45 protein-coding genes and 1 other RNA gene (1 of these 46 only partly in view) are annotated in these 45,333 nt (G+C 53.7%); 15 read left to right on the forward strand and 31 right to left on the reverse strand.

Translation table 11 applies throughout. From position 1 onward, the window contains the following. Positions 1-142: the 5' end (the start) of a tRNA (cytosine(32)/uridine(32)-2'-O)-methyltransferase TrmJ gene (gene trmJ, locus RAC90_RS11690; RefSeq protein WP_033740902.1), read on the reverse strand. The gene continues 608 nt to the left of window position 1, outside the view; only the first 142 of its 750 coding nucleotides appear in the window; the start codon lies at positions 140-142; its stop codon lies off the left edge, out of view. Between the two features lie 119 nt (positions 143-261). Between trmJ and suhB the strand changes: the two genes are divergently transcribed. Then, positions 262-1,065, forward strand: a complete 804-nt coding sequence (gene suhB / locus RAC90_RS11695) for an inositol-1-monophosphatase (protein WP_006120639.1) — start codon at positions 262-264, stop codon at positions 1,063-1,065. 46 nt (positions 1,066-1,111) lie between these two features. Here suhB and RAC90_RS11700 read toward each other — a convergent pair whose 3' ends face one another. The 3 genes from RAC90_RS11700 to RAC90_RS11710 form a co-directional block, all read right to left on the reverse strand. Next, positions 1,112-2,125, reverse strand: a complete 1,014-nt coding sequence (locus tag RAC90_RS11700; RefSeq protein ID WP_367143767.1) for a hypothetical protein — start codon at positions 2,123-2,125, stop codon at positions 1,112-1,114. 190 nt (positions 2,126-2,315) lie between these two features. Continuing rightward, entirely contained in the window at positions 2,316-3,305 is a 990-nt protein-coding gene (locus RAC90_RS11705) for a nickel/cobalt transporter (protein WP_375124357.1), read from the reverse strand. Then, positions 3,296-3,922, reverse strand: coding sequence for a DUF1007 family protein (locus RAC90_RS11710; protein ID WP_054633326.1), 627 nt, complete (start codon positions 3,920-3,922; stop codon positions 3,296-3,298). The genes RAC90_RS11705 and RAC90_RS11710 overlap by 10 nt, the downstream gene beginning before the upstream one ends. 155 nt (positions 3,923-4,077) lie before the next feature. Between RAC90_RS11710 and csiE the strand changes: the two genes are divergently transcribed. Continuing rightward, positions 4,078-5,346 carry a stationary phase inducible protein CsiE gene (gene csiE / locus RAC90_RS11715; RefSeq protein WP_058707699.1) on the forward strand — a complete coding sequence of 423 codons (1,269 nt, stop codon included), beginning with the start codon at positions 4,078-4,080 and terminating at the stop codon, positions 5,344-5,346. Here the strand turns inward: csiE and RAC90_RS11720 are convergent. Both RAC90_RS11720 and glyA read right to left on the reverse strand, forming a co-directional pair. After that, the gene (locus tag RAC90_RS11720) at positions 5,328-6,476 is read right to left on the reverse strand and encodes a 3-phenylpropionate MFS transporter (protein WP_110268117.1); all 1,149 of its coding nucleotides are present in this window, start codon (positions 6,474-6,476) and stop codon (positions 5,328-5,330) included. The genes csiE and RAC90_RS11720 overlap by 19 nt on opposite strands. Positions 6,477-6,603: 127 nt before the next feature. Further along, the gene (gene glyA / locus RAC90_RS11725; protein WP_033740908.1) at positions 6,604-7,857 is read right to left on the reverse strand and encodes a serine hydroxymethyltransferase; all 1,254 of its coding nucleotides are present in this window, start codon (positions 7,855-7,857) and stop codon (positions 6,604-6,606) included. Positions 7,858-8,181: 324 nt separating this feature from the next. Between glyA and hmpA the strand changes: the two genes are divergently transcribed. Continuing rightward, entirely contained in the window at positions 8,182-9,366 is a 1,185-nt protein-coding gene (gene hmpA, locus RAC90_RS11730; protein ID WP_375124358.1) for an NO-inducible flavohemoprotein, read from the forward strand. A gap of 44 nt (positions 9,367-9,410) precedes the next feature. Here the strand turns inward: hmpA and glnB are convergent, their stop codons facing one another. The 6 genes from glnB to purL form a co-directional block, all read right to left on the reverse strand. Beyond that, entirely contained in the window at positions 9,411-9,749 is a 339-nt protein-coding gene (glnB, locus tag RAC90_RS11735) for a nitrogen regulatory protein P-II (RefSeq protein WP_003848647.1), read from the reverse strand. A gap of 90 nt (positions 9,750-9,839) precedes the next feature. Further along, entirely contained in the window at positions 9,840-11,174 is a 1,335-nt protein-coding gene (gene glrR / locus RAC90_RS11740) for a two-component system response regulator GlrR (RefSeq protein WP_006120648.1), read from the reverse strand. Continuing rightward, a complete protein-coding gene (gene qseG / locus RAC90_RS11745; RefSeq protein WP_033740913.1) occupies positions 11,174-11,845 on the reverse strand; it encodes a two-component system QseEF-associated lipoprotein QseG in 672 nt (223 codons plus the stop codon). The genes glrR and qseG overlap by 1 nt, the downstream gene beginning before the upstream one ends. A 3-nt stretch (positions 11,846-11,848) precedes the next feature. After that, positions 11,849-13,276 (reverse strand): HAMP domain-containing sensor histidine kinase, encoded by a 1,428-nt coding sequence (locus tag RAC90_RS11750; RefSeq protein WP_006120650.1) that lies wholly within the window; start codon positions 13,274-13,276, stop codon positions 11,849-11,851. A gap of 223 nt (positions 13,277-13,499) precedes the next feature. Next, positions 13,500-13,790, reverse strand: a complete 291-nt coding sequence (locus RAC90_RS11755) for a hypothetical protein (RefSeq protein ID WP_133745437.1) — start codon at positions 13,788-13,790, stop codon at positions 13,500-13,502. A 53-nt stretch (positions 13,791-13,843) separates the two neighbouring features. Beyond that, positions 13,844-17,734, reverse strand: a complete 3,891-nt coding sequence (gene purL / locus RAC90_RS11760) for a phosphoribosylformylglycinamidine synthase (protein ID WP_375124359.1) — start codon at positions 17,732-17,734, stop codon at positions 13,844-13,846. 270 nt (positions 17,735-18,004) lie between these two features. Between purL and mltF the strand changes: the two genes are divergently transcribed. Beyond that, positions 18,005-19,462, forward strand: coding sequence for a membrane-bound lytic murein transglycosylase MltF (gene mltF, locus RAC90_RS11765; RefSeq protein WP_054633320.1), 1,458 nt, complete (start codon positions 18,005-18,007; stop codon positions 19,460-19,462). On the opposite strand, the gene tadA is transcribed toward mltF, so the two are convergent. Continuing rightward, positions 19,459-19,953: a tRNA adenosine(34) deaminase TadA gene (gene tadA / locus RAC90_RS11770; RefSeq protein WP_006120653.1), complete on the reverse strand. Its 495-nt coding sequence runs from the start codon at positions 19,951-19,953 to the stop codon at positions 19,459-19,461. The genes mltF and tadA overlap by 4 nt on opposite strands. Positions 19,954-20,025: 72 nt before the next feature. Continuing rightward, positions 20,026-20,664 carry a phosphatidylglycerophosphatase C gene (yfhb, locus tag RAC90_RS11775; RefSeq protein ID WP_006120654.1) on the reverse strand — a complete coding sequence of 213 codons (639 nt, stop codon included), beginning with the start codon at positions 20,662-20,664 and terminating at the stop codon, positions 20,026-20,028. A gap of 155 nt (positions 20,665-20,819) precedes the next feature. On the opposite strand from yfhb, the gene RAC90_RS11780 reads away from it, so the two are divergent. After that, positions 20,820-21,659, forward strand: a complete 840-nt coding sequence (locus tag RAC90_RS11780) for a MurR/RpiR family transcriptional regulator (protein WP_006120655.1) — start codon at positions 20,820-20,822, stop codon at positions 21,657-21,659. A gap of 113 nt (positions 21,660-21,772) precedes the next feature. Here the strand turns inward: RAC90_RS11780 and RAC90_RS11785 are convergent, their stop codons facing one another. Beyond that, positions 21,773-22,150 (reverse strand): hypothetical protein, encoded by a 378-nt coding sequence (locus tag RAC90_RS11785; protein ID WP_375096664.1) that lies wholly within the window; start codon positions 22,148-22,150, stop codon positions 21,773-21,775. Between the two features lie 513 nt (positions 22,151-22,663). On the opposite strand from RAC90_RS11785, the gene RAC90_RS11790 reads away from it, so the two are divergent. Continuing rightward, positions 22,664-22,912, forward strand: a complete 249-nt coding sequence (locus tag RAC90_RS11790) for a YfhL family 4Fe-4S dicluster ferredoxin (protein ID WP_033741000.1) — start codon at positions 22,664-22,666, stop codon at positions 22,910-22,912. Here RAC90_RS11790 and acpS read toward each other — a convergent pair. From acpS to rpoE, 11 genes are all read right to left on the reverse strand, one after another. Further along, positions 22,909-23,289 carry a holo-ACP synthase gene (acpS, locus tag RAC90_RS11795; RefSeq protein ID WP_006120525.1) on the reverse strand — a complete coding sequence of 127 codons (381 nt, stop codon included), beginning with the start codon at positions 23,287-23,289 and terminating at the stop codon, positions 22,909-22,911. The genes RAC90_RS11790 and acpS overlap by 4 nt on opposite strands. Then, a complete protein-coding gene (gene pdxJ, locus RAC90_RS11800; RefSeq protein WP_033740925.1) occupies positions 23,289-24,020 on the reverse strand; it encodes a pyridoxine 5'-phosphate synthase in 732 nt (243 codons plus the stop codon). The genes acpS and pdxJ overlap by 1 nt, the downstream gene beginning before the upstream one ends. Positions 24,021-24,092: 72 nt before the next feature. Continuing rightward, positions 24,093-24,824 carry a DNA repair protein RecO gene (gene recO, locus RAC90_RS11805; protein ID WP_039340024.1) on the reverse strand — a complete coding sequence of 244 codons (732 nt, stop codon included), beginning with the start codon at positions 24,822-24,824 and terminating at the stop codon, positions 24,093-24,095. Positions 24,825-24,828: 4 nt separating this feature from the next. Next, a complete protein-coding gene (gene era, locus RAC90_RS11810) occupies positions 24,829-25,734 on the reverse strand; it encodes a GTPase Era (RefSeq protein ID WP_375124360.1) in 906 nt (301 codons plus the stop codon). Positions 25,735-25,782: 48 nt separating this feature from the next. Continuing rightward, positions 25,783-26,463: a ribonuclease III gene (rnc, locus tag RAC90_RS11815; RefSeq protein WP_006120517.1), complete on the reverse strand. Its 681-nt coding sequence runs from the start codon at positions 26,461-26,463 to the stop codon at positions 25,783-25,785. A 130-nt stretch (positions 26,464-26,593) separates the two neighbouring features. Continuing rightward, entirely contained in the window at positions 26,594-27,568 is a 975-nt protein-coding gene (gene lepB / locus RAC90_RS11820) for a signal peptidase I (RefSeq protein WP_006120515.1), read from the reverse strand. Between the two features lie 9 nt (positions 27,569-27,577). Then, a complete protein-coding gene (lepA, locus tag RAC90_RS11825) occupies positions 27,578-29,377 on the reverse strand; it encodes a translation elongation factor 4 (RefSeq protein ID WP_039340027.1) in 1,800 nt (599 codons plus the stop codon). A gap of 219 nt (positions 29,378-29,596) precedes the next feature. Next, the gene (gene rseC, locus RAC90_RS11830; RefSeq protein WP_375124361.1) at positions 29,597-30,061 is read right to left on the reverse strand and encodes a SoxR-reducing system protein RseC; all 465 of its coding nucleotides are present in this window, start codon (positions 30,059-30,061) and stop codon (positions 29,597-29,599) included. Further along, on the reverse strand, positions 30,058-31,014 hold the full coding sequence (rseB, locus tag RAC90_RS11835; protein ID WP_006120511.1) for a sigma-E factor regulatory protein RseB: 957 nt from the start codon (positions 31,012-31,014) through the stop codon (positions 30,058-30,060). The genes rseC and rseB overlap by 4 nt, the downstream gene beginning before the upstream one ends. After that, positions 31,014-31,667 carry an anti-sigma-E factor RseA gene (rseA, locus tag RAC90_RS11840; RefSeq protein WP_375124362.1) on the reverse strand — a complete coding sequence of 218 codons (654 nt, stop codon included), beginning with the start codon at positions 31,665-31,667 and terminating at the stop codon, positions 31,014-31,016. Before rseA ends, rseB begins: the two co-directional genes overlap by 1 nt. A 26-nt stretch (positions 31,668-31,693) precedes the next feature. Beyond that, on the reverse strand, positions 31,694-32,272 hold the full coding sequence (rpoE, locus tag RAC90_RS11845; protein ID WP_006120509.1) for an RNA polymerase sigma factor RpoE: 579 nt from the start codon (positions 32,270-32,272) through the stop codon (positions 31,694-31,696). A 360-nt stretch (positions 32,273-32,632) separates the two neighbouring features. On the opposite strand from rpoE, the gene nadB reads away from it, so the two are divergent. Continuing rightward, the gene (nadB, locus tag RAC90_RS11850) at positions 32,633-34,294 is read left to right on the forward strand and encodes an L-aspartate oxidase (RefSeq protein WP_058707690.1); all 1,662 of its coding nucleotides are present in this window, start codon (positions 32,633-32,635) and stop codon (positions 34,292-34,294) included. Here nadB and RAC90_RS11855 read toward each other — a convergent pair. Further along, complete coding sequence (locus RAC90_RS11855; protein ID WP_375124363.1) at positions 34,279-35,028, reverse strand: tRNA1(Val) (adenine(37)-N6)-methyltransferase; 750 nt, start codon at positions 35,026-35,028, stop codon at positions 34,279-34,281. The two genes, nadB and RAC90_RS11855, sit on opposite strands and share 16 nt — an antisense overlap. Positions 35,029-35,195: 167 nt before the next feature. Between RAC90_RS11855 and srmB the strand changes: the two genes are divergently transcribed. Next, positions 35,196-36,524 (forward strand): ATP-dependent RNA helicase SrmB, encoded by a 1,329-nt coding sequence (gene srmB, locus RAC90_RS11860; RefSeq protein ID WP_033740936.1) that lies wholly within the window; start codon positions 35,196-35,198, stop codon positions 36,522-36,524. Positions 36,525-36,732: 208 nt separating this feature from the next. Here srmB and grcA read toward each other — a convergent pair whose 3' ends face one another. Beyond that, positions 36,733-37,116 carry an autonomous glycyl radical cofactor GrcA gene (gene grcA / locus RAC90_RS11865; protein ID WP_039340033.1) on the reverse strand — a complete coding sequence of 128 codons (384 nt, stop codon included), beginning with the start codon at positions 37,114-37,116 and terminating at the stop codon, positions 36,733-36,735. Between the two features lie 257 nt (positions 37,117-37,373). Between grcA and ung the strand changes: the two genes are divergently transcribed. Continuing rightward, positions 37,374-38,063, forward strand: coding sequence for a uracil-DNA glycosylase (gene ung, locus RAC90_RS11870; RefSeq protein WP_006120500.1), 690 nt, complete (start codon positions 37,374-37,376; stop codon positions 38,061-38,063). 47 nt (positions 38,064-38,110) lie between these two features. Here ung and grpE read toward each other — a convergent pair whose 3' ends face one another. Beyond that, positions 38,111-38,692 (reverse strand): nucleotide exchange factor GrpE, encoded by a 582-nt coding sequence (gene grpE / locus RAC90_RS11875; protein WP_375124364.1) that lies wholly within the window; start codon positions 38,690-38,692, stop codon positions 38,111-38,113. Between the two features lie 122 nt (positions 38,693-38,814). On the opposite strand from grpE, the gene nadK reads away from it, so the two are divergent. From nadK to bamE, 3 genes are all read left to right on the forward strand, one after another. Then, on the forward strand, positions 38,815-39,693 hold the full coding sequence (nadK, locus tag RAC90_RS11880; RefSeq protein WP_375124365.1) for an NAD(+) kinase: 879 nt from the start codon (positions 38,815-38,817) through the stop codon (positions 39,691-39,693). 84 nt (positions 39,694-39,777) lie between these two features. Next, on the forward strand, positions 39,778-41,439 hold the full coding sequence (recN, locus tag RAC90_RS11885; RefSeq protein WP_054633311.1) for a DNA repair protein RecN: 1,662 nt from the start codon (positions 39,778-39,780) through the stop codon (positions 41,437-41,439). A 186-nt stretch (positions 41,440-41,625) separates the two neighbouring features. Further along, positions 41,626-41,973, forward strand: coding sequence for an outer membrane protein assembly factor BamE (gene bamE / locus RAC90_RS11890; protein WP_033740942.1), 348 nt, complete (start codon positions 41,626-41,628; stop codon positions 41,971-41,973). Between the two features lie 97 nt (positions 41,974-42,070). Here bamE and RAC90_RS11895 read toward each other — a convergent pair whose 3' ends face one another. Further along, positions 42,071-42,364, reverse strand: a complete 294-nt coding sequence (locus RAC90_RS11895) for an RnfH family protein (protein WP_006120493.1) — start codon at positions 42,362-42,364, stop codon at positions 42,071-42,073. Then, positions 42,357-42,791 carry a type II toxin-antitoxin system RatA family toxin gene (locus RAC90_RS11900; RefSeq protein ID WP_006120491.1) on the reverse strand — a complete coding sequence of 145 codons (435 nt, stop codon included), beginning with the start codon at positions 42,789-42,791 and terminating at the stop codon, positions 42,357-42,359. The genes RAC90_RS11895 and RAC90_RS11900 overlap by 8 nt, the downstream gene beginning before the upstream one ends. 158 nt (positions 42,792-42,949) lie before the next feature. Between RAC90_RS11900 and smpB the strand changes: the two genes are divergently transcribed. The 3 genes from smpB to RAC90_RS11915 all read left to right on the forward strand — a co-directional run bounded on the left by smpB (position 42,950) and on the right by RAC90_RS11915 (position 45,211). Further along, a complete protein-coding gene (smpB, locus tag RAC90_RS11905) occupies positions 42,950-43,432 on the forward strand; it encodes an SsrA-binding protein SmpB (RefSeq protein ID WP_033740943.1) in 483 nt (160 codons plus the stop codon). Between the two features lie 43 nt (positions 43,433-43,475). Continuing rightward, positions 43,476-43,838: a transfer-messenger RNA gene (gene ssrA / locus RAC90_RS11910) on the forward strand. 185 nt (positions 43,839-44,023) lie between these two features. Continuing rightward, entirely contained in the window at positions 44,024-45,211 is a 1,188-nt protein-coding gene (locus RAC90_RS11915) for an integrase domain-containing protein (protein ID WP_375124366.1), read from the forward strand. Positions 45,212-45,333 lie beyond the last annotated feature (122 nt).

Below are 45,333 nucleotides of genomic sequence, written 5' to 3' on the forward strand. Positions count from 1 at the left end.
AGATAGCCTGTGAATCCGGCTTCACTAGCGGATTGACCAAATAGAGGTTAGTTAAGCCCATAGTTTTCATCGCGCGCGCGACGGAGCCCATGTTGCCGGTGTGAGAAGTTTCTACCAGTACGATACGAATATTTTGCAGCATAATTGGGATCGGTCAGAAAATGATGACGCGTACTCTAACATAAAGCAGGACATTTACCGAACACCCTGCTATACTCCGCGCCGTTTTCCCCGTTCTTTAACATCCAGCGAGAGATACCGATGCATCCAATGCTCAACATTGCCGTGCGCGCAGCGCGCAAGGCCGGAAATTTAATTGCCAAGAATTATGAAACCCCGGACGCCGTCGAAGCCAGCCAGAAAGGCAGTAACGACTTCGTAACCAATGTTGACCGCGACGCAGAACGCCTGATTATCGAAGTGATTCGTAAATCCTACCCGAAGCACACCATTATTACTGAAGAGAGTGGTGAACTTGAAGGTGAAGATCAGGACATTCAATGGGTAATCGATCCGCTGGATGGCACGACCAACTTTATCAAACGCCTGCCCCACTTCTCTGTTTCTATCGCCGTACGCATTAAAGGCCGTACTGAAGTGGCGGTGGTATATGATCCTATGCGTAATGAACTGTTCAGTGCCGTACGTGGCCAGGGCGCGCAGCTTAACGGCTACCGTCTGCGCGGCAGCATCGCTCGCGATCTGGATGGCACCATTCTGGCGACCGGTTTCCCGTTCAAGCTAAAACAGCACGCGCCGGCTTACATGAACATCATGACCAAACTGTTCACACAGTGTGCGGACTTCCGTCGTACCGGCTCTGCCGCACTGGACCTGGCCTATGTTGCCGCAGGTCGTGTGGATGGCTATTTTGAAATCGGTCTGAAACCGTGGGATTTTGCCGCGGGTGAACTGCTGGTGCGTGAAGCGGGCGGACTGGTTACTGACTTCACCGGCAATCATGGTTACCTGCATTCAGGTAACATTGTGGCCGGTAATCCTCGTGTGGTTAAAGCGCTGCTGTCGTCCATGCGCGATGAACTGAGCGAAGCGCTGAAGCGCTAAAGAAAAAGGCGGCACATTCTGTGCCGCCTTTTTTAACGTCTTTCGGTTAGCGACGTTCGTTCGCCAACACCTGACGTGGCTGAGTACGACGTCCCACCATGCCCATCACGCCTGCCAGGACTGCTTCAATAATCAGGATAAAGAAGGCGTACCAGCTGGCTTTCGCTGTCGCTTTAGCCGCCTGCTCACCGGCTTCACGGGCTTTCTGCTCAGCCTGCTGTTTCAGCTCCTGATATTTCTGCATAGCCTGCTGATAGCTCTGCTCTGCCTGATTAACGATCTGCTCTGCTTCCTGATCGCTTTTGCCGGTGCGCGCTTTAATAATATTTTTCAACGCCTCACGATCGGCTGCCTGTAATGTATCAGCATGACGATCAATAACGCCTTTAAACCAGTTAGCTAAATCCGTGTCTGCGGTTTGCGGATGATTAGCGGTGTTATTTGCCTGGTTCTCTGCATTCTGCGCTTCATTATTCGCATCCTGCTTCAGTTTTTCAGGTTGTAATTCAGGCTTGCCTGTTTGACGCAGCGTCGTTTCCAGCTCACGCTGCATGTCATTTAAATTAATATTGTTTTCCTGCAGCTTGTCTTTTGCCATTTGGGTAACAGATGGCGCAGCGGCTGAAATACCCTGACCGACAGCCTGGAAGCCCGTGCCCAGAATGTTCATCGCACCGCCTAATACGCTACTGGCAAGACTGACGGCTAAATAAATCGTTATCACCGTGCTGATGCCAAACATCAGTAACCCATGCAGCGCGCCTTCGCGCTGTGCCAGACGTCCGGCAACATAGGCGCCCGCGACGATGGCGAGAAGCATTTCAATCGCCGTCCACACCAGCGCACCGGTGCCCAGATGTTTAAACGGATTGCCTTCCTGCAGGGGATCAATAGTCGTCGCGCCGATAGCTGTTCCCAGCAGAGTTAATAATATGTGAATTATCAGTGCGCAAATAACACCGGCAAAAACGGCACTCCATGAAATACGTTTTAGGGGCAAACCCGCTGTTCCAGTTACCAGCGGATCGGTGTTGCCATTATTAATACGGGTATCAGCCATGAGATATTTTCCTCGCAAAGCACGGAATCGTTCCGTTTTTATTCATCCCATTATTGGGAGGTGATTTAACTATTAACAGCGTAGACAGTGAAAACAAATTTCACCACTAAACAGTCAGCAGAAAAATAAAAAATAGTGAGGAATATATTGCAGAATGAGCAGCGAAAAACGCTTTTCGCTGCTATAGAAATCAGAAAGGCCGGATGCCGCCCGCCAACCCCGGCTGAGCAGATTGCCATAACGCACAGCCCGCAACGATTAACATGACGCTTCCCAGCAAAGCCAACAGAGGCAACAGAGGCAACAGACTGCGTGCGCGATCGCTTATGTGGCTGTTTGCACTCAGCCGTTGCGCCAGCGAACGCGATCGCTGCACCAGCAGACCAATCGCCGAAATGGTCAGGGCCGTTCCCATCGCCATCACCGCCGCCGAGAGGACGCCCCAGAGGTAAACGCCAATCACCTTAGCAAACAGCAGCATCATGATGGCTCCTGAACAGGGCCGCAGCCCCATCGACAGCACCACCAGTAACTGGGTTTTCACGTTAACGGCACCGGCTACCTGCTGTGCACTGGGCAGATGAGCATGACCGCAGCCGCACTGATCATCATGATGATGGTGTGGATGCAGAGCACGAATGTTCATCGCCGGTTTCGGTCGGAACAGTCGCCACAGAGAGTTGACCGCCCGATAACCTGTCCAGATTCCCAGGGCAATCACCAGAAGATAACTGCCCTTCTCCAGCCAGAAACTGCTCAGATGCAACTGGCGTGATGAGGTGTGCAATACCACCAGCATCAGGGTTACCAGAACAATCGCGACCGAACCCTGTAACAGCGATGCCAGCAGCGTCAGCTTCATGCTGGTTTTCAGTTTTGCCGGATGAGTGGCCAGGAAAGTGGTGATAACAACCTTACCGTGCCCAGGTCCTAACGCATGCAGGATGCCGTACACCAGACTAAACGCCAGTAATGACAGGCCAGCCCGGTGCGGATGTTCGGCAACCTGTTGCAGGAGCTGCGTCATCTCGCGGTTGAGGATTTTTTGCCAGAGCACACTTTGCAGCAGAATTTGCGGCCAGTACAGCCAGATCGCGCTGACCGCCGTCACCAGCCCGACCATGAATACTGCCAGTGGCCACAGCCGTTTTTTGGGCCGCGCTATGGTCGTCAGTGACATGTCAGAATCACCGTTTGCGCGAACTGCCTGCCCAGATCCATCTCTTCGGGTGGCGCATCGGCCTTGTCGAGCGATAAGGCATACTGCTTCAACGAGTCATTCGGCTTTGGCGTATGCAAGGTGAAGGCGCAGCGTGACTGCAACGCTGGCGGCACGGTTAAGGCGTCAGGCTTGTCATAGAACATGTCGACGAAATATGTGGGATCGAAGGTGAGAATCTCAAAGCGCTGACCGGTTAATGTAGGTGGCTCGGCCAGCGGCAACACAAACTCCAGCACCGCTTTGTTGCCACTGCGTGACAGATTGTATTCTTTTGGTAGATTCAAGAACTTCACCCGCTGCTTGTTATGCCAGATTTCAGAAAAATAATGTTGTCCCAGCACATTCGCCATTACGCCGGCTGCCAGTTTTTTCCAGACCACGGTGCCCGGTTTCGCATCGCTCGCGTCGTAAAGAAGATCGGCGGAGGTAATCTCATCCATGGTCCAGATCATTTTCAAGCCCGTAAACCGATCGCCGTCAGCAACCAGTTCCGTTTTCATATCAATAAAGCTGTGAGGATGTGCCAGTACTGACGAACTTATCAGGGTTAGCAGTGCGAAAAACATGCGTTTCATAATGTTATAAAGTAACGTTCCTGATAAAAAGGTTTCATAAGTAACAAAATTTTGTGACCCGCCTTAAACCTCTGAACAAAAAACCGGGTAAACCATTCACCGGTCAGGGCAGTTGGCTATTCTTAGCTAAAAATAGCCAGCGGGAATATTGATTGATGAGTTCTGCTACATCTTCAGCACCACTCTTCACCGTTTCTCAGCGTCGCTGCCACCTGTTGTTATTGCTGTTTCTGCCCACTCCCGTGCTGACGCTCACCCGGTTAAGCCTGCTTAACGGCGTGGATGCTGCCACCGCCAGGCAAGATATTGCCGCCGTGGGTGATGAGATACAGCGCTATCATCAACTGGAACTTCACCAAATGGTGGATGGCAGCTTGCGCATTCATGGTACAGAGCTGGACAGACGAATTTGTCTTATACATAACCTGCGGCGCAGTTTGCGTCTGTCGCAGACGTTTGTCTGTGAGCATTTTGCGACACCGCTTCGCCAGCGCCTTAAGCAAATGAAAATTGAGAAGGCGCTCTACGATGAAACCAATCTACAGGCACTCATCCAGCACTGCAGCCTGTGCCTTGATCGCCCTTTCAGTACACGCGATCAACTCTTTTTACAAATATTTATGAAATACGGCCTGTGCCAGCGCCAGCCTGCCCTCTTTACTGCACAACAGCAGGCCTGGCTGGCGATGAAGGCGGAGCGCCGCGCGGCCACTGATGTCATTCGTCACTGGAAAAAACGGTGCCATCTCGCACCGGATGCGAGTGAAACCGACTTCTGGACATTACTGTTCAGCCTCATCCACGCGCCGCATCCGGACGCCATCCGTCACGCCAGTGAACAGCGGCTCATGCGCGCCACGCATCAACTGATTGATGACTTCGAGGCTTCGTCAGGCACCCCTTTTCCTGAACGTGCCGAACTCCAGCAGCAACTGTATACGCACCTGGCGCAGGCGCTGGATCGCACTTACTTTACTATTGGCATTGATGACAGTGTGGCACAAGACGTAACCAGGCTTTATCCGCGCCTGCTGCGAACCACTCAGCAGGCGCTGGTGGCGTTTGAGCAGGAATACGCGATTTGTTTTAAACCGGAAGAAGTCAGTCTGATAACCATTATTTTTGGTGCCTGGCTGATGCAGAGCAGCGCCCTTCAGGAAAAACAGGTGCTGCTCCTGACCGGTGACGATCCGGCGCTGGAACAGGACGTTGAGCAGCAGATCCGGGAAATCACCTTATTACCCGTTAATATCACCTATCAGCATGTGGATGATTTTCAGCGCGACGGCGCGCCGCGCGAAGTTGATTTGATTATCTCGCCTTATGTCACCTCCCTGCCGCTGTTTTCGCCCCCGCTGATCCATGCAGAATTGCCGTTGACCGAATATCATCAGCAACGCATTCGTTATTTGCTGGAGTCCTGACGCGGGCGCAGAAACAGCGCAGGCAGCGCCACCAGCGCCATCACCCAAAACAGCTGTCCATGAAGATGGGTAAACAGCACGCCACAAATCATCGTCATCACGGCGATACCGCCGCCCATCGCCAGCGCCGAATAGAGCGACTGCAACCGAATCACCTCCGCACCCTGCCGCGAAGCAATGAAACGCATGGCTGCCAGATGGCAGACCGTAAACGTACCGCAGTGGAGAATTTGCGCCACAATCAACACCGGCAGTGCCGTGCTGGCCCCCAGCAGGCTCCAGCGAATTAACGCGCAAACGCCGGACAGCAGCAGTAAATCGCGCGCCTGCCAGCGGTGAAACAGACGGTGACTCAGCGCAAAGATCACAATTTCTGCCACCACGCCAAGCGACCACAGATAACCAATGCACGAGGCGGAATAGCCACTTTCCTGCCACCAGATCGCGCTGAAGCCGTAATAGGCCGCATGCGCTCCCTGCAGCAGGGTGACGCACACCATGAAACGCCAGACCGCGTTTTCCCGTATCAGATCGCGCCAGGCCTGCCAGCCACCGCTGACGTTGCTCTTGCGTTCGCTGCCCTGAGGGTGTGTTTGCGGCGTCAGTAACATGCCCGCCAGCATACTTATGACGCCCGCTGACAGCAGCATTAAAATCGCCTGGGATGAAAAAGCCGTCACCAGCATACCGGTCAACGACGAACTGATGACGAAGGCCAGAGAACCCCAGAGGCGCACCGGCCCGTAGGCCAGACCAATTTGTTGCGTCCAGGTCGCCGCCAGCGCGTCACTTAAAGGCACCAGCGGGGAGAAAAACAGATTAAAGCCGGTCATCACTAACAGCAGCCACAACCACTGTTGTCCAGTCCAGTATCCCACGGCAAAAAGACAGGTCAGCAGCGCCAGCAGCCGCAACGCCGTAATCAGTTGAGAAGGATGTTTAACCTGCGAGGCGATGAACAAACTACCTACAAAACGCGCCACCATGCCGCAGCCAAGCAGCAGGCCAATTTGTTCGGGGTTCAGTCCCACGCCTTTTAGCCAGACGCCCCAGAAAGGCAGGTAAATACCGTAACAAAAAAAGTAGGTGAAATAGCTTAATCCAAGCCATCTGGCGGAGCCGATTGCCATGTTCCCTCCAGCAATAGTGTGACCGGTCGTGTTAAGAGGTCGATACTTTGTCAGAGCCACGTGAGACGGGCAATAAAAAAGGATGGCCGGGGCCATCCTTTTTCCACTGTTGACTCACCTGACGGGATCAGGCGTAAACCGGCAGGCGCGCACAGATATCCAGCACTTTTTGCTTCGTGCGTTCAATCGTGGCTTCGTCGTTCACATCGTCCAGCACGTCAGCAATCCAGCCGGCCAGTTCACGCACGTCCGCTTCTTTAAAGCCACGACGTGTGACCGCTGGGGTACCGATACGTACACCGGAGGTGACAAACGGGCTTTTCGGATCGTTCGGCACGCTGTTTTTGTTCACGGTGATATTGGCACGGCCCAGTGCCGCATCCGCTTCTTTACCGGTCAGGTTTTTGCTCACCAGATCAATCAGGAACAGGTGGTTGTAAGTGCCGCCTGACACGATGTTATAACCGCGTTCCAGTAAGACCTCGACCATCGCTTTCGCGTTTTTTGCCACCTGCTGCTGGTAGGTTTTGAACTCGGGTTCCATCGCTTCTTTGAACGCCACGGCTTTACCCGCAATGACGTGCATCAGCGGGCCGCCCTGGCCGCCAGGGAAAACCGCAGAGTTAAGCTTTTTGTACAGTTCTTCGTCGCCACCTTTCGCCAGAATGATGCCGCCACGCGGACCGGCCAGCGTTTTGTGGGTTGTAGAAGTCACAACGTGCGCGTGCGGTAAAGGGTTCGGGTAAACGTCAGCCGCAATCAGACCCGCAACGTGCGCCATATCCACAAACAACCAGGCACCAACGCTGTCTGCGATTTCGCGCATTTTGGCCCAGTCGCAAATACCCGAGTACGCAGAGAAACCGCCAATGATCATCTTAGGCTGGTGCGTTTTTGCCAGCTCAGCCAGTTCGTTGTAGTCAATTTTACCGGTTTCATCGATACCGTAAGGCACGACATTGTAGAGTTTGCCCGACAGGTTAACAGGCGAACCGTGCGTCAGATGACCACCGTGCGCGAGGTTCATACCCAGAATGGTATCGCCTGGCTGCAGCAGGGCGGTAAACACAGCAAAGTTAGCCTGTGAACCTGAGTGCGGCTGTACGTTGGCATAATCTGCACCAAACAGCGCTTTCGCACGATCGATAGCCAGCTGCTCAACAATATCTACATACTCGCAGCCGCCGTAATAACGTTTGCCAGGATAGCCTTCAGCATATTTATTGGTGAGCTGTGAACCTTGCGCCTGCATTACACGCGGGCTGGTGTAGTTTTCAGAAGCAATCAGTTCAATGTGCTCTTCCTGACGCACTTTCTCTTGCTCCATCGCCTGCCACAACTCGGCATCATAATCGGCAATGTTCATTTCACGCTTTAACATCCGCATCTCCTGACTGGCTATCTTTAAATCGGCAAATTACGCCCCCAAAGGGCGAAGGCAGACAGTGTAAACCCTTTTACCAGGGGACGGTAGGGCCAATCCCCTCTTTTTACGCAAACGTTTGGCTTCGCATTGGCGATGTGTTTTTGGCTCGCTTTGCAAGCGGTTTCCCGCTGTTTTTCCCCGCACCCTGTAACGGAAATTTTCCATTTCTCCGTCTGAAAATTTGCCGCTCAGTCTTCCTGTAAACCACAACGCTATTTACAGAACAAAACACCCGGCTATAAGATGCATTTAAAGTGCAACTTTAAGTAAGGTATTCCCATGCTTGATGCCAAGACGATTCACATTGTGAAATCCACCCTTCCCGCGATTGCCGCATGCGGCCCCGATCTGACGGCCCATTTTTACAGTCAGATGCTCTCTCATCATCCAGAGTTAAAGCATGTCTTTAACAGGGCCAACCAGCGCAATGGCGCACAGCGTGAAGCGCTGTTTAATGCGATTTGCGCCTACGGGGCCAATCTGGACAATCTGACGGCGCTACGGCCAGCCGTCGAAAAAATTGCCCAAAAGCACGCCAGCCTGACTATCCAGCCTGAGCAATATAAAATTGTGGGTGAGTATTTACTCGTCTCTATCGACGCCATGCTGAATCCTGGCGAAGCGGTGCTCGCCGCCTGGAGACGCGCCTACACAGTGCTGGCCGATATCTTTATCCAGCGTGAAGAAGCCCTTTATCAGGCATCGGCACACCAGCAAGGCGGCTGGCGCGGCACGAGAGCCTTCTTCATCAGCGCGATTGAGCAACAAAGTGACGTGATCAAAAGCGTTACCCTCGCTCCTGTTGATGGTAAACCCATTGCGTCCTTCAGGCCGGGGCAGTATGTGTCACTGCATCTGCAGCCAGCGGGCTTCCGTTATCAGCAAATTCGTCAGTACTCACTCACCACCGTCAGCAATGCGCAGACTTACCGAATTGCGGTAAAACAGGAAGCCGGGGGAAGAGTCTCAGGCTGGCTGCATCAACAGGCCAAAGCAGGCGATGAGATTCAGCTGACGCCTCCACACGGGGATTTTTTTCTCCAGGCAAGCCCGACGACGCCGGTCACGTTGATTTCAGCGGGCGTAGGGCAAACGCCTATGCTGGCCATGCTGCATGCGCTGGCTGCCCGGCAGCACCCGGCAGCGGTCAACTGGTTACATGCCGCTGAAAACGGCCAGCAGCATGCCTTTGCAGATGAAGTGCGCGCGGCCGGTGACCTGTTGCCTGATTTTGCCCAACATATCTGGTATCGCGAGCAAAATCAGGGTGATGCAGGTCGTTATGATGCGCAAGGCCTTATGGATCTGGCGAGCGTTTCACCACGTCTGCAGGAGGTGAATACCCACTTCTATCTTTGTGGGCCGCTGGGCTTTATGCAGTTCGTCGTTCAGCAGCTGCTGGCGGTCGGCGTGACGGCGGACAGGATTCACTATGAGGTGTTTGGTCCGCATAAGGTGATGTAATAATAAAAAAGCCCGCGACAGGCGGGCTTTCGACAAGGACACGATTAAATCGCTTCCTCGTCTTCTTCACCGGTACGGATACGCACCACGCGAGCGACATCGAAAACAAAGATCTTGCCGTCGCCAATTTTGCCGGTTTGCGCGGTGCGCATGATGGTTTCGACGCAGGTGTCCACGATATCATCGCCTACCACCATTTCAATTTTTACCTTCGGCAGGAAGTCCACCATATACTCTGCCCCACGGTAGAGTTCCGTGTGCCCTTTCTGACGGCCAAAGCCTTTCACTTCGCTTACGGTCATCCCGGTGATGCCGACTTCAGCAAGCGCTTCGCGCACATCATCAAGTTTGAATGGTTTAATTATTGCATCGATCTTTTTCATGTCAGACCCTTTCCTCGCGCCCTCCGTGGTCAGAGGGATTTTTTAAGTATAAATGTCGCTGGCCATGCTGCAGGCTGGTGCGGCAGAAAATTACTCTTTAAAGTCACTGGCGTCCAGTTCGTGACGTGACAGCAGCTTATAGAATTCAGTACGGTTACGTCCAGCCAGACGCGCCGCGTTGGTCACATTTCCTTTGGTCATCTGCAACAGCTTGCGCAGGTAATTGAGTTCAAACTGATTACGCGCCTCGACAAAGGTTGGTAATGCGCTGTTTTCGCCGCTCAGTGCCTGCTCTACCAGCGCATCGCTGATCACCGGCGAGGAACTGAGCGCCACGCACTGTTCAATCACATTCACTAACTGACGCACGTTACCGGGCCAGCTGGCGGAGATCAGGCGCTTCATCGCATCCACCGAAAAACTGCGCACCTGCGGTTTGTGACGGTCCGCGGCCTGGCGCAGCAGATGATTAGCCAGCAGCGGAATATCCTCGGTACGTTGATGCAGCGCCGGTATTTTCAGGTTAACAACGTTCAGGCGATAAAAGAGATCTTCACGGAATTCGTTTTTCTCCATCGCTTTCGGTAAATCCCGGTGCGTGGCGGAGATAATCCGCACATTGATATCAATATCGTTGTTGCTGCCAAGCGGCCGGACTTTGCGCTCCTGTATGACCCGCAGCAGTTTCACCTGCAGCGCGGGCGGCATATCGCCGATTTCGTCAAGAAACAGCGTCCCGCCTTCGGCCGCTTTAAACAGGCCGTCGCGCGCGCTGACCGCACCGGTAAAGGCACCTTTCGCGTGACCAAATAACTCCGATTCCAGCAACTGCTCGGGCAAGGCACCACAGTTGATCGCGATGAACGGCTTGTCGGCGCGCGGACTGGCCGCATGGATAGCCTGCGCCAGCACCTCTTTACCCGTCCCGCTTTGCCCGTTGATCAGCACGCTGACATCCGACTGGGCAACCATGTGCGCCTGTTCAAGTAAGCGCAGCATCTGAGGATTGCGTGTTACGATGGCTTCCCGCCAGCGGTCGTCGCTGACCGGGACGCGCTGCGCGAGTGCTTCATCGATTGCCTTATAAAGCGCATCGCGATCGACCGGTTTGGTTAAAAAGCTAAATACGCCCTGCTGGGTTGCCGCGACGGCCTCTGGAATCGAACCGTGTGCGGTTAAAATGATGACCGGCAAGCCCATATGGCGTTTCTGGATTTCGCCAAAAAGCGCTAGGCCGTCCATCTCATCCATGCGCAAATCGCTTATCACCAGATCGATTTTCTCTTTCTGCAACAGCCGAAGCGCGTCAGGCCCACTGGCTGCGGTGGTCACCTGATAGCCTTCGCTGCTCAGCCGCATCCCTAACAGTTTCAGCAGGCTGGGATCATCATCCACCAGCAGCAGATGTGCCGCATGTTTTATCATTACTGCTCTTCCTCTTGTGGCAACGCCGTTCCATGACTGCCTTCTGGCATCTCTGAGGTTTTGCGCGACGAAAGCTGGCGTTCGATATCGGTTAACCGCTCCAGCTTGCTTTGCGTATCGCTTAACTGCTGCCGTAATTTTATCTGCTGCTGACGCAGCGCATCCGTCTGCGCATCGCTGCTCTGCTGCAGATGGACGTACCGCGAACGTAGCGCACTTAAATCCAGCTGTGCCGCCTGGTTACTGCGCCAGAGCTGGATGAGTGCCCGCAGGTTTTGCGGGAACTGCTCACTGTAGCTGTCCAGCTCGGTGATATAGTCGCGCCGTTCCAGTGGCGTTACGTTGCCATTTGCCATGAGTACGCCCTGTTTAAAGGCTCGCGACCAGCTGTCTACTGGCCAGCGGTGCGCCTCGGCGCGGGCTTCCGCGGGCGAAAGTCGTTCGGCGCAGTCAATACTGCGCATCCAGTAAAGAGGATTGGCAAGCGCGGCAGTGTTTTCAATATGCCAGATATCGCTACAGCGGGTTGTCAGATAATCCACCAGGCGCGTTTCAGGCACCGCGACAGAGTTTGGTGCGGGCTGGGATGCCGAGGTCGCCGGTGAGGAGGCACAGCCGCTGAGCATCAGGGTGCTCAGTGCGCTTATAAGAATCGCGGCAAAAAATTTCATACTTCAGACTTTCCCGGCGGTGGTATTCAGTTCAATGCGAAAACAAACATCCGCGTCATCGCGGCTGACCAGTTGCAGGTTGCCGTGCATACGGCGCAGACAATCCTTTGCGATACTTAACCCCAGCCCACTGCCTTTAACCGGCCCTTTGCGCTGATGGCTGCCCTGAAAAAAGGGCTCAAAGATCATTGCCTGCTCATGCTCGGGAATGGGCGTACCGCTGTTAGCGACCTCAATGATGACTGTATCGCCCTGCTGCTGGCTACGAAGCCAGATGTTACCGGATTCATTGCCATAGTTCACGGCGTTAGAGTAGAGGTTATCAATTACGCTCATTAATAGCATAGGCTCAGCCAGGCAATCTGTGGCCTTCAGATCGATCTCAACATGCATCTGTTTGTTACGCGCCGAAAGGGCGTGGGCATTCACAACGTCATGCACGATATCGTCCAGTTTGATCGCCTCAAGCGTGATTGGCCCATCAGCGAGCCTGCGGTTGTAGTCGAGCAATTGTTCAATCAGGTGCTGCAAATGACGGCTGCTGGTATCGAGTATGGAGACGATTTCTTTCTGCTCCGGATTTAGCACGCCCGCGACTTCATCCGCCAGAAGCGCCGTGCCCTCACGCAAACTGGCCAGCGGGGTTTTCAGTTCGTGTGAAAGGTGGCGTAAAAATTCGTGTCGCTGAGATTCAAGCCAGTGCAGCCGCTCGCTCAGCCAGACAATACGTTGCCCCAGCGAACGCAATTCCCGTGGCCCCCGAAACACCATGCTGCTGCCCAGTTCCCGCCCTTCGCCAAGGCGGTTAATCATCCGTTCGACACTTTTGACCGGACCGATGATCATGCGGGTAAACAGCAGCGTGAGTGTCAGGCTGATAATGAACAGAATCAGCGCCTGCCAGCCAAAGAACTGACCGCGATCGGCGATTTCGCGCTGAAGCTGTAAGCCGCGGGCGAATACCACCTCCCGCGTGTCGTGCACCAGTTGTGCGTTGGTTGCGGAAAAACGGTCAAGCGCCTGCGCAGCACTGCCCATCGGATTACCGTTCTGGCACTGCAGGGTTTCCAACAGCGGCAGCGTGTCCCGTAGCGTCTTAAAAGCCGGTAAATCGGGCAGATTATCAGCATGGGAGCTGAGCATCTGGCTGTAACGAATCCGCTGCGTCTGATACAGCTTCGCCAGCGAGGCATCACCCAGTACGCAATACTGACGATAGCTGCGCTCCAGCTCAATGGCGGTTCGTGCCATGGCTTCGCTGCGCCGGACATCGGTAAAGGTGTTGCGGTTAGTGTCCGCCGCCTGATTGCTGAGTGCGGAGAGGCTTTCCCATGCCTGCCAGGCCAGTACCAGTAAGGGCAGGAGCACCAGCAAAAAGGCCATCAGCACCAGCTGACGCAGAGATTGGGGGAAAAAACGCCATTTTTTCACGCGACGGCTTCCATAAAGATACGCTTACCGGATGCTAGCGGAGTCGGCCCGGAGAAGGAAGAGGCAGAAAAGAAAACGGCAGACCATCTGGCCTGCCGCAGACGCGCCGCCTTAGCCACGCGTGAGAATGGGTGGAGCCTAACTCAACGTTACGTCCGATGCTTGATAACGATGCAATGCATACGATTATCGGTGTGGTGGACGGCAGGCTCCGTTTGGTGCGTCATTCGGGCTTTATGAGCTCTGACCGCAGCGCGGTGGCATTCATAAACAAGTGAATGAGCAGCGCAATAATTATAGCAAAGATCATGCCAACAATAAAAGCCCCTTTCTGTTCAGGCTCTTGCAGGTAAGCGAGCAGTGAAAGCGGCCCGTTCAGACCATCCGGTCTGGCGAATGTGTCGCCAAATGCCAACACATTTTCATCGTACCTCTGCCGTATAATAAAATCATAGAGATAGATGTCACCAATCAGCGACATCAAAAGGTGACGGCTGTCTCCTTTTGCCAACATCTCGTGCCCATAAAAAAAGGGAGGCACCTGGCCTCCCCATTTTTTTACGGCAATTAACCCAGTTGTTTGCGCGCGTTACGGAAAATGCGCATCCATGGGCTGTCTTCCCCCCACTCCGCCGGATGCCAGGAGTTGCTGACCGTACGGAAAACACGCTCAGGATGCGGCATCATAATGGTGACGCGCCCGCTTTCGTTGGTCACGGCAGTGATGCCATTTGGCGAACCGTTCGGGTTGGCCGGATAGGTTTCCGTCACCTTACCGCTATTGTCCACAAAGCGCAGCGCCACCAGCCCTTTGGATTCCAGCGCCGCCAGGTGAGTACCATCGCGCACTTCTACAAAACCTTCTCCGTGTGATACCGCAACAGGCATCCGCGAACCCGCCATGCCATCCAGCAGTAATGACGGGCTGGCGGCCACTTCAACCAGGCTGAAGCGCGCTTCAAAGCGCTCAGACTGATTACGCACGAAGCGCGGCCACAGTTCGCTGCCAGGAACCAGCTCGCGCAGGTTGGACATCATCTGGCAACCGTTGCAAACACCCAGCGCCAGCGTTTGCGGACGATGGAAGAAGGCTTCGAACTGATCGCGCACACGCGGGTTGAACAGGATAGATTTCGCCCAGCCCTCACCGGCTCCCAGTACGTCACCGTAAGAGAAGCCACCACAGGCCACTAACGCCTGGAAACGTTCCAGATCGATGCGTCCTGCCAGCAGATCGCTCATATGAACGTCCACGGCGGTAAAGCCTGCGCGGTCAAAGGCTGCGGCCATTTCCACATGAGAGTTAACACCCTGCTCACGCAGCACGGCCACGCGCGGACGGGCACCTGTAGCAATCATCGGCGCGGCAACGTCCTCTTCCGGCCTGAAGGTCAGGCTGACGTTAAGACCCGGATCGTTGTCGTCCTGTTTTGCCTGATGTTCCTGATCAGCACAGGCCGGGTTATCACGCAGACGCTGCATCTGCCAGGTGGTTTCCGCCCACCAGGTACGCAGCGTGGTGCGACTTTCGCTGTACACAGCACTGTCGCCTGAACGAATCACGAAGCGATCGCCCGGCTGTGCGCTGCCCAGCACATGACTGCACTGCGCCAGTCCATGTTGAGCCAGAATCTGCTCGACACCTTCACGATCGGCGGCCTTGATCTGAATGACTGCGCCCAGTTCCTCAGTAAACAACGCCGCCAGCGCATCACTGCCCAGCGCCGCGATATCAACATCTACACCGCAGTGACCGGTAAAGGCCATTTCTGCCAGCGTGACCAGCAGGCCCCCATCGGAACGGTCATGGTAGGCCAATAGTTTCTGTTGGCTGACCAGCGCCTGCATCGCATTAAAGAAGCCTGCCAGCTGCTGTGCATCACGTACATCGGCAGGCTTGTCGCCCAGTTGACGATACACCTGCGCCAGCGCGGTTGCGCCCAGAGTATTGGCACCGTTACCCAGATCGATCAGCAGAAGCAGGTTGTCCTGATCCGCCATCAGTTGAGGCGTCACGTTGCGACGAACATCTTCGACACGAGCAAAGGCGGTAATCACCAGCGACAGCGGCGATGTCATTTCGCGTTGTTCAGTGCCTTCCTGCCAGCGGGTTTTCATCGACATGGAGTCTTTACCCACCGGGATAGTAATGCCCAGTGCCGGACACAGCTCCTCACCGACAGCTTTCACGGCGTCATACAGGCCCGCATCTTCGCCCGGATGACCCGCGGCTGACATCCAGTTTGCCGAGAGTTTCACACGCTTCAATGACCCCACGGGCGTGGCGGCCAGGTTTGTCAGCGCTTCACCAACAGCCAGTCGTGCTGAGGCGGCAAAGTCGAGCAGCGCCACCGGCGCGCGTTCGCCCAGAGCGAACGCTTCACCATGATAGCTGTCTAGGCTGGCGGTCGTGACCGCACAGTTGGCTACCGGGATCTGCCAGGGTCCTACCATCTGATCCCGTGCCACCATGCCGGTCACACTGCGATCGCCGATGGTGATCAGAAAGGTTTTTTCCGCCACGGTCGGTAAGTGCAGAACGCGATTCACCGCCTCCGTTAAGACGATGCCATCACGGTGTAACGGTGTGCCCTGCGCCTGCTGTTTGACGACATCGCGTGTCATTTTCGGGGTTTTCCCCAACAGCACATCCAGCGGCATATCAATTGGGCTGTTATCAAAGTGGCTGTCGTTGAGCGTCAGATGCTGCTCTTCTGTGGCTTCACCGATAACCGCAAAAGGCGCGCGCTCACGCTCGCAAATCGCCGTAAATTCAGCCAGCTTTTCGGGTGCCACCGCCATGACATAACGCTCTTGCGATTCATTACACCAGACTTCCAGCGGGCTCATCCCTGGCTCATCGCTGAGGATATCGCGCAGGTTGAAACGTCCACCGCGACCGCCATCGCTGACCAGCTCAGGCATGGCGTTCGACAGCCCGCCCGCACCGACATCGTGGATAAACAGAATCGGGTTGTCGTCGCCTAACTGCCAGCAGCGGTCAATCACTTCCTGGCAACGCCGTTCCATTTCCGGGTTATCACGCTGTACGGAGGCAAAGTCGAGATCAGCGTCAGACTGGCCCGATGCCATAGATGAGGCCGCCCCGCCGCCCAGACCGATATTCATTGCCGGGCCGCCCAGTACGATCAGCTTTGCCCCGACAGTAATCTCGCCTTTCTGGACGTGATCGGCACGGATGTTCCCGATGCCACCCGCCAGCATAATCGGCTTGTGGTAACCGCGCAGTTCGGTGCCGTTGTGGCTGTTGACCTGTTCTTCATAGGTACGGAAATAGCCATTCAATGCAGGACGGCCAAACTCGTTGTTAAACGCCGCGCCGCCCAGAGGGCCTTCAGTCATAATGTCCAGTGCGCTGACGATGCGCGCGGGCTTGCCAAAATCCTCTTCCCACGGCTGCTCAAAGCCCGGAATACGCAGGTTCGACACCGAGAAGCCGACCAGACCGGCTTTCGGCTTCGCGCCCCGTCCGGTCGCCCCTTCGTCACGAATTTCGCCGCCGGAGCCGGTTGCCGCGCCAGGCCACGGCGAAATCGCCGTAGGATGGTTATGCGTTTCGACCTTCATCAGAATATGCGCCGCTTCCTGGTGGTAGCCATATTCCCCGTTTTCGGCATCCGCAAAGAAGCGTCCTACTTCAGAGCCTTCCATCACCGCCGCATTGTCTTTATAAGCCGACAGGACATAATCCGGCGTTTGCTCAAAGGTGTTCTTAATCATTTTAAACAGCGATTTCGGCTGTTTTTCGCCGTCAATAATCCAGTCGGCGTTAAAAATCTTGTGACGACAGTGCTCGGAGTTCGCCTGAGCAAACATATAGAGTTCGATGTCGTTAGGGTTACGGCCCAGCTTCGTAAAGGCTGCCAGCAGGTAGTCAATTTCGTCGTCTGCCAGCGCCAGGCCCAGCGATTTATTGGCATGAACCAGTGCCTGACGGCCTTCACCCAACACATCAACGCTTTTGACCGGCTGAGGTTCGTGGTGGGCAAACAGTTGTTCGGCCTGATGGAGGTCGCTGTACACCGTTTCCATCATGCGGTCATGCAGCAGCGCTGACAGCGTTTGCCACTGGGTTTCCGTCAACTGGGGTGCCTGAACATAAAACGCCAGACCGCGCTCCAGTCGACGGACCTGTGACAGATCGCAGTTATGCGCAATATCTGTCGCTTTTGAAGACCATGGCGAAATGGTGCCTGGACGTGGCGTGACCAGCAGCAAACGCCCTTGTGGCGCATGTTCAGCGAGAGAAGGACCGTACTTGAGCAGGCGCTGCAGACGGGATTTTTCATCCTCACTCAACGGCGCGCTGACATCGGCAAAATGGACGTACTCAGCGTAAATATCACTCACCGGCAGATGAGCGTCCTGAAAGCGGGCCAGCAGTTTGTTTACACGAAATGCCGACAGGGCGGGCGAACCACGCAGAATTTCCATCATAAGATCTCTCGTCTTTGAAACGCCGGGTGCGACGCTTCATTGGGCGCAACAGGGGGAAAACGGGGCGTATTATAGAGAAAGCCACTCCGCGACGAAACCGTTTGCGCAAAATTTATGGCCAACAAGATTTGGCTGATAATTGCGCAAAAATTGCTTTATAAGTTGCTCTGCCTAAGTTTGTTGCGCAAAATGCCCCTCGCTCTGGGAGTTAAAACAAGATCAATACTGCCTTAAAAGACAGAGGCCTTGGAGCCATCGAGAGATAACTATTTGAAACGCCTGAAATTAAACTATCTGTTTATCGGTCTGCTCACCGTGCTGTTAGCGCTGGCACTGTGGCCATCCATTCCCTGGCATGGGAGCGGGCAGGATACGATTTCACAGATTAAAGCACGGGGAGTGCTACGGGTCAGTACCGTAAACTCACCGTTGACTTACTACACCGTGAATAAAGCACCGGCCGGGATGGATTACGAGCTGGCGAAGCGTTTCGCCCGTTATTTGGGCGTCAGGCTGGAAATCACGGTGCGCGCGAATATCAGCGACCTGTTTGATGCGCTTGACGACGGCAAAGCCGATTTGCTGGCCGCAGGCCTTATCTATAATAATGAGCGACTGAACCGCTATCAGACGGGCCCCAGCTATTACAGCGTTTCCCAGCAGTTGGTTTATCGTGTGGATAAAACTCGCCCGAAAAACCTGGGCGATTTAAAGGGACGGCTCGTCGTTGCCTCCGGATCGGCTTATCTGTCTACACTTAAGAGCGCCAGAGCGGATCACTATCCCGACCTTGACTGGGCTATCTCGACCGATCAAAGCCCGAAAGCGCTACTTGAGGCCGTCGCCGAGGGCAAGCTGGATTATACGATTGGCGATTCCGTCACCATCGCACTGCTTCAGCGCATCCATCCACAACTGGCGGTCGCCTTTGACGTCACGGATGAAGAGCCGGTGACGTGGTATATGCCCCGCGAAAGCGACGACAGCCTGAACGCGGCCATGCTGGATTTCTTTAATGGCATGGGCGAAGAAGGCGCAATGGCGCGGCTGGAAGAGAAATACCTCGGGCACGTTGGCACCTTTGATTATGTGGATACGCGCACCTTCCTGCGTGCGATTGATACGGTTCTGCCTGATATCAAACCGTTATTCGAGAAATACGCCAGTAATATCGACTGGCGTTTGCTGGCCGCTATCTCTTATCAGGAATCACACTGGAATCCGCAGGCGACATCACCGACCGGCGTACGTGGCATGATGATGCTGACGCGCAATACCGCCGACAGCGTGGAAGTGGGCGATCGAACCGATCCTGAGCAAAGTATTCGCGGCGGCAGCCAGTATCTGCAAAATATGATGGATAAAGTCCCGCAGTCCATTCCGGAAGACGAACGTATCTGGTTTGCGCTGGCCGCCTACAACATGGGTTATGCTCATATGCTGGATGCCCGTAAGCTCACGGCAAAACAGGGTGGCAACCCGGACAGTTGGGCTGATGTGAAACTGCGCCTGCCGATGCTGAGCCAGAAGCGTTATTACGCGCAAACGACCTACGGCTACGCGCGGGGCCAGGAAGCGTATAACTACGTGGAAAATATTCGTAAATATGAGATTAGCCTGGTGGGCTATTTGCAGGAGCAGGAAAAGCGCCTTGCCCAGCAGGCCGCGCTGGAAGCGGAGATGGGCAAAGGCTATCCTGCCGTTTCGCCACAAGTGGCAATGAATTAGCTTTCGCGCTGCGCCTGTCGCAGCGCTTTTTGTTGCTGACGACGCATGCGGAAAAAGTCGCTCAGCAGCGCCGCGCACGCGTCTTCCAGCACGCCGTGATCTAACCTTACCTGATGGTTCATCCCCGGATGGCCCAGCACGTCAATCAGCGAACCGGCTGCGCCGGTTTTCACATCGTGCGCGCCATAAACCAGACGACCTATCCGGCTATGCACCATCGCGCCGGCGCACATGACGCACGGCTCCAGCGTCACATAAAGCGTGGTATCCAGCAGACGGTAATTTTCCAGTACTTTCCCGCCCTGACGAAGCGCCATAATCTCTGCGTGCGCGGTGGGATCATGCTGACCGATAGGCCGGTTCCAGCCTTCGCCAATGACGCGGTCGCCGTGAACCAGGACGGCGCCTACCGGCACCTCGCCCTCATCCCATGCGCGTTGCGCCAGCGTCAGCGCCCGGCGCATCCAGTATTCATCTTGTTCTTGTGTCACACGAACCACTCCCGGCAGCAAAAAGCGGCGCATTATACCGGGCATGCCGGCAAAACCGAAGCTCAGTACAGGTTATTCTAACTGCTGCAATTCACCTGCCGGCGTGACGCGCCAGCGATGCTGACAAAAGAACAATAACGGGTTGTCCTGCTTGCTGTCGCTGTAACCACTATAGAGTTGCAGTGGTGTGCCGATTTGCTCTTCTAACTGCACCACTTTTTCGTGGCCCAGACAGCGCAATTTCAGCACGCGCCCCCCCAGGCCGCGCTGCATCTGGCTGGCAATCAACTTTACTCTGGGCAGAAACGCCGAATCGTAATAGACCTGCTCCACCAGCGACTGCGGCGAGCCCGTAATCAGCCACACATCCGCATCATCGCTGCTGAGGTACTCGCTGAGACGCTTCTGCACCACCGGAAACGCTTTCACGCGCTGGCGAAACCACTGAGCAAACTCGGCCTCCAGTCGTAACAGGGTGGTTTCAGATCGGCCAAAAGTGATTGACCAGAGTAACAGGCTCATCGGCCAGCGGGCCGCACGCCCTTTGAACAGCAGCCCTGCGCCGACGACGGGCAGCAAAGGCACGACCAGTAGCAGATTCAGGGGTTTACGGCGCAGCAAATAGCGCATGAAAGTGCCAAACATATCCTGTTGGTGCAATGTGCCATCAAGGTCGAAAAACACCACGCGACGTTGTCTCTCGTTGGTCAAACAACTCTCCTTTTTAACGAATATGCATCAACAGCCTCTATTGTAGTCATCTTCGCGCAGCGAGGCGATGACTGTCATTTTTTATTCCAGTGGCTACAATGCTTTTAGAATCATTTATTCCTTGCGGACGCACCGCTACATCATGAGGACTGAGCATGAGTTCATTGCTGCGCATTCGCCAGCTTTATCCTTCACTGGCGCTGAACGAACGCCGGCTGGCGGATTTTTTACTGTCACAACCGGATCGGGCACGGCATTTAAGTTCACAAAAGCTGGCAGAAGAAGCTGGCGTCAGTCAGTCCAGCGTCGTTAAGTTTGCGCAAAAACTGGGATATAAAGGTTTTCCGGCACTCAAGCTGGCACTGAGCGAATCGCTGGCCGATAAAGATGCCATCACCGTGCATAATCAGATCCTCAGTGACGATCCCCTTAAGGCTGTGGGTGAAAAATTACTGACAGAAAAGCTGTCGGCCATTCGCGCGACCCTGGATATTAACAGCGAAGAGAAGCTGAATGCCGTCTTGCAGCTGCTTAAGCGCGCACGCCGTATTTTATTGGTCGGAATCGGCGCATCCGGCCTGGTGGCAAAGGATTTTTCCTGGAAGCTAATGAAGATTGGCATCAATGCCGTCGCGGAGCAGGACATGCACGCGCTGCTGGCCAGCGTACAGGCCATGTCATCCGGCGATGTGCTGCTGGCGATCTCTTACACGGGTGAACGTCGTGAGATTAACCTGGCCGCGCAGGAAGCAGTGCGGGTGGGCGCGGACGTGCTGGCCTTTACCGGCTTTACGCCTAACACTTTGCAGCAGTGCGCCACGCACTGCCTGTACACTGTTGCAGAAGAACAGAGTACGCGCAGCGCCGCGATCTCCTCGACTACCGCCCAGTTGGCGTTAACGGACCTGCTCTTTATGGCGCTGGTACAGAACGATCCTGAGCGCGCGTCCAGCCATATTCGCCACAGCGAGGCGCTGGTGAAGAAGCTGATTTAGGAAGAAGGGAAAACGCATCTGATATTGCGATTGTTGTAAAGTACAATGAAGGAAGCCAGCGATATCGCTGGCTTCTAAAACTGAATTGAGTATTAGCTGTGTATTAAGGCCGACTAACTACTGCTTATATCTTGCGTAGAAATAGGCAAATATTGCCCCATACCTGTGCTGGCTGAGTCGACTGCAGCCTGATTTTTTGCAACGAGATAAAAGGTATCAACAGATTTTTTTGTTGCATGCTCAGCGGAGTAGAGAGCGAATTTAACCACTTTCTTGCCACCGTCATACTTACATTCCATGTCCCAGCTCATTGCCGTTCCGGGCGCGGCTTTACATTTACCCTTACCATAGCTGTATTGCAGGAAGTTATTCGTTTTATTTTCTGCTGCTGTAACGAAATCAGGCCGAGATCCACCCGCGGATAAGCTTCCATAAGCGGTTGTTGCAGCCAGAACAGCCACGCCGGCTATCAAAAAAATTCTTTTTTTCACCTGACACAATCCATCGATATTATTGATGAATGCATATTATCGGAAAACTCTTAATCACGCACCTGATCTCTGTCATTTTTATGACAAAATATTTCTATCACCCCTTTTTTCTGCATAATCCTTACAATTCTCGCTGTGGTGGTTTTTTCTACACGCGGCGCTGTCCCCGCACGTGTATCGCTGAATTTGCTAAAAGTTATACTTTTATGCTTACTCTCCATGAAGACTATATAGATTTAAATTATCGAATAATCAGTAAGTAACGAACATTAATGGTGCGTATGACTTTTTTTAGTTATTCGCATCATGTTTGACGTTGAAAGAATATGCTACTGTCAGCCGACTCCGCATGACCTTTAACATTCCAACTTTATGTTAATGACCAGCCAGGCTTGCAATTTGAAAGTTACAAAAGTCGTCTAAGGGTTCGACATATCTCATCAGGAATATTTTCTACCGCAACAGATTATGTCGCCAAAACGAAAAAAAGTATTTATCGATTGGGAAACCGCGATGTCTTTACTGATTACAGAACGATGCATTAACTGCGATATGTGTGAACCCGAATGCCCGAACCAGGCTATTTCGATGGGTGAGATGATTTATGAGATAGAGGTGAGCCGCTGTACCGAATGTGTGGGACATTATGATGTGCCGACCTGCCAGCGGGTTTGCCCTATTGATAACACCATTGTGACGGATCCCCAGCACATCGAATCACGCGATGCGCTGTGGGATAAGTTTGTTGCCCTGCACGGTTAGCTTTCGATAATGACCGTAGCACAGGCATAGTGGCGCTCGTCGGCCAGGGTGACATGGACATGCTGTACACCCAGTCGCTGCGCCACCTCAGCAGCATGATCGAAAAAACGCAGGAGTGGTTTACCCAGCGCATCGTTGTAAACTTCAAACTGATTGAATGCCAGTCCACCGCGAATGCCGGTGCCAAACGCTTTGGCTGCCGCTTCTTTAACGGCGAAACGTTTAGCCAGAAAACGCACCGGCTGACGATGCTGCTGATACTGCTGCCATTCGGCCTCACTCAGCACGCGACGCGCCAGTCGATCGCCAGAGCGAGAAATCACATCGGCAATCCGCTCTATTTCGACGATATCGCTGCCCAGTCCCAGAATAGCCATTAGCGACGCGCTTCTCGCAGCAGCTGTTTCATGGCTTTGACGGCGTCAGGCAGGCCGCTCATCACCGCCCGACCAATGATCGCATGACCGATGTTCAGCTCATGCATTTCCGGCAGCGCGGCAATCGGCAGGACGTTGTGGTAAGTCAGACCGTGACCGGCGTTAACTTTTAATCCGCGGCTGGCCGCAAAGGTGGCCGCCTGACGGATCCGGGCCAGCTCAGCGTCGCGTGCCGGGCCTTCAGGGGCTTCAGCATAGGCACCGGTATGAATTTCAATATAAGGCGCGCCGCTGGTGACAGCCGCTTCGATTTGCCGGTGATCGGGATCGATAAACAGGGATACCAAAATGCCCGCCTCACTGAGTTTTTTTACCGCGGCATTAAGTTTTTCCTGTTGTCCGGCGACATCCAGTCCGCCTTCGGTGGTCACTTCCTCACGCTTTTCCGGCACCAGGCAGCAGAAATGCGGTTTGATGTCACACGCGATATTCAGCATCTCATCGGTGACCGCCATTTCGAGATTCATCCGCGTTTCGATGGTATCACGCAGAATACGCACGTCGCGGTCGGTAATGTGGCGGCGATCTTCCCGCAGGTGCACCGTGATCCCATCCGCGCCCGCCTGTTCGGCGATAAAAGCCGCCTGGACCGGATCAGGGTAATGGGTGCCACGCGCGTTGCGGACGGTAGCAATGTGGTCGATGTTAACGCCTAACAGTAACTCAGCCATGACAATCCTCGGTTCATTATGGTCATTGTATGGAGTGTAACGCGCCCTGATGCGATTCCGCTACGACCCGCATCAGGGCTCGCCGGCAATATCGGGCTTTTTTTTCGGTGTAAACTGACGGAAAAGCTCCTGACTTTTTAACGGTTTGCCCCCCAGATAGGGTTTCAGCGCCATGCGGGTAAAGCGCTTCGCCGCGCGCAGGGCATCCGCATCGGGAAATTCACGCGTGGAGAGCGCCTGCAGGTGTTTACCTGTAAAGCTGCGCTGATTGAGCACCAGACTGGCGATGAAGCCCTTCTCTTCCCGGTAGCTGTAGGTCATGTCTTCACTGACCGGTTCACCACTGCCTGCGCAGTGCAGGAAATCCACGCCATAGCCAAGGTGCCCCAACAGCGCCAGCTCGAAACGACGCAGTGCAGGTTCGGGTGAACCCTCGGCGGCGGCCAGCGTCTGGATACATTGCAGATAGTCAAAAAACAGGTCGGAAAAGGGGATGTGCTGTTCCAGTACCCGAGACAACAGCTCGTTGACGTACAGGCCGCAGTAAAGCGTGATACCACTGAGGGGGAGAGCAAGCGAAACCGCTTCGGCATTGCGCAGCGTTTTCACCTCACCACGACCGCTCCAGCGCACCAGCAGTGGGGTAAAAGGCTGAAGTGTGCCTTTTAACTGAGAACGCCGTGATCGTGCTCCTTTTGCCAGGACACGAACACGGCCTTCACTTTCACTAAACAGGTCAAGCAGCAGACTGGTTTCGCTGAAAGGACGACTATGCAGCACAAAGGCGCGTTGCCAGCCTTCCATTTATTCAGAGATCGTCTGTGTAACCCAGACTACGCAGCGCACGTTCGTCATCTGCCCAGCCGGATTTAACTTTAACCCACAGTTCGAGATGCACTTTGGCATCGAACATCTCTTCCATGTCCTTACGCGCTTCAATACCAATGGTTTTGATTTTGGCGCCTTTATTGCCAATCACCATTTTTTTCTGCCCTTCGCGCTCGACCAGAATCAAACCGTTGATGTCATAACCGCCACGCGCGTTAGACACAAACTGTTCGATTTCGACTGTGACCGAGTAAGGCAGTTCCGCACCGAGGAAACGCATCAGCTTTTCACGGATAATTTCGGATGCCATAAAGCGCTGTGAGCGATCGGTAATGTAATCTTCCGGGAAGTGATGGTCAGATTCCGGCAGATGCTTGCGGGCGATGGCGGCGATGGTGTCGACATTTTTACCGCTTTCGGCCGAAACCGGCACGATATCAATAAAGTTCATCTGCTCGCTGAGGAACTGCAGGTGCGGTAACAGGACGCTTTTATCCTGAATGTTGTCGATTTTATTGATCGCCAGCAGAACCGGCACTTTGCCATCGCGCAACTTGTTTAACACCATCTCGTCGTCGGGCGTCCAGCGCGTGCCTTCAACCACAAAGATGATCAGTTCAACGTCACCGATAGAACTGCTGGCCGCACGGTTCATCAGGCGGTTGATCGCTCGCTTCTCTTCCATATGCAGGCCGGGCGTATCCACGTAAATCGCCTGATAAGCGCCTTCCGTATGGATGCCAATAATGCGGTGACGGGTGGTTTGCGGCTTACGCGACGTAATTGAAACCTTCTGCCCCAGTAACTGGTTCAGTAAGGTGGATTTACCGACGTTAGGCCGGCCAACTATCGCGACAAAGCCGCTGTATGTAACATTTTCGCTCATTCGAGTCCTGAGGTTTTCAGCGCCGGTTGCGGCGCCGGGATAATACTGTTATTCCAGACCAAGTTTAATCAGCGCCTGTTCAGCCGCTGCTTGTTCAGCTTTACGGCGGCTGGAGCCCACGCCCACCACCGGTTCTGCCATGCCACTCACCTGACAGTGAATGGTAAATTCCTGATCGTGGGCTTCGCCACGAACCTGCACCACTAAGTAACTTGGCAGCGGCAGATGACGGCCCTGCAGGTATTCCTGCAGGCGCGTTTTCGGATCTTTTTGTTTATCACCCGGACTGATTTCGTCCAGGCGCGTCTGATACCAGTCAAGGATCAGCTTTTCGACCGTCTGAATATTACTGTCGAGGAAGACACCACCAATCAGCGCTTCCACGGTGTCCGCCAGAATAGATTCACGACGGAAGCCGCCGCTTTTTAATTCGCCGGGCCCCAGACGCAGGCATTCACCCAAATCGAATTCACGCGCCATCTCTGCCAGCGTATTACCGCGCACCAGCGTCGCGCGCATGCGGCTCATGTCGCCCTCATCCACACGCGGAAAACGGTGGTAGAGCGCATTTGCAATCACGTAGCTCAGAATCGAATCGCCTAAAAACTCCAGGCGTTCGTTATGCTTGCTACTGGCGCTGCGATGCGTCAACGCCTGCTGTAAAAGTTCAGAATGTGTAAAAGTGTAGCCCAGTTTGCGCTGAAGCTTGTTAATCAGGATGGGGTTCATGCGATTCCAGTTCTGTTTTGCGTCTGTCACTCTGCATACCAAACAGGGCTGAGAATCCAACACATTCTGTTTGGTGTGCAGTGGCCCCCATGACGGAGGCCACCCTATTTTGCCTGACTCTCAGGCTGGCTTAATGGATACCGCCGATACGACTCAGTCGTACGCCGGTTGGCCACTGGCCTTCTTGTTTTTCAAAGCTCATCCAGATGGCGACCGCTTTACCGACCAGATTGCGCTCGGGAACAAAGCCCCAGTAGCGACTGTCGGCGCTGTTGTCACGGTTATCACCCATCATGAAATACTGCCCCTGCGGCACAACCCAGCTCGCCTGCGGCTGGCCGGGCTGCTGATAGTACATGCTCGCCTGGCTTTGTGCTTCCGTCACCAACAGAATGTCATGCGTCACATTGCCCAGCGTTTCTTTGCGCGTGGCCAGACGTAATCCACCGCGCATGGTTTCATTCAGCGGCACCTGGTAGAACCCGTTACCGGCTTCGTTACCATCAAACCCGCTAAACGTCTGAACAAACTTGCTTGGCTCAATGTTGCTGTAGGTGACTGGCAACGCTTTGCTGCAAGGCTTGCCATTATCGCAGGCCGGATTAATAGTCAGCGTTTTACTGTAGGGATCATAGGTTACACGATCGCCCGGCAGGCCAATCACGCGCTTGATGTAGTCCAGGCTTGGATCTTTTGGGTATTTAAAGACCGCAATATCGCCACGCTTAGGATGCCCGGTGGGGATCAGCGTGGTTTGCGTAATCGGGTCTTTAATGCCGTAAGCAAACTTCTCGACCAGAATAAAGTCACCAATCAGCAGCGTGGGCATCATCGATCCTGACGGGATCTGGAAAGGCTCATACACAAATGAGCGCACAAAGAATACCACGGCCAGCACCGGAAATACGGAGGCAGCGGTTTCAATCCAGCCCGGCTTAGGCGCCATTTTTGCCAGCGTTTTTTTATCGAGCGTGCCGCCTGACTGCGCCTGTGCCGCCGCCTGCAGCGCCCGGCGCTGTGGTGCCCACTTGATACGATCGATCACCCAGAGAATACCAGTAATCAATGTCGCTATCGCCAGGACTAGCGCGAACATATTAGCCATTTAAGATCCTTATTTGCTGTCTTTTCCGACATGCAGAATGGCGAGGAATGCTTCCTGCGGCAGTTCAACGTTACCGACCTGCTTCATTCGCTTCTTACCCTCTTTCTGCTTCTGCAACAGCTTTTTCTTACGACTGACGTCACCGCCGTAACACTTGGCAAGGACGTTCTTACGCAGCTGTTTGACGGTTGAGCGAGCGATAATGTGGTTGCCGATTGCCGCCTGAATCGCAATATCAAATTGTTGACGTGGGATGAGGTCTTTCATTTTCTCAACCAACTCACGTCCACGATAAGGTGCGTTATCACGGTGGGTAATCAGCGCGAGCGCATCAACACGTTCTGAGTTAATCAGCACGTCGACGCGCACCATGTCAGAGGCCTGAAAACGTTTAAAATTGTAGTCCAGTGAAGCATAGCCGCGCGATGTTGATTTCAAACGGTCAAAGAAGTCGAGCACCACTTCAGCCATTGGAATCTCATAGGTCAGCGCAACCTGATTGCCGTGGTAAACCATATTTGTCTGAACGCCACGTTTCTCGATGCACAGCGTAATGACGTTGCCGAGGTATTCCTGCGGCAGCAACATGTGACACTCCGCAATCGGTTCACGCAACTCTTCAATGTTATTGAGCGGTGGCAGCTTCGAGGGGCTGTCCACATAAATGACTTCGCCGCCCGTGGTTTCCACTTCGTACACCACCGTCGGTGCGGTCGTGATCAGATCGAGATCGTACTCACGTTCCAGACGTTCCTGAATGATCTCCATGTGCAGCAGACCCAGGAAGCCGCAACGGAAGCCAAAGCCCAGCGCGGTTGAACTCTCTGGCTCGTAGAACAGAGAAGCATCGTTCAGGCTCAGCTTGCCCAGCGCATCACGAAACGCTTCGTAGTCATCAGAACTAATCGGGAACAGACCGGCGTAAACCTGCGGCTTCACTTTTTTAAATCCAGGCAGCGCTTTGTCCGCCGGGTTACGTGCTGTTGTCAGGGTATCGCCCACCGGCGCGCCCAGAATGTCTTTAATGGCGCAGACCAGCCAGCCGACTTCGCCACAGTTCAGTTCAGTGCGGTCAACCTGCTTCGGCGTGAAAATGCCCAGTCGATCGGCGTTATAAACCTGGCCGGTACTCAGTACCTTGATTTTATCGCCTTTACGCATGGTGCCGTTTTTCACACGAACCAGCGAGACAACACCCAGGTAGTTATCGAACCAGGAGTCGATAATCAGTGCCTGCAGCGGCCCTTCCGGATCGCCTTCTGGCGGCGGAATATCGCGCACCAGGCGCTCCAGCACTTCAGGTACGCCGACACCGGTTTTCGCCGAGCAACGCACGGCATCGGTGGCATCAATACCGACAATATCTTCGATTTCCTGTGCAGCACGTTCAGGATCGGCGGCAGGCAAATCGATTTTATTCAGCACCGGCACGACTTCCAGATCCATCTCAATCGCGGTGTAGCAGTTAGCCAGGGTTTGCGCTTCAACGCCCTGTCCGGCATCCACCACCAGCAGCGCACCCTCACAGGCGGCCAGTGAGCGGGAAACTTCGTATGAGAAGTCAACGTGTCCCGGCGTGTCGATAAAATTGAGCTGGTAAGTTTCGCCGTCTTGGGCTTTGTAATCGAGCGTCACGCTCTGTGCTTTGATGGTAATACCACGTTCACGCTCAAGGTCCATTGAGTCCAGAACCTGCGCGGCCATCTCGCGGTCAGTTAATCCGCCACAGATCTGAATCAAGCGGTCAGAGAGCGTGGATTTACCGTGGTCAATGTGGGCGATGATGGAGAAATTTCTTATGTGCTTCATTTATAGAGATATCTTCACGTAGAGAATCAGTTAGAAACCTGAGCACAGACACATTCAGGAAGATCGCTCTTAACCCACAATCCTGTCAGCCTCATTAATGACGACGCATATTACACTGTTAAGGCCGCGCATAAAAGAATGGAACGTCGTGGAAACGAAACAGTTTTTTGCACGTCAGGCTTAAGACAAAAGCCGCAACAAGTGCGGCTTAAGCAGGGGTCAGGCTTCGCTTTCAACACGAAGCGCATCTGGGGGCAAGGCGATATTAAGTATAACCGGCTGGAAGGCCTCACTATCGCCAAATTTCATGGAAATGCCTTTGGCGACGATAAAGCCGCCAACTCCGCCTAACAGCGCGCCGCAGGCGGCGGCCAGGTCGCTGCCGAACAGGGCCTGGAACACACCTGCGAACAGAAACAGGCCAAACAGCGGCGTCATGTATACCAGCAGTGCCGAACCGAGCAGGCTGCTCTCTTTGATGCCCAGTTCGACACGTTGGCCCGGAGCCAGGGGCTTGCTGCTGGCGATTTGCATCACATGCGCATTCTTTGGCCCCAGCTTATTCAGCATATGGCTGCCACAGCCTTTGCGTGCCTGGCAGCTGTTGCAGGAGGTTTTGGCTTCGGTATGCAGTGTGGCGATACCATCCTGCCATGCCACCACGGTGGCCCATTCTCTCATCATTTTTTTGCCCCAGGATTAACACTGTCCGCGATACGTTTGGCCGTCGCAGGCGGTAACTCGCCAACGACCGTAATTTCGTAATTATCGCGTATTACGGTTTCCACCGTACGACGTCCCGTGCGCAATGTCTGTGCGACGCTGTTTTTATCTGCCGGCGTAACGTTTACAGCAAAGCTAAACAGACCATCGCTGTACAGCCGGGATTCAAGGGATTTATTTAACGCGGGAAGCATACGCCGGCTTTGGGAAACGAGCGTCATCCCTGCGGGAAGCCAGGCGGGCTCCCAGTCCAGCGTCGCGTTGTCTGATTTGGTTAATGAGAGCGACGGCGGCAGATTGGCTTTTTCAAGGCCCTGCATCAGGTTGCGTACGCCATCATCCACCGCGAAGCTGATCACGCGAAACTGTTCCATCGTTTCACCGTCACGATCCAGCAGATCCACGCGCAGCGGCAGCTTGGTATCCACATCCAGCCATACAACATAGCTGTAGCGCGTGCCATCGCGCGACACTACGCGCACCACATCACACATCTGATCGGCAATGCGGGAACGGCCGACGGTAATAAAGTCATAAGCCGCATCAAGTTTGGCAAAGTCGGCGTAGATAATCGATGGCAACGCATCAACGATGTGATTGCCGGGAAGCGAGAAAGGCTCAATACCCGGTTCGAAATAGCTGATGTCGTTGCCGCGCTGAATGACTTCGCGACGCGGACCGTCCATCTGCAGAATCTGTGCATAGACGCGATCGTCGATTACTGCGTGACGATAACGGAGCGATTCCATACCAAGACGGGAAACGTTGATGTAGGCGAATTCGTAGTTGAGCGTCTGACTTGCCTGCTCCATCTGCTGTAATAACGCCCCAGACGCAGAAACCTGCGCTGGGGCGGCAGTGGACCACAACAGGCTGCCCGTCAGAAGACTAACGGCATACCATAGCGGCTTCATTACTGCTGCTGCATTCCTAATGACTGATTACCCGGTACATTGGCCTGCGCTTGTTTTGGCGCATTGGTTTCGAACTGCAGCTGATCGGCGTGCAGACGACGCTGAAGTTCGTAGTCCTGCAGCATGGTGTTCACGCGGCGACGCTGGTCCTGCACCTGTTGTGAGGCATTGCCTGAACCAAACATATCCGAGGGGACACCCAGACTGACAGGTGACGCTTTGCCCATCACTGGCAAGGTGTTGAATACCGGTGAGTCAGAGCTTTCCACGCTGCCGTTGGTGGGTTGGTTATAGTGCTGAACACCCACAATTACCGCCAGGGAAACACAGGCTGCGACGCCGACCTGCGTAATCTGGGCCGCCCAGGGGCGAACTTTGTGCCAGAACGGCATTTTTTCCCAGCGAGAAGGCTCGGGCTGTGCTTCAGGAATCAGGGACGTCACATTACGCTGTGGCTCGTTTTCGATGGCAGCGGCAACGCGAGCAGAAATATCAAAATGCAGGTGTTCACCAACATCGCCACGCATGGTGTCGCGAATCAGATGGTAGCGTTCCCAGCTTTTTTGTAGATCTGCATCCTTAGACAGGGCTGAAATCAGCGCGTTATCTAAAGCCTCACCATCCATTAAAGCGGAAAGTTTTTCTTTCTGCATGCCTAATACCCTTCCAGTAGCCGTTATCACTGACGTTGGATAAGCGGTTGAACTTTATTATCAATGGCCTCACGTGCACGGAAAATACGTGACCTTACCGTGCCCACCGGGCAATCCATAATGACGGCGATCTCTTCATAGCTCAGACCGTCAAGTTCCCTGAGGGTAATTGCCATTCGCAAGTCCTCAGGAAGCGCCTCGATGGTACGAAAGACGATTTGTTTCAGTTCGTCAGACAACATTAAGTTCTCAGGGTTCGAAATTTCTTTTAACGCACCCGCACTTTCGAAATTTTCCGCATCAATTGCATCAACATCGCTGGAAGGCGGACGGCGTCCCTGAGCAACCAGATAGTTTTTGGCTGTATTCACGGCAATCCGATACAGCCAGGTGTAAAACGCGCTATCGCCACGGAAAGAATCCAGTGCCCGATACGCTTTAATAAATGATTCCTGAACGACGTCAGGCACATCGCCTGAAGGCACATACCGTGAGACCAGGCTCGCGACTTTATGCTGGTAACGGATCACCAGTAAGTTGAAAGCTTTTTGATCCCCCTTCTGAACCCGTTCAACCAGAACCTGGTCCGCTAACTGCTCGCTCATCCGAGGTAAAGTCTCCCCAAATACTTTCTTATGCGTTAAGGAACTGCCAGCACACAGCTATTGAGCAAGCATGCGCTTTGAGTCATTACGTGGCGAAAAGTTCATTTTCGGCCGCTTTGCTGCAGGATTACACAGTTTGTTGATTTTCGTTCAATGTAACACGCGCAAATCGCAGGCAGAGTAACCTATGACAGCCGCTTTTTCATCTTTAAATCCTTGTATTCGATTAAGTTTGGTATGAAAAACAGATTTTAAACGGTTAAATGACTAACCATTTGATATATCTCATAAATTAGATTTAGTCCGCTATCACGCCTGCTTGCGTGTTCAAAATACTTCACAAAAAACCATCAAAGGCTTATGCTCGGGTCATTCTTGTTTAGTAAATTAAACACTATGACAACATTCTCCCCCTCAGATTATCAGTGTGATGTGCTTATTGTGGGCAGCGGTGCGGCGGGACTGTCACTGGCGTTGCGGCTGGCCTCGCATTACCGGGTCACTGTGCTCAGTAAAGCGCAGGTTAATGAAGGCTCAACGCTGTATGCGCAGGGCGGCATTGCGGCAGTGTTTGATGAAACTGACAGTGTGGATTCTCACGTTGAAGACACGCTGATTGCCGGGGCGGGCTTGTGCGATCGTGAGGCTGTTTCATTTGTCGCCAGCAATGCGCGGCACTGCGTGCAGTGGCTGATCGATCATGGCGTGGCGTTTGATACCGATCCTCAGGCCGGCGGTGAAATGCGTTACCACCTGACGCGAGAAGGCGGCCACAGCCATCGCCGTATTCTGCACAGCGCCGACGCCACCGGCCGGGAAGTGGAAACCACGCTGGTCGGCCAGGCGTTGCGTCATCCGAATATCCGCATCCTGGAACGCACTAACGCGGTGGATCTGATCCTGTCAGACAAACTGGGCTTACCGGGCCCCCGCCGGGTAATGGGGGCCTGGATCTGGAACCGCAATCGCGAACGGGTCGAAACCTGCCAGGCGCGCGCCGTCGTGCTGGCCACGGGCGGCGCGGCCAAAGTTTATCAGTACACCACGAATCCTGATGTCGCCTCTGGTGACGGCATTGCGATGGCCTGGCGAGCAGGATGCCGGGTCGCTAACCTGGAATTTAACCAGTTTCACCCTACCTGCCTGTTTCATCCGCAGGCGCAAAACTTTCTGCTGACGGAAGCCCTGCGCGGCGAAGGCGCCTGGCTGGTGCGGCCCGATGGTTCGCGGTTTATGCCTGACTTCGACGAACGCGCGGAGCTGGCCCCGCGCGATATCGTCGCCCGCGCCATCGATCATGAAATGAAACGGCTGGGCGTAGACTGCATGTATCTGGATATCAGCCACCAGCCGCCGGCCTTCATCCGTTCCCACTTCCCGATGATTTACGAAAAACTGCTGACCTTTGGCTTTGATCTGACAAAGGACAGAATCCCTGTGGTGCCCGCCGCGCATTACACCTGTGGTGGCGTGGTCGTCGATCGGCATGGCCGCACCGACATCGATTGTTTATATGCAATCGGTGAAGTCAGTTATACCGGGCTGCACGGTGCCAACCGCCTCGCCTCAAATTCTGTCCTGGAGTGTCTGGTATATGGCTGGTCTGCCGCGGAGGATCTGATGCGGATCTTACCTGAAACGGAGACCGTAGATCGTTTACCGGCATGGGATGAAAGCCAGGTGGATGATGCCGATGAGCGCGTGGTTATTCAGCATAACTGGCATGAGCTACGGCTGTTTATGTGGGATTATGTCGGCATTGTCCGTACCACTAAGCGGCTGGAACGCGCGTTGCGCCGCATCAGCCTGCTTCAACAGGAAATCGACGAGTACTATCGCCACTTCCGGCTGTCAAACAACCTGCTGGAACTGCGCAACCTGGTACAGGTGGCAGAGCTGATGGTGCGTTGTGCGCTGCAACGCAAAGAGAGCCGCGGGCTGCATTTTATTCGCGACTATCCCGATACGCTGGCGGAAGCGCAACCGACCGTCCTGCAGCCCGGCGATCACATAAACAAATAGAAGTCACGCGTTAGGCTTTGCCAGGCGTCAGAATACTGCCGGTCGGCATCGCGGATAGCCAGGCGTTCAAACAGGGTTTCACCCGGACTGGGTGAAAACCCCAGCAATACACGATGCGGCGGACGGTGAGCATATTCCGCCACATCGAAGCGAAAGCGCAGATGCCAGCCCTCCGATTGTGCCTGCGCAATCACCTCCTGCCCTGTCGTCTCAGGCAATATCACACAAAAGAAGCCCTCTTCTTCTATGAGCAACGCTGCGCAACGTAATAAGGTCTGATGGTTTAAGGTACCGGTCGCGCGTGCGCTGTCGCGTGCCGACGTTGAGCAGGCCACGCCAAGTGTAAAGTAAGGCGGATTACTGACGATCAGTGAATAGCGCGTATTGCTGTTTTCCGCCCACTGCGCGATATCCTGTTGATGAACATGAATACGCGCAGCCCAGGGTGACTGACAGGCATTCTCGCTGGCCTGTTGCGCAGCGTCGGCATCGAGCTCCACCGCATCGATCACCACATCAGAATACGTTCGCTGGGCCAGCATCAGCGCAATCAGGCCCGAACCGGTACCGATATCAAGGATGCGCTTTACCCCGGCGACCGGTGCCCACGCGCCCAGCAGAATGCCATCAGTACCGACCTTCATTGCACAGCGGTCGTGTGCGACAAAAAACTGCTTGAAGGTAAACCCGTTCTTTTTTAACTGCGGCCGCGCCTGCGGCTTGTCCTGCATCATACTCAGCGACCATTCACCTGTTTTTCTGCCGTATAGCTGGCGCCAAGTGTAACGTGCCAGGTTGGGGAATTCACGCCGTTGACGTAATCTGACGCAGTCAATACCGATAAACAGATGAAGATTATGTCCGATCTGTCTATAATCAGCGCCCCAAACTGAGGTAGAACATGACCGTAACCACATTTTCCGAACTTGAACTCGACGAAAGCCTGCTTGAAGCGCTGCAGGAGAAAGGCTATACGCGCCCGACAGCAATTCAGGCTGCTGCCATTCCCCCCGCGCTGGAGGGCCGCGACGTTCTGGGTTCGGCACCTACCGGGACCGGGAAAACCGCCGCGTATTTATTACCGGCGTTGCAGCACCTGCTCGATTTTCCACGCAAGAAGTCTGGCCCGCCACGTATTTTAATTTTAACGCCAACCCGTGAACTGGCGATGCAGGTTGCCGACCAGGCGCGGGAACTGGCGAAACATACGCATCTGGATATCGCCACTATCACCGGCGGCGTGGCCTTTATGAACCACGCCGAAGTGTTCAGCGAAAATCAGGACGTTGTGGTTGCCACCACCGGCCGTCTGCTGCAGTACATCAAAGAAGAAAACTTTGACTGCCGCGCAGTGGAAACGCTGATCCTGGATGAAGCAGACCGCATGCTGGACATGGGCTTTGCCCAGGATATCGAAACCATCGCGGGTGAAACGCGCTGGCGTAAACAGACGATGCTGTTCTCCGCTACGCTGGAAGGCGAGCATATTAAAGATTTTGCCGAGCGCCTGCTGAACGAACCGGTTGAACTGGAAGCCGATCCCAGCCGTCGCGAGCGTAAGAAAATTCAGCAGTGGTATCACCGCGCCGACGATCTTGAGCACAAAACCAAACTGCTGGTTCACCTGTTAAAGCAGCCGGAAGTGACCCGATCCATTGTGTTTGTGCGTAAACGTGAACGCCTGCATGAACTGGTCAGCTGGCTGCATGATGCCGGAATCCGCACCAGCTACCTGGAAGGGGAAATGGTCCAGGCTAAACGCAACGAGGCGATTAAACGTCTGGTGGAAGGTCGGGTAAACGTGCTGGTCGCCACCGATATCGCCGCACGCGGGATTGACGTGGAGGATGTGAGCCACGTGATTAACTTCGATATGCCACGCACGGCGGATACCTATCTGCACCGCATCGGCCGTACGGGCCGTGCCGGTCGTAAAGGCATCGCCATTTCGCTGGTCGAAGCCCATGACCATCTGCTGCTGGGTAAAGTCAGCCGCTACGTTGACGAGCCGATTAAAGCACGGGTGATTGACGAGCTGCGTCCGGTCACGCGTGCGCCTTCGCCAAAAACCACCGGAAAACCGTCGAAAAAGGCGCTTGCAAAGCGTGCAGAGCGAAAAGCCAAAGAAGAAGAGAAACCGCGGGTGAAAAAACGCCATCGCGATCTTAAAAATGTCGGTAAACGCCGCAAGCCAAGTGGTAGCTCATCCGGCAGTGAGAATGCGGAATAAAACAGCACGCTTCTAAAAAAATCGCCTCCTGAGAGGCGATTTTTCATTGTTCAGGTGGCTAAAGCCCGGTTTCGTCTCCATTCAGCATCAAACATCATAAAGCCGCCCGGCTGGATATTTCACCCGATGACAGTCATGTTCTATCTGTCTGTTAACGCGTAGGAATTTGTCCTTCTGGCGCTGCGTTTTATTTCAGCACACAGCCAGTTTATAAACTTTCCGTAAAGGTTCGGGCAATGACGTCACGCTGCTGTTCAGGCGTCAGCGAATTAAAGCGCACGGCATACCCGGAAACACGAATGGTCAGCTGCGGATACTTCTCAGGATGTTTCACGGCGTCTTCCAGCGTTTCACGGCGCAGGACGTTAACGTTTAAGTGCTGACCGCCTTCCACGCGTACCTGGGGTTTAATCTCGACCGGTACTTCACGGTAAGCCATGTCCCCTAACTCACCAATCGCGACAATCTGATCGTCCTGATAGCCCGCTACGGCACACAGACAACGTGCCTGAGCGGTTTCTTCATCTAACAGCCAGAACGAATTCACTAAGGCCGGATTGTGTGACTGGGTAATTTGAATACCTGTGATCATCTCAGTGTCTCCTGCAAGGCATTGGCTGGACCAATACCGTCAATAAATCAATGATGAGCAACTGGTATATCACTCGCTCATGACGTTAGTTTTGACCTGAATCAAGTACAATCGGGCACTTTTTGGCCACATTGCTAAGCGATTGATTTTTAAAACGTAGCGGGACTATATTTTATTGGATTTTTAAAATAATTTTAGGCTTCATGTCTGGATACTGAACAGCTAAGCTTAGCGTTCAGAACACAAGGGAGTTGATTATGGCTGCAAAGCTGACCTGGCACGATGTGCTGGCTGAAGAGAAAGAGAAGCCCTATTTCATTGAAACCCTGAAACAGGTCGCCAACCAGCGGGCTGCAGGCGTGACCGTTTATCCGCCGCAAAAAGACGTCTTTAATGCCTTTCGCTTAACGGAGTTAGGCGATGTGAAAGTGGTGATTTTGGGTCAGGATCCTTACCACGGGCCGAATCAGGCACATGGTCTGGCTTTTTCTGTATTGCCGGGCGTGCCCATTCCGCCTTCCCTTCAGAACATGTATAAAGAGCTGCAGCAGGATATTCCGGGCTTTGAGAAACCCAGTCATGGCTATCTGGCCAGTTGGGCAGAGCAAGGCGTGCTGTTGCTGAATACCGTGTTAACAGTGGAAGCGGGCAAAGCGCATTCTCATGCCCGGCTGGGCTGGGAAACCTTTACCGACAGGGTGATTGACGCGATTAACGCGCAGCGTGAAGGGGTAATCTTTTTACTGTGGGGTTCGCATGCGCAGAAGAAAGGCAGCATCATTGATCGCCAGCGCCATCATGTGTTGCAGGCGCCGCATCCTTCTCCCCTTTCGGCACACCGCGGCTTTTTTGGCTGCCAGCATTTCTCAAAAACTAACGCCCTGTTAAAAGAAAGCGGCAGAGATCCTGTTGACTGGACACCGGTTTTACCTGAACCGGCAGCCTGAACACAACGGCCGCGTCAGTGCGCGGCCGTTGTGAGATGAGGCTACAATCAGGCTTTCGCCTTGGCCACTGCAACCATGGCCGGACGCAGTAGACGCCCATTCAGGGTATAACCGCGTTGCATCACCATCATCACGTGGTTAGGCTCGACCTCGTCAGATTCCATCATCGACATCGCCTGATGAACTTCAGGGTTGAACGGCACGCCGGTTTCACCGACCACTTCAACACCGAATTTACGCACTGCGCCCAGCAGCGATTTCAGCGTCAGCTCAATGCCTTCCACCATCGAAGCGGATTTCTCATCTTCTTTGTTCGCCAGCTCCAGCGCACGCTCCAGGCTGTCAATCACCGGAAGCAGCTCGTTGGCAAACTTCTCCAGCGCAAATTTGTGCGCTTTTTCAATGTCCATCTCGGTACGGCGACGCACATTTTCAATCTCTGCCTGTGCACGCAGCTGCGCGTCACGCACGCCGTTCTGCAACTGCGCTAACTCAGCTTCGAGCTGAGTAATGCGCTCATCACGCGGATCCACCTCACCTGCTGTCTCCGCGTCCTGAGGTTGCTGTTGTTCCTGTTGAATTTCGTCTGAGACTTGCTCGTTTGGGGTGTTCTGTTCTTTACTACTCATGAATTTCTCCGCGTTTTGCACATTCACTTCGCTGGTTGGCTTATTATGGGGATTGGTTTGGCGGTTTCAAGGGAACACGTCACATCATCGTGCCGATTTGGCTTATGAGGAAGACCCACTCGATGAACAAACACTTTAACTGCATTGGAATTGTGGGCCATCCACGCCATCCCACCGCGCTTACCACGCATGAAATGCTGTGCCGCTGGCTGACCGGTAAGGGCTACCGTGTCATTGTCGAACAGCAGATTGCGCAGGAACTCTCACTGGGCGATGTCCAGACTGGCACGCTGGCAGAAATCGGCCAGCAGGCGGATTTAGCCGTCGTGGTCGGCGGTGACGGTAATATGCTAGGCGCAGCCAGAGTACTGGCGCGGTATGACATAAAAGTGATTGGCATCAACCGCGGCAATCTGGGATTTCTGACGGATCTGGATCCAGATAACGCGCACCATCAGCTTGATGACGTGCTAAACGGCAATTATTTTGTGGAAAGCCGCTTTCTGCTGGAAGCGCAGGTATGCAAAACCGACTGCTCACCCCGCATCGGCAGCGCGATTAATGAAGTGGTACTCCATCCGGGCAAAGTCGCCCACATGATCGAGTTTGAAGTGTACATTGATGAGGTGTTTGCCTTTTCACAGCGCTCAGACGGCCTGATCATTTCTACGCCGACCGGATCTACGGCCTATTCCCTGTCCGCAGGGGGCCCGATCTTAACGCCGTCGCTGGACGCGATAACGATTGTGCCGATGTTTCCGCACACCTTATCGGCCCGGCCTCTGGTGATTAACAGCAGCAGCACCATTCGCCTGCGCTTTTCGGCCCGCCGCAACGACCTGGAAATCAGCTGCGACAGCCAGATTGCGCTGCCTATTCAGGAAGGGGAAGATGTGCTGGTCCGCCGCAGCGAAAACCATCTCAATCTTATCCATCCCAAAAACTACAGCTATTTCAACACGCTGAGTTCCAAACTGGGCTGGTCAAAAAAATTGTTCTGAAAGTGAGCGCGCCCTCTTTACTGGATAAAAAACCAGTTTATACTGTATGAAAAACCATATGTGTTTATTCATACAGGTGACGCTATGCTGGCACAACTGACCATCAGCAATTTCGCTATCGTTCGTGAGCTCGACATTGATTTTCAACGTGGCATGACGGCCATTACCGGTGAAACCGGTGCCGGTAAATCTATTGCTATCGATGCGCTCGGATTGTGCCTCGGCGGTCGCGCGGATGCCGATATGGTGCGTCAGGGTGCCAACCGCGCAGATTTATGCGCGCGCTTTCAAATCAAAGCCTCGCCTTCCGCTCAGCGCTGGCTCAGCGACAACCAACTGGATGATGGCAATGAGTGCCTGTTGCGCCGCGTGATCAGTGCCGATGGCCGCTCACGCGGTTTTATTAACGGCACGGCGGTTCCGCTTTCACAGCTTCGCGATTTAGGCCAGTTGCTGATTCAGATTCATGGCCAGCACGCGCACCAGTTGCTGCTCAAGCCCGACCATCAAAAACACCTGCTGGATGCCTATGCCGGGCATGACGCGCTGCTGGTTGAGATGCGTGCGGCGTATCAGACCTGGCATCAGAGCTGCCGTACTCTGGCGCAGCATCAGCAGCAGGCGCAGGAACGTGAATCCCGTCGCGAATTACTGCAGTACCAGCTCAAAGAACTGAACGAGTTTGCCCCGCAGGCAGGTGAGTTCGAGCAGATCGACGAAGAATACAAACGCCTGGCCAACAGCGGACAGCTGCTTTCAACCAGCCAGCAGGCACTTCAGCTTCTGGCGGACAGCGATGACACCAACCTCAACAGTATGCTGTACAGCGCACGCCAGATGCTGTCAGAGCTTACCGCACTGGATGACAAGGTCAGCGGGGTTTATAACCTGCTGGAAGAAGCGGCCATTCAGTTGAGCGAAGCCAGCGACGAACTGCGTCACTACTGCGACAGCCTCGATCTGGATCCCAATCGCCTTTATGAACTGGAACAGCGTATCTCGCGGCAAATCGCGCTGGCGCGTAAGCACCATGTCACGCCGGAAGGCTTACCCGCTCTCCATCAGCAATTGCTGGATGAAGCAGAGCTGTTATCCCAGCAGGAAAGCGATCAGGAAAGTCTGCAAACGTTGGTTACCGAACATTATCAGGCGGCCTTACAGTGCGCGGAACGACTGCACGAACAACGTAGCCGCTTTGCGGATGAGCTTCAGCAGTTAATTACCCAGAGCATGCATTTGCTTTCGATGCCGCACGGCCGCTTTGCCATCGACCTGGTGTTTAATCCCGATCAGTTAACGGCGGATGGCGCAAGCCGCATTGATTTCCAGGTGACGACCAACCCTGGGCAGCCTTTACAGCCGTTGGGCAAAGTTGCTTCCGGCGGTGAGCTGTCACGTATTGCGCTGGCCATTCAGGTGATTACGGCCCGCAAGATGGAAACCCCGGCGATGATCTTTGACGAAGTTGACGTGGGCATCAGCGGCCCTACCGCCGCCGTCGTCGGCAAGATGTTGCGCCAGTTGGGCGAATCAACACAGGTGATGTGCGTTACGCATCTGCCGCAGGTCGCCGGTTGCGGACATCAGCACTTCTTTGTCAGCAAAGAGACTGACGGCGAAATGACGGAAACCCATATGCAGCCGCTGGACAAGCGCGCACGTTTGCAGGAACTGGCGCGTTTACTGGGCGGCAGCGAGGTCACCCGCAACACGCTGGCTAATGCTAAAGAACTTTTAGCCGCCTGATATGCACTTTTTTAACACAGCGTGGTCATATGCATGCTCTGTAGAGGTTTCCAATAGCGAAAAGGTTTATTATCATCGACAGCTATTGTCGCCTGAATAATAAAGCCTGCCGCAGGCAGAGTTCAGAATTTGATGGCAGAAGAACAGCCTGTAAAAGGCGTTTGGCCCCAGAAAAGGAATGTATAGATGCGCTGTAAAACGCTGACTGCCGCGGCAGTGGTAATGTTGATGATGACCGCCGGATGCTCCACTTTAGAGCGCGTGGTTTATCGTCCCGATATCAATCAGGGAAACTATCTGGTTGCCAATGATGTTGCCAAGATTCATACCGGCATGACTCAGCAGCAGGTGGCCTATACACTGGGTACGCCGATGATGAAAGATCCGTTTGGTAGCAATGTCTGGTACTACGTATTCCGTCAGGAACCTGGCCATGAGAAGGTCAAACAGCAGACACTGACGTTGACCTTCGACCGCAGCGGTGTGCTGACCAACATCGACAATAAACCTGCCCTGTCCTCGCAAGAAGGCTAACGGTTGATTCTGACCGTCGCTATCGCGGCGGTGATTAACCCGCAGAAAGCAAAAAGGCGCTCATCAGCGCCTTTTTCATGTTCTTCGATCTGACCAGTTATTTCTTGCTGCTGGCCGCGCGTTCTGCGCGTTGACGACGCAGTTCTTTCGGGTCGGCAATCAGCGGGCGGTAGATCTCAACCCGATCGCCTTCCTGCACGATATCCGTCAGTTTCACCGGGTGGCTGTAAATGCCCACTTTATTGCTGGCAAGGTCGATATCAGGCCGCAGCTCAAGCAAACCCGATTTTTTGATGGCCTGCTCGACCGTACTGCCCTCTTCCAGCTTTACGTACTGCTGATACTGTTTTTCAGGCAGGGCGTACACCACCTCAACCGAGATATCAGGCACTGTAAACCTCTTTGGCGCGTTGCGTGAACGCCTGCACCATGCTGTTGGCCAGTTCTTTGAAGATGCGACCGAATGCCATTTCAACCAGCATATTGGTGAACTCAAACTCCAGGCTAAGTTCGACCTTACAGGCATCATCGCCGAGATCGATAAAGCGCCATCCGCCGGTCAGCTTGCGGAACGGGCCGTCGACCAGCTGCATATGAATGCTCTGGTTGTCGGTCAGCGTATTACGGGTAGTAAAGGTTTTACTGATGCCCGCTTTAGACACGTCGACTGACGCCGTCATCTGATTTTCAGAGGCATCCAGCACGCGGCTACCGGTGCAGCCCGGCAGAAACTGCGGATAGGCATCGACATCGTTTACGAGTTGGTACATTTGTCCGGCGCTAAAGGGGACCAGCGCCGAACGACTAATCTGAGCCATAATGGTTCCTGTTCGTCACAAAACCGCTAAATAATAGCATTTTCAGCGATTAAACAAAAATTCCTCATTGTCATGGTGTGCTAGAATACCCTGTTTCCTGCTGCCCCGCTGGACTGGGGATGCGATAACCGACCAAGTGATGTAAAATACGCGGCATTATGACAAAGAAAAAAGCACACAAACCCGGTTCTGCCACCATTGCCATGAACAAGCGCGCCCGCCACGAATACTTCATTGAAGAAGAGTTCGAAGCCGGTTTGTCGCTACAGGGATGGGAAGTTAAATCACTCCGTGCAGGTAAAGCGAACATCAGCGACAGCTACATTTTGCTGCGCGATGGCGAAGCCTATCTGTTCGGCTCAACCTTCCAGCCGCTCGCCGTGGCTTCAACGCACGTAGTCTGCGATCCTACCCGCAGCCGTAAACTGCTGTTGAAAAAGCGTGAGCTGGATTCACTGTATGGCCGCGTTAATCGCGAGGGCTATACCGTTGTTGCGCTGTCGCTCTACTGGAAAAACGCCTGGTGTAAGTTAAAAATCGGCGTGGCTCGCGGTAAGAAAGAACACGACAAGCGTAACGACATCAAAGATCGCGAATGGCAAATGGACAAAGCGCGTATTATGAAGAATGCCAATCGTTAAATACTGGAATTCGATACGCTTTTTTGCTAGTATTTGAAGTTCTGGGGCTGATTCTGGATTCGACGGGATTGTGAAGCCTTAGGAGCATGCCGAGGGGCGGTTGGCCTCGTAAAAAGCCGCAAAAAAATAGTCGCAAACGACGAAAACTACGCTTTAGCAGCTTAATAACCTGCTGAGAGCCCTCTCTCCCTAGCCTCCGCTCTTAGGACGGGGATCAAGAGAGGTCAAACCCAAAAGAGATCGCGTGGATGCCCTGCCTGGGGTTGAAGCGTTAAACTTAATCAGGCTAGTCTGTCAGTGGCGTGTCCGTCCGCAGCTGACCGGCGAATGTAAAGACTGGACTAAGCATGTAGTGCCGACGGTGTAGTAATTTCGGACGCGGGTTCAACTCCCGCCAGCTCCACCACACAATGATCCGGATACGTCCGGTGAAATCCTGAAAGCCCGCACGGCACAAGCCCTGCGGGCTTTTTTTTGTGTCTGTAATCGTCCGAGTAAATCCGGCTAAATCCAGTGATTATTGGTATACGTTTAGGTATACGGTAGGATGTATACCTAAAGCGTATACCAATTCATGAAGGAGCGGCCATAGTGGCACGGACAACACGCCCCCTGACTAACACCGAAATTCTTCGCGCTAAAGCGTCAGAGAAAGAGCTAACGCTGCATGATGGCGATGGGCTTTTCCTGATAGTAAAAACTAGCGGTAAAAAGCTTTGGCGTTTCCGTTATCAACGTCCGACAACAAAGCAGCGGACTATGATTGGGCTCGGTGCCTTCCCTGCCCTTTCGCTTGCTGATGCCCGAGGATTAAGAGCGGATTACCTTGCTTTATTAGCCAATGGAATTGATCCACAAATTCAAGCTCAAGTTGCAGAGGAACAGGAACAAATCGCTCTGGACAGTATTTTTTCAACGGTCGCTGCAAGCTGGTTTCAGCTCAAAAGTAAAAGCGTTACCCCTGATTACGCTAAGGATATTTGGCGTTCACTTGAGAAAGATGTTTTCCCTGCAATCGGTGAGATACCCGTTCAGCAAATCAAAGCACGAAAACTGGTTGAAACCCTTGACCCAATTAAGGCTCGTGGAGCGCTCGAGACTGTACGTCGACTAGTCCAGCGAATTAACGAGATAATGATTTATGCTGTAAACACTGGTCTGCTTGATGCCAATCCAGCGTCTGGTGTTGGGATGGCCTTCGAGAAGCCCAAAAAACAAAATATGCCGACGCTTAGGCCTGAAGAATTACCAAAACTCATGCGTTCTTTGGTGATGTCTAATCTCTCTGTTTCGACTCGATGTTTAATTGAATGGCAACTCCTGACACTTGTGCGCCCTTCAGAAGCCTCAGGTGCCCGCTGGGCAGAGATTGATCTCGATGCAAAGGTCTGGACTATTCCAGCCGAACGGATGAAGTCTAAGCGTGAGCATGTTGTACCTCTATCACCTCAGGCATTAGAGATTCTGGAAGTAATGAAACCAATTAGTGCTCACCGAAAGCATGTTTTTCCGAGCAGGAATGACCCAAAGCAACCGATGAATAGTCAGACAGCTAATGCCGCGCTTAAGCGCATTGGTTATGGTGGGAAATTAGTTGCTCACGGATTACGCGCTATTGCAAGTACTGCACTCAATGAAGCCGGATTCAATCCTGATGTTATTGAAGCTGCTTTAGCACATTCAGACAGAAATGAAGTTCGAAAAGCTTATAACCGATCAACTTACTTGATTCAAAGAGTTGAGCTTATGGATTGGTGGGGAGACAAAGTAAAGAATTAAAAATATCTGCGCTGTATTTATGCCTACAGCGCAATAAAATCATGTTTTCTAATTTAATTTATTTGATATCAATAATGAATCTGCTTAATTATATCTCGCTTGACGCGCAATGCTCTTCCCAT

It is taken from the genome of Pantoea sp. CS_6 (genome assembly GCF_041954745.1).
GTDB classification, from domain to species: Bacteria; Pseudomonadota; Gammaproteobacteria; order Enterobacterales; family Enterobacteriaceae; genus Pantoea; species Pantoea stewartii.

Coding starts and splice junctions, on each gene's coding strand:
- suhB (WP_006120639.1), top strand. CDS start 262: ATGCATCCAATGCTCAACATTGCCGTGCGCGCAGCGCGCAAGGCCGGA.
- RAC90_RS11700 (WP_367143767.1), bottom strand. CDS start 2,125: ATGGCTGATACCCGTATTAATAATGGCAACACCGATCCGCTGGTAACT.
- RAC90_RS11705 (WP_375124357.1), bottom strand. CDS start 3,305: ATGTCACTGACGACCATAGCGCGGCCCAAAAAACGGCTGTGGCCACTG.
- RAC90_RS11710 (WP_054633326.1), bottom strand. CDS start 3,922: ATGAAACGCATGTTTTTCGCACTGCTAACCCTGATAAGTTCGTCAGTA.
- csiE (WP_058707699.1), top strand. CDS start 4,078: ATGAGTTCTGCTACATCTTCAGCACCACTCTTCACCGTTTCTCAGCGT.
- RAC90_RS11720 (WP_110268117.1), bottom strand. CDS start 6,476: ATGGCAATCGGCTCCGCCAGATGGCTTGGATTAAGCTATTTCACCTAC.
- glyA (WP_033740908.1), bottom strand. CDS start 7,857: ATGTTAAAGCGTGAAATGAACATTGCCGATTATGATGCCGAGTTGTGG.
- hmpA (WP_375124358.1), top strand. CDS start 8,182: ATGCTTGATGCCAAGACGATTCACATTGTGAAATCCACCCTTCCCGCG.
- glnB (WP_003848647.1), bottom strand. CDS start 9,749: ATGAAAAAGATCGATGCAATAATTAAACCATTCAAACTTGATGATGTG.
- glrR (WP_006120648.1), bottom strand. CDS start 11,174: ATGATAAAACATGCGGCACATCTGCTGCTGGTGGATGATGATCCCAGC.
- qseG (WP_033740913.1), bottom strand. CDS start 11,845: ATGAAATTTTTTGCCGCGATTCTTATAAGCGCACTGAGCACCCTGATG.
- RAC90_RS11755 (WP_133745437.1), bottom strand. CDS start 13,790: ATGTTGGCAAAAGGAGACAGCCGTCACCTTTTGATGTCGCTGATTGGT.
- purL (WP_375124359.1), bottom strand. CDS start 17,734: ATGATGGAAATTCTGCGTGGTTCGCCCGCCCTGTCGGCATTTCGTGTA.
- RAC90_RS11780 (WP_006120655.1), top strand. CDS start 20,820: ATGAGTTCATTGCTGCGCATTCGCCAGCTTTATCCTTCACTGGCGCTG.
- RAC90_RS11790 (WP_033741000.1), top strand. CDS start 22,664: ATGTCTTTACTGATTACAGAACGATGCATTAACTGCGATATGTGTGAA.
- acpS (WP_006120525.1), bottom strand. CDS start 23,289: ATGGCTATTCTGGGACTGGGCAGCGATATCGTCGAAATAGAGCGGATT.
- pdxJ (WP_033740925.1), bottom strand. CDS start 24,020: ATGGCTGAGTTACTGTTAGGCGTTAACATCGACCACATTGCTACCGTC.
- recO (WP_039340024.1), bottom strand. CDS start 24,824: ATGGAAGGCTGGCAACGCGCCTTTGTGCTGCATAGTCGTCCTTTCAGC.
- era (WP_375124360.1), bottom strand. CDS start 25,734: ATGAGCGAAAATGTTACATACAGCGGCTTTGTCGCGATAGTTGGCCGG.
- rnc (WP_006120517.1), bottom strand. CDS start 26,463: ATGAACCCCATCCTGATTAACAAGCTTCAGCGCAAACTGGGCTACACT.
- lepB (WP_006120515.1), bottom strand. CDS start 27,568: ATGGCTAATATGTTCGCGCTAGTCCTGGCGATAGCGACATTGATTACT.
- lepA (WP_039340027.1), bottom strand. CDS start 29,377: ATGAAGCACATAAGAAATTTCTCCATCATCGCCCACATTGACCACGGT.
- rseC (WP_375124361.1), bottom strand. CDS start 30,061: ATGATGAGAGAATGGGCCACCGTGGTGGCATGGCAGGATGGTATCGCC.
- rseB (WP_006120511.1), bottom strand. CDS start 31,014: ATGAAGCCGCTATGGTATGCCGTTAGTCTTCTGACGGGCAGCCTGTTG.
- rseA (WP_375124362.1), bottom strand. CDS start 31,667: ATGCAGAAAGAAAAACTTTCCGCTTTAATGGATGGTGAGGCTTTAGAT.
- rpoE (WP_006120509.1), bottom strand. CDS start 32,272: ATGAGCGAGCAGTTAGCGGACCAGGTTCTGGTTGAACGGGTTCAGAAG.
- nadB (WP_058707690.1), top strand. CDS start 32,633: ATGCTCGGGTCATTCTTGTTTAGTAAATTAAACACTATGACAACATTC.
- RAC90_RS11855 (WP_375124363.1), bottom strand. CDS start 35,028: ATGATGCAGGACAAGCCGCAGGCGCGGCCGCAGTTAAAAAAGAACGGG.
- srmB (WP_033740936.1), top strand. CDS start 35,196: ATGACCGTAACCACATTTTCCGAACTTGAACTCGACGAAAGCCTGCTT.
- grcA (WP_039340033.1), bottom strand. CDS start 37,116: ATGATCACAGGTATTCAAATTACCCAGTCACACAATCCGGCCTTAGTG.
- ung (WP_006120500.1), top strand. CDS start 37,374: ATGGCTGCAAAGCTGACCTGGCACGATGTGCTGGCTGAAGAGAAAGAG.
- grpE (WP_375124364.1), bottom strand. CDS start 38,692: ATGAGTAGTAAAGAACAGAACACCCCAAACGAGCAAGTCTCAGACGAA.
- nadK (WP_375124365.1), top strand. CDS start 38,815: ATGAACAAACACTTTAACTGCATTGGAATTGTGGGCCATCCACGCCAT.
- recN (WP_054633311.1), top strand. CDS start 39,778: ATGCTGGCACAACTGACCATCAGCAATTTCGCTATCGTTCGTGAGCTC.
- bamE (WP_033740942.1), top strand. CDS start 41,626: ATGCGCTGTAAAACGCTGACTGCCGCGGCAGTGGTAATGTTGATGATG.
- RAC90_RS11900 (WP_006120491.1), bottom strand. CDS start 42,791: ATGGCTCAGATTAGTCGTTCGGCGCTGGTCCCCTTTAGCGCCGGACAA.
- smpB (WP_033740943.1), top strand. CDS start 42,950: ATGACAAAGAAAAAAGCACACAAACCCGGTTCTGCCACCATTGCCATG.